The sequence below is a fragment of the Geomicrobium sp. JCM 19039 genome (assembly GCF_000698145.1).
Lineage (GTDB): Bacteria > Bacillota > Bacilli > Bacillales > Marinococcaceae > Geomicrobium_A.
This window is the reverse complement of sequence record NZ_BAXB01000024.1, coordinates 1-57,327: the sequence shown is the minus strand read 5'-3', so window position 1 is coordinate 57,327 and position 57,327 is coordinate 1. Positions and strand designations below refer to the sequence as shown.

At 44.4% G+C, this 57,327-nt stretch carries 51 protein-coding genes, 11 pseudogenes and 1 riboswitch; of the genes and pseudogenes, 21 read left to right on the top strand and 41 right to left on the bottom strand.

Features of this window, described 5'->3' with window-relative positions:
* Positions 1-475 precede the first annotated feature (475 nt).
* The 5 genes from JCM19039_RS17815 (at position 476) to JCM19039_RS17795 (ending at position 5,193) form a co-directional block, all read left to right on the top strand.
* Entirely contained in the window at positions 476-925 is a 450-nt protein-coding gene (locus JCM19039_RS17815) for a hypothetical protein (protein ID WP_042429719.1), read from the top strand.
* Positions 926-1,077: 152 nt separating this feature from the next.
* Positions 1,078-2,604, top strand: a complete 1,527-nt coding sequence (locus tag JCM19039_RS17810) for a spore germination protein (protein WP_042429716.1) — start codon at positions 1,078-1,080, stop codon at positions 2,602-2,604.
* A 12-nt stretch (positions 2,605-2,616) separates the two neighbouring features.
* Positions 2,617-3,825, top strand: coding sequence for a Ger(x)C family spore germination protein (locus JCM19039_RS17805; RefSeq protein WP_042429714.1), 1,209 nt, complete (start codon positions 2,617-2,619; stop codon positions 3,823-3,825).
* Positions 3,815-4,024, top strand: a complete 210-nt coding sequence (locus JCM19039_RS17800) for a hypothetical protein (RefSeq protein ID WP_042429711.1) — start codon at positions 3,815-3,817, stop codon at positions 4,022-4,024. Before JCM19039_RS17805 ends, JCM19039_RS17800 begins: the two co-directional genes overlap by 11 nt.
* Before the next feature lie 14 nt (positions 4,025-4,038).
* Positions 4,039-5,193: an endospore germination permease gene (locus JCM19039_RS17795; protein ID WP_042429710.1), complete on the top strand. Its 1,155-nt coding sequence runs from the start codon at positions 4,039-4,041 to the stop codon at positions 5,191-5,193.
* Here JCM19039_RS17795 and JCM19039_RS23370 read toward each other — a convergent pair.
* From JCM19039_RS23370 to JCM19039_RS17785, 3 genes are read right to left on the bottom strand one after another with little or no spacing between them, the layout of a single operon-like run.
* The gene (locus JCM19039_RS23370; protein ID WP_238545121.1) at positions 5,147-5,503 is read right to left on the bottom strand and encodes an NUDIX domain-containing protein; all 357 of its coding nucleotides are present in this window, start codon (positions 5,501-5,503) and stop codon (positions 5,147-5,149) included. The two genes, JCM19039_RS17795 and JCM19039_RS23370, sit on opposite strands and share 47 nt — an antisense overlap.
* Positions 5,504-5,562: 59 nt before the next feature.
* Positions 5,563-6,339, bottom strand: a complete 777-nt coding sequence (locus JCM19039_RS17790) for a TIGR01457 family HAD-type hydrolase (RefSeq protein WP_042429709.1) — start codon at positions 6,337-6,339, stop codon at positions 5,563-5,565.
* Positions 6,336-6,791 carry a DUF86 domain-containing protein gene (locus tag JCM19039_RS17785; protein WP_042429703.1) on the bottom strand — a complete coding sequence of 152 codons (456 nt, stop codon included), beginning with the start codon at positions 6,789-6,791 and terminating at the stop codon, positions 6,336-6,338. The genes JCM19039_RS17790 and JCM19039_RS17785 overlap by 4 nt, the downstream gene beginning before the upstream one ends.
* A gap of 106 nt (positions 6,792-6,897) precedes the next feature.
* On the opposite strand from JCM19039_RS17785, the gene JCM19039_RS17780 reads away from it, so the two are divergent.
* The gene (locus JCM19039_RS17780; protein ID WP_042429701.1) at positions 6,898-7,158 is read left to right on the top strand and encodes a hypothetical protein; all 261 of its coding nucleotides are present in this window, start codon (positions 6,898-6,900) and stop codon (positions 7,156-7,158) included.
* A 1,148-nt stretch (positions 7,159-8,306) separates the two neighbouring features.
* On the opposite strand, the gene JCM19039_RS22535 is transcribed toward JCM19039_RS17780, so the two are convergent.
* From JCM19039_RS22535 to JCM19039_RS17755, 4 genes are read right to left on the bottom strand one after another with little or no spacing between them, the layout of a single operon-like run.
* A complete protein-coding gene (locus JCM19039_RS22535) occupies positions 8,307-9,377 on the bottom strand; it encodes an ABC transporter permease (protein WP_052398912.1) in 1,071 nt (356 codons plus the stop codon).
* Positions 9,374-10,588, bottom strand: coding sequence for an ABC transporter permease (locus JCM19039_RS17765; protein WP_042429696.1), 1,215 nt, complete (start codon positions 10,586-10,588; stop codon positions 9,374-9,376). The genes JCM19039_RS22535 and JCM19039_RS17765 overlap by 4 nt, the downstream gene beginning before the upstream one ends.
* 12 nt (positions 10,589-10,600) lie before the next feature.
* On the bottom strand, positions 10,601-11,530 hold the full coding sequence (locus JCM19039_RS17760; RefSeq protein WP_042429691.1) for an ABC transporter ATP-binding protein: 930 nt from the start codon (positions 11,528-11,530) through the stop codon (positions 10,601-10,603).
* Positions 11,531-11,563: 33 nt separating this feature from the next.
* Positions 11,564-11,932: an SLAP domain-containing protein gene (locus JCM19039_RS17755; protein ID WP_042429689.1), complete on the bottom strand. Its 369-nt coding sequence runs from the start codon at positions 11,930-11,932 to the stop codon at positions 11,564-11,566.
* Between the two features lie 153 nt (positions 11,933-12,085).
* On the opposite strand from JCM19039_RS17755, the gene JCM19039_RS17750 reads away from it, so the two are divergent.
* The 5 genes and pseudogenes from JCM19039_RS17750 (at position 12,086) to JCM19039_RS28175 (ending at position 18,653) form a co-directional block, all read left to right on the top strand.
* Entirely contained in the window at positions 12,086-13,435 is a 1,350-nt protein-coding gene (locus JCM19039_RS17750; protein WP_042429686.1) for an ABC transporter substrate-binding protein, read from the top strand.
* A gap of 85 nt (positions 13,436-13,520) precedes the next feature.
* Positions 13,521-14,413 (top strand): annotated as a pseudogene (locus tag JCM19039_RS17745) (carbohydrate ABC transporter permease).
* A gap of 10 nt (positions 14,414-14,423) precedes the next feature.
* Positions 14,424-15,295 (top strand): annotated as a pseudogene (locus JCM19039_RS17740) (carbohydrate ABC transporter permease).
* A gap of 73 nt (positions 15,296-15,368) precedes the next feature.
* Positions 15,369-16,829: pseudogene (locus tag JCM19039_RS27515) on the top strand (glycoside hydrolase family 3 N-terminal domain-containing protein); the annotation flags it as partial.
* Entirely contained in the window at positions 16,821-18,653 is a 1,833-nt protein-coding gene (locus JCM19039_RS28175) for an exo-beta-N-acetylmuramidase NamZ domain-containing protein (RefSeq protein ID WP_373976003.1), read from the top strand. The pseudogene JCM19039_RS27515 and the gene JCM19039_RS28175, both read left to right, overlap by 9 nt.
* A gap of 737 nt (positions 18,654-19,390) precedes the next feature.
* On the opposite strand, the gene JCM19039_RS17730 is transcribed toward JCM19039_RS28175, so the two are convergent.
* From JCM19039_RS17730 to lipA, 5 genes and pseudogenes are all read right to left on the bottom strand, one after another.
* Positions 19,391-20,035 (bottom strand): SDR family oxidoreductase, encoded by a 645-nt coding sequence (locus JCM19039_RS17730; RefSeq protein ID WP_042401254.1) that lies wholly within the window; start codon positions 20,033-20,035, stop codon positions 19,391-19,393.
* Between the two features lie 77 nt (positions 20,036-20,112).
* Positions 20,113-20,751, bottom strand: coding sequence for a response regulator transcription factor (locus JCM19039_RS17725; RefSeq protein WP_042429683.1), 639 nt, complete (start codon positions 20,749-20,751; stop codon positions 20,113-20,115).
* Positions 20,742-21,725 (bottom strand): sensor histidine kinase, encoded by a 984-nt coding sequence (locus JCM19039_RS17720; RefSeq protein ID WP_052398911.1) that lies wholly within the window; start codon positions 21,723-21,725, stop codon positions 20,742-20,744. The genes JCM19039_RS17725 and JCM19039_RS17720 overlap by 10 nt, the downstream gene beginning before the upstream one ends.
* Before the next feature lie 154 nt (positions 21,726-21,879).
* Positions 21,880-22,167, bottom strand: coding sequence for a YutD family protein (locus JCM19039_RS17715; RefSeq protein WP_042429682.1), 288 nt, complete (start codon positions 22,165-22,167; stop codon positions 21,880-21,882).
* A 15-nt stretch (positions 22,168-22,182) separates the two neighbouring features.
* Positions 22,183-23,105 (bottom strand): annotated as a pseudogene (gene lipA / locus JCM19039_RS17710) (lipoyl synthase).
* A 344-nt stretch (positions 23,106-23,449) separates the two neighbouring features.
* On the opposite strand from lipA, the gene JCM19039_RS17705 reads away from it, so the two are divergent.
* Both JCM19039_RS17705 and JCM19039_RS17700 read left to right on the top strand, forming a co-directional pair.
* On the top strand, positions 23,450-24,232 hold the full coding sequence (locus tag JCM19039_RS17705; protein WP_307190291.1) for a M23 family metallopeptidase: 783 nt from the start codon (positions 23,450-23,452) through the stop codon (positions 24,230-24,232).
* Positions 24,233-24,277: 45 nt separating this feature from the next.
* Positions 24,278-24,922 carry a histidine phosphatase family protein gene (locus JCM19039_RS17700; protein ID WP_042429680.1) on the top strand — a complete coding sequence of 215 codons (645 nt, stop codon included), beginning with the start codon at positions 24,278-24,280 and terminating at the stop codon, positions 24,920-24,922.
* Between the two features lie 145 nt (positions 24,923-25,067).
* Here the strand turns inward: JCM19039_RS17700 and JCM19039_RS17695 are convergent.
* The 21 genes and pseudogenes from JCM19039_RS17695 to JCM19039_RS17605 all read right to left on the bottom strand — a co-directional run bounded on the left by JCM19039_RS17695 (position 25,068) and on the right by JCM19039_RS17605 (position 44,099).
* A pseudogene (locus tag JCM19039_RS17695) lies at positions 25,068-26,416 on the bottom strand (alanine/glycine:cation symporter family protein).
* Between the two features lie 74 nt (positions 26,417-26,490).
* Positions 26,491-27,843, bottom strand: a complete 1,353-nt coding sequence (locus JCM19039_RS17690) for a sodium-dependent transporter (protein WP_081834594.1) — start codon at positions 27,841-27,843, stop codon at positions 26,491-26,493.
* A 76-nt stretch (positions 27,844-27,919) separates the two neighbouring features.
* The gene (yunB, locus tag JCM19039_RS17685; protein ID WP_052398910.1) at positions 27,920-28,774 is read right to left on the bottom strand and encodes a sporulation protein YunB; all 855 of its coding nucleotides are present in this window, start codon (positions 28,772-28,774) and stop codon (positions 27,920-27,922) included.
* Between the two features lie 45 nt (positions 28,775-28,819).
* Positions 28,820-29,929, bottom strand: coding sequence for a DUF1835 domain-containing protein (locus tag JCM19039_RS17680; RefSeq protein WP_042429679.1), 1,110 nt, complete (start codon positions 29,927-29,929; stop codon positions 28,820-28,822).
* Between the two features lie 8 nt (positions 29,930-29,937).
* Positions 29,938-30,312 carry a DUF3887 domain-containing protein gene (locus JCM19039_RS17675; protein WP_042429677.1) on the bottom strand — a complete coding sequence of 125 codons (375 nt, stop codon included), beginning with the start codon at positions 30,310-30,312 and terminating at the stop codon, positions 29,938-29,940.
* Between the two features lie 52 nt (positions 30,313-30,364).
* The gene (locus JCM19039_RS24575; protein ID WP_193744281.1) at positions 30,365-30,505 is read right to left on the bottom strand and encodes a hypothetical protein; all 141 of its coding nucleotides are present in this window, start codon (positions 30,503-30,505) and stop codon (positions 30,365-30,367) included.
* On the bottom strand, positions 30,495-30,797 hold the full coding sequence (locus JCM19039_RS17670; RefSeq protein ID WP_152550261.1) for a hypothetical protein: 303 nt from the start codon (positions 30,795-30,797) through the stop codon (positions 30,495-30,497). The genes JCM19039_RS24575 and JCM19039_RS17670 overlap by 11 nt, the downstream gene beginning before the upstream one ends.
* 33 nt (positions 30,798-30,830) lie before the next feature.
* The gene (locus JCM19039_RS24570; protein WP_193744280.1) at positions 30,831-30,995 is read right to left on the bottom strand and encodes a hypothetical protein; all 165 of its coding nucleotides are present in this window, start codon (positions 30,993-30,995) and stop codon (positions 30,831-30,833) included.
* 108 nt (positions 30,996-31,103) lie between these two features.
* Positions 31,104-31,589 carry a dihydrofolate reductase gene (locus tag JCM19039_RS17665; RefSeq protein ID WP_042429671.1) on the bottom strand — a complete coding sequence of 162 codons (486 nt, stop codon included), beginning with the start codon at positions 31,587-31,589 and terminating at the stop codon, positions 31,104-31,106.
* An 11-nt stretch (positions 31,590-31,600) separates the two neighbouring features.
* A complete protein-coding gene (locus JCM19039_RS17660) occupies positions 31,601-32,563 on the bottom strand; it encodes a thymidylate synthase (protein ID WP_042429668.1) in 963 nt (320 codons plus the stop codon).
* A gap of 55 nt (positions 32,564-32,618) precedes the next feature.
* Entirely contained in the window at positions 32,619-32,921 is a 303-nt protein-coding gene (locus JCM19039_RS17655; RefSeq protein WP_042401315.1) for a YunC family protein, read from the bottom strand.
* Between the two features lie 68 nt (positions 32,922-32,989).
* A complete protein-coding gene (locus tag JCM19039_RS17650; RefSeq protein ID WP_152550260.1) occupies positions 32,990-34,402 on the bottom strand; it encodes a bifunctional UDP-sugar hydrolase/5'-nucleotidase in 1,413 nt (470 codons plus the stop codon).
* Positions 34,386-35,245: pseudogene (locus JCM19039_RS17645) on the bottom strand (DUF72 domain-containing protein). The gene JCM19039_RS17650 and the pseudogene JCM19039_RS17645 overlap by 17 nt, the downstream one beginning before the upstream one ends.
* A 250-nt stretch (positions 35,246-35,495) precedes the next feature.
* The gene (locus JCM19039_RS17640) at positions 35,496-36,341 is read right to left on the bottom strand and encodes a TraB/GumN family protein (protein ID WP_052398909.1); all 846 of its coding nucleotides are present in this window, start codon (positions 36,339-36,341) and stop codon (positions 35,496-35,498) included.
* A 358-nt stretch (positions 36,342-36,699) separates the two neighbouring features.
* Positions 36,700-38,097 (bottom strand): Fe-S cluster assembly protein SufB, encoded by a 1,398-nt coding sequence (gene sufB / locus JCM19039_RS17635; protein ID WP_042401224.1) that lies wholly within the window; start codon positions 38,095-38,097, stop codon positions 36,700-36,702.
* A gap of 45 nt (positions 38,098-38,142) precedes the next feature.
* Positions 38,143-38,580 (bottom strand): Fe-S cluster assembly sulfur transfer protein SufU, encoded by a 438-nt coding sequence (gene sufU / locus JCM19039_RS17630; RefSeq protein ID WP_152550259.1) that lies wholly within the window; start codon positions 38,578-38,580, stop codon positions 38,143-38,145.
* On the bottom strand, positions 38,564-39,799 hold the full coding sequence (locus tag JCM19039_RS17625; RefSeq protein WP_042429662.1) for a cysteine desulfurase: 1,236 nt from the start codon (positions 39,797-39,799) through the stop codon (positions 38,564-38,566). Before JCM19039_RS17625 ends, sufU begins: the two co-directional genes overlap by 17 nt.
* Positions 39,799-41,105, bottom strand: a pseudogene (gene sufD, locus JCM19039_RS17620) (Fe-S cluster assembly protein SufD). The gene JCM19039_RS17625 and the pseudogene sufD overlap by 1 nt, the downstream one beginning before the upstream one ends.
* 19 nt (positions 41,106-41,124) lie before the next feature.
* Positions 41,125-41,910 (bottom strand): Fe-S cluster assembly ATPase SufC, encoded by a 786-nt coding sequence (gene sufC, locus JCM19039_RS17615; protein WP_042401215.1) that lies wholly within the window; start codon positions 41,908-41,910, stop codon positions 41,125-41,127.
* Positions 41,911-42,132: 222 nt separating this feature from the next.
* Complete coding sequence (locus JCM19039_RS17610) at positions 42,133-42,510, bottom strand: carboxymuconolactone decarboxylase family protein (RefSeq protein WP_238545120.1); 378 nt, start codon at positions 42,508-42,510, stop codon at positions 42,133-42,135.
* A gap of 64 nt (positions 42,511-42,574) precedes the next feature.
* Positions 42,575-44,099: pseudogene (locus JCM19039_RS17605) on the bottom strand (BCCT family transporter).
* 228 nt (positions 44,100-44,327) lie between these two features.
* Here JCM19039_RS17605 and JCM19039_RS17600 point away from each other — a divergent pair.
* From JCM19039_RS17600 to JCM19039_RS17580, 7 genes and pseudogenes are all read left to right on the top strand, one after another.
* Positions 44,328-45,025 (top strand): annotated as a pseudogene (locus tag JCM19039_RS17600) (YetF domain-containing protein).
* A gap of 4 nt (positions 45,026-45,029) precedes the next feature.
* Positions 45,030-45,170: a hypothetical protein gene (locus JCM19039_RS24565; protein WP_193744279.1), complete on the top strand. Its 141-nt coding sequence runs from the start codon at positions 45,030-45,032 to the stop codon at positions 45,168-45,170.
* Positions 45,171-45,219: 49 nt separating this feature from the next.
* Complete coding sequence (locus JCM19039_RS17595) at positions 45,220-46,104, top strand: YafY family protein (RefSeq protein ID WP_042429659.1); 885 nt, start codon at positions 45,220-45,222, stop codon at positions 46,102-46,104.
* Positions 46,104-46,535: an SDR family oxidoreductase gene (locus JCM19039_RS22530; RefSeq protein WP_052398908.1), complete on the top strand. Its 432-nt coding sequence runs from the start codon at positions 46,104-46,106 to the stop codon at positions 46,533-46,535. The genes JCM19039_RS17595 and JCM19039_RS22530 overlap by 1 nt, the downstream gene beginning before the upstream one ends.
* Complete coding sequence (locus JCM19039_RS22525) at positions 46,532-46,924, top strand: hypothetical protein (protein ID WP_052398907.1); 393 nt, start codon at positions 46,532-46,534, stop codon at positions 46,922-46,924. Before JCM19039_RS22530 ends, JCM19039_RS22525 begins: the two co-directional genes overlap by 4 nt.
* A gap of 17 nt (positions 46,925-46,941) precedes the next feature.
* Positions 46,942-47,912: pseudogene (locus JCM19039_RS17585) on the top strand (ATP-binding cassette domain-containing protein).
* Positions 47,893-48,714, top strand: coding sequence for an ABC transporter permease (locus tag JCM19039_RS17580; protein ID WP_238545119.1), 822 nt, complete (start codon positions 47,893-47,895; stop codon positions 48,712-48,714). The pseudogene JCM19039_RS17585 and the gene JCM19039_RS17580 overlap by 20 nt, the downstream one beginning before the upstream one ends.
* 226 nt (positions 48,715-48,940) lie before the next feature.
* Here JCM19039_RS17580 and JCM19039_RS17575 read toward each other — a convergent pair whose 3' ends face one another.
* The 4 genes and pseudogenes from JCM19039_RS17575 to JCM19039_RS22520 all read right to left on the bottom strand — a co-directional run bounded on the left by JCM19039_RS17575 (position 48,941) and on the right by JCM19039_RS22520 (position 52,447).
* On the bottom strand, positions 48,941-49,840 hold the full coding sequence (locus JCM19039_RS17575) for a MetQ/NlpA family ABC transporter substrate-binding protein (protein ID WP_042429652.1): 900 nt from the start codon (positions 49,838-49,840) through the stop codon (positions 48,941-48,943).
* A gap of 11 nt (positions 49,841-49,851) precedes the next feature.
* Positions 49,852-50,520: a methionine ABC transporter permease gene (locus JCM19039_RS17570; protein ID WP_042429649.1), complete on the bottom strand. Its 669-nt coding sequence runs from the start codon at positions 50,518-50,520 to the stop codon at positions 49,852-49,854.
* Positions 50,513-51,534 (bottom strand): annotated as a pseudogene (locus JCM19039_RS17565) (methionine ABC transporter ATP-binding protein). The gene JCM19039_RS17570 and the pseudogene JCM19039_RS17565 overlap by 8 nt, the downstream one beginning before the upstream one ends.
* Positions 51,535-51,687: 153 nt before the next feature.
* A riboswitch (SAM riboswitch) is annotated at positions 51,688-51,795 on the bottom strand.
* A 55-nt stretch (positions 51,796-51,850) separates the two neighbouring features.
* Positions 51,851-52,447 (bottom strand): TetR/AcrR family transcriptional regulator, encoded by a 597-nt coding sequence (locus tag JCM19039_RS22520; RefSeq protein ID WP_052398906.1) that lies wholly within the window; start codon positions 52,445-52,447, stop codon positions 51,851-51,853.
* 162 nt (positions 52,448-52,609) lie between these two features.
* Between JCM19039_RS22520 and JCM19039_RS17555 the strand changes: the two genes are divergently transcribed.
* On the top strand, positions 52,610-54,055 hold the full coding sequence (locus JCM19039_RS17555) for an MDR family MFS transporter (RefSeq protein WP_042429647.1): 1,446 nt from the start codon (positions 52,610-52,612) through the stop codon (positions 54,053-54,055).
* Between the two features lie 34 nt (positions 54,056-54,089).
* Here JCM19039_RS17555 and lsrF read toward each other — a convergent pair whose 3' ends face one another.
* From lsrF to JCM19039_RS17535, 4 genes are all read right to left on the bottom strand, one after another.
* On the bottom strand, positions 54,090-54,863 hold the full coding sequence (gene lsrF / locus JCM19039_RS17550; RefSeq protein WP_042429644.1) for a 3-hydroxy-5-phosphonooxypentane-2,4-dione thiolase: 774 nt from the start codon (positions 54,861-54,863) through the stop codon (positions 54,090-54,092).
* Positions 54,860-55,228, bottom strand: a complete 369-nt coding sequence (locus JCM19039_RS17545) for a cupin domain-containing protein (protein WP_042429643.1) — start codon at positions 55,226-55,228, stop codon at positions 54,860-54,862. The genes lsrF and JCM19039_RS17545 overlap by 4 nt, the downstream gene beginning before the upstream one ends.
* 17 nt (positions 55,229-55,245) lie before the next feature.
* Positions 55,246-56,799 (bottom strand): autoinducer-2 kinase, encoded by a 1,554-nt coding sequence (lsrK, locus tag JCM19039_RS17540; protein ID WP_042429640.1) that lies wholly within the window; start codon positions 56,797-56,799, stop codon positions 55,246-55,248.
* Between the two features lie 4 nt (positions 56,800-56,803).
* Positions 56,804-57,327: sugar-binding domain-containing protein (locus JCM19039_RS17535; protein ID WP_304413211.1), on the bottom strand; the 524-nt coding region annotated here is incomplete at its 5' end.

The following is a 57,327-nucleotide window of genomic DNA, read 5'->3' as shown; positions in this document are numbered from 1 at the left end:
GCCGGTAGAAGATCTTGATCAAAAAGGCGTATACGTCACCGGTAATGCAAATGACATTGAATCGTTTTCTTCTGGGGCCCGTCATAGAGAGAAAATCTTTAGGTAAACAACAACAAGCGATGTTGGATGTACCTTGGAGCGAAACAACTGCAACAAGAGGCGAAAGAAGCCGGTCTACGTAGATAAGGCCGCCCTTCAAGATTACCTCGTGAATCTCACAACTAAAGGGGTGACAAATGCATGAACCCATTGACTGGACCGCTCTTACTCATGAGAAAAGAAATGAACATTACGTTTGTCATCAATATGATCATCACCGTTGTACTGTTCTTTAGTTTTGCGTGGATTGGAGCTTAGAGGCTGATGCGAGCTTCGTTCTATTCGGACCCATTTTTGCAGTTTTTTATTGTATCCTTGGGTGAATTTTAAAGGGTACTCCCTCATTTTGTCTCTCGGAGGCACCCGGCGACAATTTGTGGTCGCTTTTTATCTCGTAGCGATTTTCTTTATAATAGTAAGCGTCGCCTTATTGCACGGCTTGTATTTCTTAAACGATCATCTTCTCCAATGGACGACGTTTACTCAAGCAGGAGAACTGCTCGCTTCTTCTCACCCACTTCTATATATTTGGGCAGATTTTATTTGGTTGTTTGTACTGTTTTCAATCAGCTTGTTCATCCGCAGTTTTTGGTTTAATTTCGGGTCAATCATCACACTCAGTCTCGGTGCAGCGCTACTCATCTTATTGACTTCTTGGTTCTTTTTAGGGGATACAAGTCCCGTGTTTGATTTCATCTTAACGAACCACCTAGCATTTCTTCATATTATGCTTGGCATCTCTCTTCTTCTATCATTGGTGACGTATTTATTAATGAGAAACGGGCCTTTAGAAAATGGTGGAAGAATCGCTTGGCGTCTATCGTAAACTAAGGATGACCCCACTCGTGCCCCCCGACCAAACAGAGGTAAAACTTTGTTTGATCGGGGGTTTTTGTTTTCTTAACGGCTTATGCATAGATTTCATACGTTTCTGCCACCATAATAATCCAACCTTAGAAAGAACAGGCGGAACGTGATATGGCACTTTTTCTAAAGAAAAAATATAAAGGATACGGTGATCAAGCCAACTTTTCACCAAGTCTTGAAGCAAATCTTGACGAGATTAAACAATCTGTGGGGCAAAGTGATGACCTCGTAATCCGCCGTTTTCGTTTAGGGAAAACGACGAAACTGCCTGCTGCTGTTGTTTATATCGACGGAATGGTTGATCAGTCTACCGTTGAACATTTGCTTAGTGAATCGATATTGTTTGACGAAGAATTTTCCAATATGCAAGAAGCTTTACATTTGTATTTTGATTCATTTGGTGATACGAAAGTTCTTTATGATCGTGACGCATTACTTACTTCCTTACTAAGTGGTCACGTGATCAGTTTTGTGAATGGCCATGTTCTTGCGTACAGTATTGACATGATTTTCTGGCAAACCCGTCAAGTGGATGCCCCTTCTAGTGAAAATGTCATCCGCGGGCCTAAAGAAGCGTTTGTGGAAGCATTTCGGGTTAATACAACACTCATTCGTCGAAGAATCAAAGATCCGAACTTACGTTTTGAGACTTATTTAATTGGCACTCGTTCAGAAACGACTGTTGTCGTGACCTACATTGCCGATATTGTGAATCCAAAAATATTAAAGGAATTACACGAGCGGATTGATCAAATCCATACAGATAGTATTCAAACGAGTGGTGAGCTTGAAGAGTTGATTCAAGATAATGCTAAAACCCCTTTTCCGAACGTATTCTCTTCGGAACGACCAGATACGATTTCCTCTCACGTCCTGGAAGGAAAAATCGCCATTATTGTAGATGGAAACCCTTTCGTCCTTGCTGTACCCGCGACATTCATTGATTTTATACATAGTGTTGAAGATTATACGCAGCGGGCAGATGTCGGCTCTCTTCTGAGGATTCTACGGCTCGTTTGTGTCTTCATTTCTTTATACGTACCGGCGCTTTACGTGGCGATCACGACGTATCATCAAGAATTGATCCCCTTTAATTTGATGGTCAGTTTAGCTGCTCAAAATGAAGGCACACCGTTTCCTACTGTATTGGAAGTACTCATTCTCGAAGTGCTATTTGAAATTATTCGCGAAGCAAGCATTCGCATGCCTGTACAAATTGGTACAGCCTTGTCCATCGTTGGTGCACTCGTTGTCGGTCAAGCGGTCGTGGAAGCAGGAATAATTTCTTCTTCGGTCGTCATCGTTGTCGCTGTGACTGCTATTGCTAGTTTTGTCTTTCCCATCTACAACATTAGCGTCCCTTTTCGCATTAACCGCTTTATCGTATTAGTGTTCGCTTCGCTTTTTGGCCTGTATGGGATTTTCTTATTTTCCATGCTCCTTCTCATTCATCTGAGCGGTCTGAAATCTTACGGTCTTCCGTACCTCGAGGGCTTAACGCCGTTTGTGAGACGTGATCAGCGGGATACAATTATTAGAATGCCAAAATGGATGTTAAATACCCGGCCTAGAATCGTTGCTAAAAACAACCGTACCCGTCAACAAACACCCGCGCCCAAACCGGAAAAGAACAGCTAAGGAGGAAAAACGATGCTCACTAAAAACACATTCATTGTTTTGCTTCTGCTAGCTAGTGTTTTGCTCACAGGATGCTGGGATCAGTGGGAACTTCGCGATTTATCTGTCGTTACCGGACTTGCGATTGACAAAGGAGAAAATGATGAATTCATACTGACGATGCAAGTCATTAACCCAAGCGAGATCGCCGCTCAAGAAGAAGGCAGTGGATTTACGGCAGCTCAAAATTACGAAACGCGAGCATCATCTATTCAAGAAGGATTTCGAAAGCTGACCCAACAAGCCCCTCGCCGTGGGTATTTTTCACATATTGCGGCACTGATCATTAGTGAGGAGGTCGCCAGTGAAGGTTTAAGTAATTTCCTTGATCACTTCTACCGTGATCATGAAATTCGCTCAGACTTCTTTCTTCTCATTGCTCGAGGAGAGTCAGCATCCGATATTCTTAGCTTGTTACCTCCCATTGAAGAACTTACGTCCGTAAACTTGAAGCATTCTCTTTTATATAGTGAAAACAGTTATACCGCCGTAAAAGGGGTTACGCTGGATGATCTTTTTGAAGACCTTGCAGCAAGAGGCATTGATCCTGTTATGGAAGGGGTGTCAACGAGCGGGGATGTCGCCACGGGAAAATCAATCGAAAATCGTGAGTCAGTGAAACCGAGTGCTTATTTGTATGTAGGTCACTCTGGTTTTTTCAAGGCCGATCGATTCGTAGGTTGGCTAGATGAAGATGAAGTGAAAGGATACAACTATGTGATGAGTGAAAATCAAGATACACCGGAGACCCTCTCCTGCCCAGATGATGGCACCTTTGTCCTGGAGACGCAAAGCATCGAACCCAATATTAGTGTCCACTCAGGTAATTCCCCGAAAATTAACATTGATATCAAAATTCATAGCACACTTTCAGAGATGAATTGTGAAGGAATTGATGTTGAGAAGAAGGAGTCAAAACAACTGATGGAGGGCATTATGAATGACAAAGTCGAGGCGCTCGTCAATATAGCTATCCAAAAATCAAAAGAAGAACGTGTAGATATTTTTGGGTTAGGCCGAGAAGTCTATCGCCAAAAACCTCGTCTATGGGAAGAATTAAAGAGCGAGTGGTACACACATTTAGCTGAAATTCCTGTCCATGTGAACGTGAATACAGAGGTTGTAGGGTCAGGGGATGTGAATAATACGTTTAATGTTCGGGATTATATCGATGACGATTAAAATAATTGGCGTGATCATAGGGGCAATCATACTGTACTTGGCACAAAGACAACAGCTTGTGAATAAAGAGGACCCTCGACTGCATCCTACTTTTATTGTGATGCTTAGTGTAACAACTGTTTTCGTTTTGCTCTATGTTGCTGACGTGAATATCCCGAGCTTTACACGTTTACTGAGCAACTTGGCGATTACTTGGTAGAAAGGATGTTGAAGATGACGACACCAACGATTAGTTCGAATCAATTCCGCTCGATTGTCATTTATACGACGTGTGGCACGGCTTTGTTGAGCTTACCGACCACACTTGCCAACATCGTTTCTCAAGATGCATGGTGGATTCCCCTCGTCTCACTACTATTAGGGTTTCCATATGTTTTGCTCATCATTTTATTTGGACGTTGGTTCCCAAATGATACATTTGTCATAATGCTCACGAGGTTGTTCGGAACGTGGTTCGGTAAAATTGCAGGTGTGCTTTTTCTACTTCTACCATTTCTCTCTGCACCTCACCACCTCCATTTTTTCACTCAATTCATTATGACTCACTTTTTTCGTGACACCCCATCAATTATTCTTACAGCCTCTTTCATGGCAGTTGTCACCGTCGCTGTGTACCGTGACATTGAAGTTATCGGACGCGCAAGTGAGCTCACGATGTTTATCTTTATTTTTTCTGTGCTATTGTTTTCGGTGTTTGTTATTCAAGACGTGGATACTTCGTACTTAAAACCGATGTTTCAGAACGAACCACGAACATATGTAGAAACAATTTTATTTATGAATTCAAGAATTGTCGCTGTACATATGATCATTCTACTCGTTTTGTTTCCACGAAATATTCAAGATAAACGAAAAGCTGAACATGCTCTTATTAGCGGATATATTATCGCTTGTCTGCTTTTGTTTATAACTGTATTTTTGTCGATTACGATATTGGGGCCTGAGCTAACTAAAATCCAACTGTACACCGGTTTCAAGCTCGGTCAACGTGTAGAAATCGCAGGAATAATTGAACGTTTGGAATCGTTTCTGTATGTCATCTTTTTCATTACGCTCTTCTTTAAACTAGCCATCTATTTATATGCAACGTCGTTTAGCTTTGCCAATATCATCGGTATACGCAACCATGAACCTTTAGCCATTCCATTTGGAATTCTAATTACAGTTCTATCCATGACCGAGTTTAAAAGTATGATCGATGATAGTGACTTTTATTTTTTAGGTTCTTTATACTTGATCATCCCGATTGCTTACATAATCCCAGCACTCATGCTTATTACTGGAATTATTAAGCGTGCGCGCGCCAATGAGCCCATCATTCCTAAACAAGCCTCTGAAGCAAACACACAAAATCACCATGACCTGTGACAAGTGGTGCACGATCAAAACCAATCCATTGAAAGTGAAACACAAGCCCTGTTTCTGCCCCACCTCCACTCGGAGAGTGGCTCCAGCGATCTGGCAAATTCGGGCAGGAAAAATGATAGAAAAACCGTTCTTCAGTCTGCCCATCAGCACGTTGCCACTTATCTTGAGCGAGGAACACCGGAGGGGGTAGCGACTGAATACCTGTCTCTTCAATACATTCCCTCACTGCGGCATCTATGACCTCTTCACCGGACTCGACAGTTCCTTTTGGAACTTGTATACCCGCATGAAGTGAATTCTGGGTGAACACAAGTAAATGATCACCTTTTGTAACGTAGGCATACACCTTTCTGATTAATAACGCCCCCTCTACAGCTTTGTCGAAATCGTGCACTCTTCCAAACTAGGTACAGCAAATGTTGGTGGGTCATTTTTGTTCATTGCATCTGTCTTACGGGTAACGCCAGTATCGACATGAAGGGTATCAATCTTAGCCCGAATGCCTGTGAGAATATCGGTGTCATAGTTGTCACCAACGAGCAACGTTTCATCATACGACGTCCCAAGCCGCTGAATCGCCTGATCAACAATCCATGACTCAGGCTTCCCAACAACGATGGCTCGTTTTCCGCCTGCCACTTCAATGGCCGCGAGGATGGATCCATTTCCAGGACTCATTCCCCGCTCAGTAGGGATGACCCGGTCACCATTTGTAGCGAGCAGTACTGCTCCTTTTTGAATAGCAAATGCCGCCGTTTCAAGCTTCTCGAAAGTAAACGTCCGGTCAATTCCGACAATCACCGCTTCCACATCTGTGTCACTTTCTTCTACCCCAGCATGGTAAATCGCCGTCTTCAGACCCTTCTCACCAATGACATACGCGCGCTTAATCTGTTTAGAATCCACATAGTCACCCATCGCCATCGCACTCGTATATACCGTTTTTGGATGCGCTGGCACCCCCATTAGCTGTAATTTCTCGACAACCTCTTCGGTAGTTTTTGATGAATTGTTCGTGAGAAACATATACTTCTTACCGGCCGCTTCTAATCGTTGAACAAAGGCACGGGCTTCTGGAATAACCGTGTTGCCACGATAGATTGTACCATCAAGATCGAGAAGAAACCCTTTGTGATCAAAAATCATTCGCTTCCCTCATTGTCTGGCAAGAAGGCGCTAACAGGCCCTAGTTCACGATCAAGGTACTCCGTCACTCTTGAAGAATACTCTTTTAACGCTTGCTGCTCACCTTGAATGACCGCATGCAATTTGATGTGATCAATATCAAGATAGTCTTCGACCAGCACTTTTCGAAACGCCAGTACTTTTTGCAAAGAAGCTGCCTCTTCACTAGAGATCACACGTTCATCTTCTAATATATCGAGTATGTCGCTATAACTTCCCGGGTCACGCATAATAAATCCATCGATCATTTGATTACCAACATCGAGCATCGCTTCAATATATCCTTGCGTGATTCGTTCAAGAGCAAGCTCATCCACTGCCCCTTCCCACGATGGTTGGCTACGAAACGTTTCCATAAGTCGGTCCATATAGCGAAGTCTTCTGTAAATAAGTTTTCTGTCTACAAAATACATTTTTTTACCTCCTGTTCATCCTTATTATAAAACAGCCGTTTCCGAGAAGAAAGCTGAATAAATGGAGACAAACGTGACCATGCTAACACGAAGGAGATGGTCAATTGTGGATGATAAAGAGCGAAAGTATGAAGACTTTGAAAGTGTAGAATCCATTGATCACGATATCATTCCAGAAGACTTACCAGAAGGACCTTACGGGGCACCTGTTGATAAGCCACTCGGAAAGACCGAGCCGTGGGAGCCAGGTCAGCATGCAAAAAGTGCATTCATATATGAAAACCGCGAACTGCATGCCGGTAGAGAGCGGAAAGACCCGAATGCCCATGATCCCCATTCAAAAAAACGAGGAGACGAAGCCGATTAGGCTTCGTCTTTTATCGTATTCAGTCATTTAACCGCCCATAGGCTGCTTCGAGTGATTTTTAATTATATAATGAGATTGAGTGACATAAGTTAAACTTTTGATTTTCACGGAGTGAAACTGATCACGCCACATGATCGGCAACACACGTCATCCAAGTATATGAAGAGGTTTTATTTTGAGCTGCTCTCTACTGCGGTTGACATGCCTGCTCATTTTGAGGTATTTTAGGAGATCCGTGATCTAGATCGCATCTGAAACGATCTAGATAAGTTGAACGAAAGAATTTCTTCAAGAACCAATGGTAAGCTTGGTAAAGTGGAAACCATGCTCGAGTTGGGGAATTCGCAAGAAAAACGGTCTATTCTCATAAACTAGGGAACAGAATGAGCAAACTAGGGAACAGATTACCGAGTCACCTGTACATCCCCGCCCCGAAGTACCCACAAGACGTCGGCGCGAGCCGACATGTTGATGGCACTTCAGCCTGGAATCGGCGCTAAAATCGACCAAAAGCGAAAACTTGCGCGCAGGTGGGTAAACTAGCGCACAGAATGGTCGTTCGTCTTGCCCGCATGTGCCGCCACCCCCTGCGGCAACGGTTCCAGAGAACCCTCCTCTGCATTTCCAAGCCAAAGGCGCCGACAAGTTGCTCGCTTATGGGCATTGAATCTGCGCTCCAGTTGGAACAAACTGCGCAAGTTTAGCGGAATGAACCCCAAAATCGTTAAACTAGGCAAACTTGCGCGTAGAACGTGTAAACTTGCGCGCAAAATGGCAGTCCACACCGGGCGATCCCTCCCACCCAAAGCCCAACTGCGCAAATCAGGAAAACGTTGTGTTCATTCTATATAGATCACTTTTGAACACCACCGTTAACCTCTTAATGAAAGATCTATGAACGTTCATTTCTACATTGAACGTGAACCCTGTTTATACATGTAAAGACCTCATGAGCTAGCAACCATCATCGGCACCAGAGGTGCCGATGACAACCCGAACAGTCTTCGGTGCGGCTCGTGTTGACGTCCGGTTGACCCTTTGTAAAGGAAAAGAGCGGTGGAATTTCTTACACCATACGTATGGAGAGGTGGGCTTATGCTGTTGCAACCTCAGGGACAGTTCAACGTATCTCGATCGTTTTTCGCTGCCTACGTATCGCCTCGGCGTTCCATAAAATGAATTCCAAGTGCGGTAAATGTGCAACCAATAAACACGAGAATGGAGACGGGCAAGAGAAACTCATCAAAGCTCCAATCATAAAGTGTCACGCCGTACAATAGTTCCATTCCATAGCGAACGGGTGAAAGATACGACAGTGCATACATAAAGTCCCCGGTCACATGCAAAGGCCAAAACGCCCCTCCAAGCATCCCACTTCCCATCGCAAAAAGCATCACTAACCCGCTTAGTTGTGTAAGATTCGTAATTAAGCTGCTCAAAAAGATCCCGACCGCCATCACGGCAAACAGATACGGTATCACGGCAATATACGTTAACCAATACCCACCGTAAAATGGGAAATCGAATAGGTAATGAAAGATCGTTAAGGCGGTCATCACTTGAACATAGCCAATAAGAAAGACAACGAGCAAATAAGAACTGTAGATACTCCACTTCGAGCTCGGTGATAAGATAATGCGGTCCCAAATGCGACGACTACGCAATTGCAATATGTCACTAACTGAAAACGCGATCGTGTAAATGACGAAAAATAGTGCCCAACCAAACATATTTTTGACCGTATTATTAAATGGCTCGCTATTGTCTATTCCAATATAGGACGTTTCCACTTCAAACACGGAATCCAGCGCTTCCATCTTTTCAACCGTCTCACCTGTCAGGCTGGTCATTATATAAAACTGATCCAATACTGGCGCTACGCTCATTTCCGTCATGGATGGTGTCGTGAACGGCTCCACAATATAATCATCTTCATACAACCCAAAGATCGCATCCACTGTCTGCCTCGTTCGAACAATCTCTCGTTCTTCCTGGGACAAGATTTCAAAACTTACCTCATCAGTAAACGACTGCAATTGTTCGACTTTCGACTGGAAAAACGCTTCTTCCATCGACTCATTGTACACAAATGCAGAAGTACGTTCTGTCTCTTCTAGACCGGTAACCGTTGCAAACAATATGGTCACAAATAACATTGCGAGTAGCGTCCACGGGTTTCGAACCGTCAACAGTGTCAGTTGCCACAAAATTCCTCTCATCGTCTCTGCTCCTTTCTTCGCATCAAGGCTGACGCAATTAGCGTACACACGATTCCAAAGAGCAATAAATATACGAAGGAAGAAGCCATCGTCTGGATTGCAAAGCCTTGTTTTGCTTGTAGGAGAACGGTCAAGCCGCTTCCATTCGGCATGAACTGGCCGATTTGGGCGAAGATTGGAGCGATCATAGCTGTATCAAAAAAGTTCCCTCCTAGAAGGCCCATCGCTACAAAAATAAACGAACTAATTACAGAGATAGACTGCTCCGTTCCGTATGCCAGGGAGAGAGCTACAATCAGTGCACTTAATCCGCCAATGGCTAAACTAAACACACTCAACGCAAGTATAAAAACCGGAAGGGATGCTACTTTAAATCCAAAAAACAAACCGGCAATTGTAAAAATCACTGTCAATTGTCCTAAGGTTAGCATTGTTCCAGTCCATACACGACTCCCAATAAATGAACCGAGTGTCACGTTAGAAACGACCATCCGATCCAATGTCAGATTCTGCTTATCTCGAATCGCAAAGTTTGCCATCGTTGATGCTACATAGAGACTAAAAAACACGGTGAACGATACGACTGAATACTCAAACATCGATATGCTTTCGTATTCCACTTCGGCGGTTTCTCCAGCTGGCATATAGTCCTCTACTGCACCGTCTTCACCAATTGCCACGTGAAATTGATAATAGAAAATAAACTGTTCGACCCACTCCGCAACCTCTGTTGCCCCTTCGTTCACTTCTACATTGACCCTAATCTCTGGTTGACGAGCATCGGTTGTTTCATCAAAGAAAACCCGCTCCCACACCATTTCACGATAATCTTGTGGAAAAGAAATAATGAGTGCATAATCAGAAACATCGACCTCATTTAGACGGGTGTACGTTTGAACATGAATCATATCAGCAAGTTCATCTGTATGAAAAAAACCATCCACCAAACTATCTGGAAGAGAAAGGGAGTTCGCGGAAGTAAGAATCGCTCGGTCCACCTCTGGATGGCGTGCAGCAAACGATTCGAGTGCATCATCTAACTGACGTTCATCTACGACAGCAACGTTCATTGATTGGAGTTGCCATCCGTCCTCATTGCCACCAATCATGTGAATAACGGTGATGACGATGAGCGGAACGAGAAGTAACAGGAGCCAGATGCTTCTCGTTGCTTTGAAGGAAAGGAATTCTTTTTGTACTAGTGCCCACATGATCGTACCCTCCTAATCCCTGAGCTTGCGCCCGGTCAGATGCAAAAACACATCTTCCAGTGTGGATTCTTTTGCGAGCACTCCATTCACACGTATATGATTCTCAGTAATCACGTGCATTAGATCCTGAAACAAGGGGTTCCGATTGCTTGTCACGATGATTCCATCATCTGTTTTGACAAGATTTTTGATCTGCTTTTCTTGCTGGAGCAATTCGTACAGCTTTTCTTTACCTTCTTGCACATGAACTTCATACGTACTGCCACTTCCAAGAATCTGCTTGATTTCTTCTTTATTTCCAGATGCAATGACTTCCCCTCGGTCCATAACATACAAACGATCACAAATAAACTCCACTTCTTCCATATAATGGCTCGTATACAATATCGCCATCCCTTGCTCTTGTTGCAACGTTTTCATTAAATCCAACAGATGTCGTCTTGATTGAGGGTCTACACCGACCGTTGGCTCATCAAGGAATACGTATTCTGGCCGATGGACGAGTGCACACGCAAGGTTTAAACGGCGCTTCATTCCCCCTGAAAATGTCTCCACCTTTTCCTTTTTCTTTTCTTCCAGTCCAACATCTTGAATAAGCCGAGCAATTGTTTGTTTACTTTCTTGTTTGGAAACCTTATGTATTTTTGCAAAAAAATTCAGATTTTCTTCAGCGGTCAATTCAGGAAACAAAGCAATATCTTGTGGAACAACCCCAATTCGAGCGCGATATTTTTTTAAATTTTTTCTCACATCCACCCCATTGATACACACTTGCCCTGTTGTTGTTTGAATGAGCGAAGCGAGCATTGAAATTGCCGTTGTTTTCCCTGCACCGTTCGGTCCTAAAAGTCCAACGGCTTCACCTTTTTCTATATGAAAGTTCAACCCTTTGACCGCTTTCGTCTGCTTGTAGCTCTTCGTAGCTTCAATCATTTCAATCATGCTCATCACCTCTATCACTTACAGTACACGATTTCACAACAAATCAAGAGTATCTACAGTCATTTCTTGCAAGTGACCAGAGTCACTTTTTGTCATTCCAGTAGGGTCAGGAAAAATAAATGTCCAAGCCATACTTGTTTTTGGAAGGACGTGCACATGGAAATGACCTTTCGCAATCGGTTTATTATCTTGAACAAAAGCGAGCATTTGTCGTATCCAAGGAGTCTGGGTTTCATTTTGAATGAGTGCAGAAACGAGCAGCTCACCTTTATGGTTTATGGCGACACGAAAAACAGTATATGGTTTTCGCGGTGTACAAGTAAACAGTTTTTCAACATGTTTGCGATCTTCGATCGAAATGGTCTTCTCCCATGCAGGATGCCAGTAGAGTGTTTGTTCCATCCAATAAACACCTCCTCTGACAACTAGTATATCAAAATATTATCCGCAGATAACTATTCTAAATATTCATCATAATCGGCATAATCTATTGACTTTTTAGATGCGGAGTACTATCTTTAAGGTGAATAATAATTTTAAAATGGGGGGCTTGAGATGAAATATATACACAGCTCATCAAAATGGTGGATGCTCGCATCCGCAGCATTGCTGCTCGCTGCTTGTGGTGATGATACGGAGGAAGAGGCTACTGGCGGTGACGACCCAGATGACTCTGCTGAAAACGGCGGAGAAGAGGGTGGGGAAATTTCAGGAGATCTTGAAATTCAATATTTCGTCGGTGGCTACGGAGATTCGTGGTGGAAAGAAATTATTAGTGATTTTGAGGCTGAATACCCTGATGTAACAGTCATTGAACACGCTGGACCAAACATTAATGACGAAATGAGAACGCGGTGGATTTCAGATGATCCGCCAGATGTTGTTTATATTGATGGTGCTGGTTCTAGTGAAACGCAGATGATCGAGGATAACCAATTAATGGACCTTACGGATTGGCTAGATGATGTTGAACTTGAAGATGGATCTGCGCTGCTAGATAACTTCATCGTAGAACCGAACCGTCATGACGGTCAAATTTACACGTTGCCGCTCGTCTTTGATACGTGGGGAACATGGTACAACGCTGGACATTTTGAAGCCGAAGGCTATGAAGTACCTACAGATTTTGATCACTTTATGGAAGTGATGGGTGATGTTCAAGCAAATGAAGACATTTCTCCTTTCGTGACTACTGGTCAACATCCATACTATTTCTTGCGCGGGATGCTCTATCCAGCTTTTGCTTCTGTAGGTGGGGATGAACTACTTGCCGATATTGTTACAGGTGCAGAAGGTGCGTGGGAAACACCTGAAGTTGTCGAAATCATGGAAAATGTTGAACAGATGCAAACAGAAGGATTTTTCGACTCTGGGCTTGGCGCGTTTAACCATACCCAGTCGCAAATGAATTTCATTCTTGGTGACAATGCCTTCATCCCGGTTGGTTTCTGGTTGCCAAACGAAATGGCAAACGACACACCAGATGATTTTGAATTTGGGTTCATTCCTTCACCAATGCAAGCCGCAGGTGAACCATATCGTGTCGTGCCAGATTTACGTCCACTTGCTATCGCTGAAAATGCAGAGAATCCAGATGCAGCAAAAGCGTTTGTTGATTTCGCCTTTAATCGTGAATACGGTGAACTGTTCTCCGAGCATACCGGAGCGATGGTTAACATTACTGACATTGACTTAGATGGTAATGAAAATGTACCAGATTATCTCATATCCGCGAATGAAATGATTAACGACGAGTCACAAGTTCAAATTAACCAGCTTCCACACCCAATGAGTGCTGATTTGGAGCAACCGATCAGTGACGCACTCGTCTCATTGATGACCGGAAACATTGGTGCTGCCGAGTTTATTGAAAGCGCAGAAGCAGCAGCCGCTAGTTACCGTTAATACAAACATCAAAAGGATGTAGTGATGACGATGCACTACATCCTTTTGTACATATCCGTACGATTTTTGAAAAGAGGTGATCACCATGGTGCAACCAAAAAGTCAGCGTTACTTATTTTTAGCCTTTTGTATCGTTCCAACGCTCGTTCTTTTTATGATTTTTACGATCTACCGATGTTAAACGGGTTGTATCTCTCCTTCTTTGAATGGTCTGGTTCAGCAGGAGGTCGCACATTTATCGGTCTTGATAATTACGTGCAACTATTCAATGACAGCATTATTCCTCGCACCATCTGGCATGATTACTTTCTAGTGATTACAAAAGTATTCGGCATTATGATCCTGGCAACATTTTTTGCCGTTGCTCTTACTCAGTTAAGGCTGCGAGAGGCACCTTTTTACCGAGTCATTTTCTTCTTTCCAAATATTATGAGTGTTGTAGTCGTCGGGATTCTTTGGTCATTTATTTACAATCCGTCACTCGGGATCGTAAATTCTGGTTTGGAAGCCGTCGGCCTTGAAAATTGGACTCAACCTTGGCTTGGTAGCGAGACGTGGGCTCTTCCGAGCTTGGTTCTACCTTCTGTATGGGCAGGAATTGGTTTATTCATGCTCATGATGATGGCGGGAATTTTGAACGTACCGAAAAATACGTATGAAGCAGCACGGATCGATGGTGCAAATGAATGGCAACAATTTTGGAAAGTGACGATGCCTCTTATTTGGCCACAAATTAAAAATTCCATTCTTTACATCGTCATTACCACTCTGAACGGATCATTCATCCTCGTTCAAGTGATGACGCAAGGTGGACCGAACAATTCAACGCACGTGATGGGTTCGTACTTATACCAGCAAGCCTTCAATCAGTATAACTTTGGATACGGGGCGACCATCGGTGTTATGATTCTCATTTTGTCTCTCATTACTATTATGATTCTACAATTCTTCTTACGTCGTGAGAAAGTCGAATACTAGGGGGGATCTCATGCAGACAGCGACAGAACAAAACAAGAAAACCAATCAGAGCTTCAAACATACACTCGCTCGTGCAGGCATTCGAATCCCACTCATTCTTTGGTCCATTGTCGTTCTTTATCCACTCGCCTGGATGATTGTTGGGGCATTCAAATCCAATGCAGAGATTTACGCTTCTCCTTGGGGGTTACCGGAGACGTGGAACATCCAAAACTTCGCAGATGCTTGGGTAAATTACGAAATAGGGAGTGCATTTTTAAACAGCTTTCTCGTCACCGGTGGTGGAACTTTACTTACAATCGCTCTTGCCCTGCCTACATCGTATGCGCTAGAACGCCTGCGCTTTTATGGACGGATGCCACTGTATTACATGTATATTGCCGCTATGCTCATTCCTGTTGTACTCGGCTGGATTCCGTTATTTTTCATTCTTGGGAACTTAAATCTACTCGATAGTTTACTTGGGCTCACCATTGTGTACGCTGTGAGTCAAGTTCCATTCAGTGTATTTATACTGACAGGTTTTATGAGTTCATTCCCTAAAGAGTTGGAAGAATCAGCGGCGATTGATGGGTTATCGCCGTACGGCACGTTATGGAAGGTCGTTACCCTCTTACGATGTCGGGAATCATTACGGTGTCGATTATGAATGCGATCATTTTTTGGAATGAGTATTTTATGGCACTCATCTTTTTACAATCAAGTGAAAACTACACGCTCGGTCTTGCGATGGACTTGATGAATAGTGAAGCGCAATACACGAATGCGTGGGGAACGCTGTTTGCTGGTCTCACCATTTCGATTATTCCAGTCATCATCTTATACAGTGTGTTCCAACGCAGAATCACTAAAGGGATGACAGAAGGCGCGGTTAAAGGGTAAAAGATGATGTCTAAACGAGAAAGGAGGCTTCTGGGTGTTGATGACGAGGCAATACGGCAATAACACAACGTAAATGAAACGAAAAAGGGAGGATGAAATAATGAGAAAAGGAATGCGACAATTGGCGTCACTCGGTCTCATTGGAGCGCTTGTGCTTTCCAGTTGGGCTACACCTACGACGTCCATTGCCAATGATGGAAAAAAAGACTTTGTTCTCTATGAAAATCTTGATGAAGCTACCATTGAAGTGACGGATCATGTTCAGTTAACAGGGATGAACGTCTATTCAGATGGCCACTTTACACTTGCCGACCCTGAAGATGTTGAATGGACATCCACAAACAGAAATGTGGCAACTGTTGATGACACTGGCCGGGTTGAGTGGACGGGACAACCGGGTCGCACATACATTCGAGCAACGAATGGCAATTATTCAGATCGCATTGCCGTACACAATCGCCCTAACCAAGACGTCCCAGATGTGATTAAATGGTCCGGTGGTGAACGTCATGATCTCGTCTCCCACGCCATTAATAACATGACGATGGAAGAAAAAGTTGGGCAAATGCTCATGCCAGACTTTAGAAACTATGACGGAGCCAATGTCACAGAGATGCTTCCTGAAATTGAACAATTGGTACAAGAATACCACCTCGGTGGTGTGATTTTGTTTCGGGAAAACGTCGTGACCACGGAGCAAACCGCACGTCTCGTCGCTGATTATCAAGCGGCTTCTGACAAGTACGGACTGCTCATGACGATTGACCAAGAAGGCGGCATCGTTACTCGCCTCCAGTCAGGAACTGACATGCCAGGGAATATGGCGTTAGGTGCTGGACAAGATGTTGATACGACACGAGCCGTTGGACAAGCCATCGGGAATGAACTTGCTTCTTTAGGCGTGAACATGAACCTCGCTCCAACGTTAGATGTAAACAACAATCCAGACAACCCTGTGATTGGTGTTCGTTCATTTGGGGAAGACCCGAAGCTCGTGTCTGAACACGGCGTAGCATACATTGAGGGTGTGCAAAATGCCGGTGTCGGCGTTTCAGCAAAACACTTCCCTGGACATGGGGATACCGATGTGGACTCGCACCTTGGCCTTCCTTCGGTCCCTCATGATCGTGAACGCTTGTTTGACGTCGAACTGGCACCATTCCAAGCAGCGATTGACCACGGTGTTGATTCGATTATGACCGCACATATGACATTACCTGAAATTGATGATACGACGGTCATTTCCGAAAAAACGGGCGAAGAAATTACATTGCCAGCAACCCTCTCTTATGAAGTATTAACCGGTCTTATCCGAGAAGAAATGGGTTATGATGGCATTGTTTATACCGATGCACTGAACATGAATGCGATTGCTGATCATTTTGGTCCGGTTGATGCATCGATCCGAGCTATTCAAGCAGGCTCAGACATTGTGCTTATGCCTGTCGGCCTTAGCGATGTTGCGGAAGGGATCTATGAAGCAGTCAACGAAGGTGACATTAGCATCGAGCGCATTGAACAATCAGTGGAGCGCATTCTTACGTTAAAGCTTGAGCGTGGCATCATTAAAGAAGAAGCGCCAGCGCCTATTGAAGATGTTATTGAAAACGCTGAGCGTGTCGTTGGCTCTGTTGAACACCAAAAAGTTCAAAAACAAGCCGCGGAAAAAAGCATTACGGTTGTGAAAAATGATGACAACATTTTACCACTTCAACCTGAAAGCGACGAGCAAATCGCTGTTGTATCAAATAATTATCTCGAAGAACTCGAAGCTTCAATCTCCCCTCTTCACAACAACGTCGATTACATCGAGCTTGGTAGTGACGGGCTAACGGAAGAGAATTGGGAGACGATCAATTCAGCTGATTATGTAATTGCAGCGACCACTTCGGCAACAAATGCAGATCGTGATGCCAGTCACCCGCAAATTCAGATGGTGAATGAAATTCAAGAAAATGCTGATGCTTCGGTAATTGCACTTGGGGTCAGAAACCCATACGACATTATGGCTTATCCAAATGTAGATGCTTATGTTGCGCAGTACAGCTTTAGAGATGCTAGCTTTACAGCTTCGGCTAGGGCGATCTTTGGGCGATTGGGTCCGACAGGGAAACTGCCTGTTACGATACCGACAATTGATGGAGACGATGTCCTGTACGAAGCAGGTCACGGCCTTACGTATGATGAGGTTGAACAGCCTGAGGCTTTCCAACTTGGTGTTGACGCTTTACTTGACAACCTCGACGTTTTGGAAGATAAGCGTATCGGAATTGTGACGAACCCAACTGGTGTAACACAAGATTTAGACAACATCGTTGATGTTCTCGTTGCTGAAGAGGACTTAAACGTCACGTCATTGTACGGACCAGAACATGGGATTCGCGGCGATGCACAAGCGGGTGACTATGTTGAGTTTTATATCGATGAAGAAACTGGATTACCTGTGTATAGCTTGTACGGAGAAACACAAAAGCCAACACCGGAAATGCTCGAAGACGTTGATGTACTTCTCTTTGATATTCAAGATGTAGGCACTCGTTTCTATACGTATATTTATACGATGGCTTACCTTCTTGAAGCTGCACAAGAAAATGATAAAGAAGTGATTGTGCTCGATCGTCCGAATCCTATTAACGGCGTTGATGTTGAAGGACCGGTTCTTGAAGCACCACAATACACTTCTTTTATTGGGAATTATCCAATTCCAACACGCCACGGTATGACCGTCGGTGAACTTGCTCATTACTTCAATGATGAACATGACATCGGTGCCGACCTTACGGTGATGGAGATGGAGAATTACGATCGCAGCTTGTATTTTGATGAGACTGAGCTGCATTGGGTCATGCCATCCCCTAACATGCCAACTGTTGAAACAGCGGTCGTTTATCCAGCCACTGGTATCATTGAAGGAACAAATCTGTCTGAAGGCCGAGGCACGACAAAACCGTTCCAGTTGCTCGGCGCACCTTATGTGAACAGCACTGAACTTGCGGCAGAGCTTAACAGCTTAGGCTTAGACGGGGTACTTTTCAGAGCAGCATCATTCACACCGATGTTCTCTAAACATGCAGGCACTCTATCACACGGTGTTGAAGTCCACATTACAGATCGTGATGCATACGAATCCGTCACAACGGGTCTTCACATTGTGAAAACCATTCATGACCTGTACCCTGACAGCTATCAATTCCAACCAGAAGGTGGAGACGGCATCTCTTTCTTTGACCGCTTACTCGGCAATGGCTGGATCCGAGACGCCATCCAAGATGGCACCACCGTTGAAGAAATGGAAAACGCTTGGCAAGAAGACTTAGAAACGTTTAAAGATACTCGCGAATCGTACTTGATTTATTAGAATTCTATATAGAATGAACGTAACATTTTCCTAATTGCGCAGTTTATTGTTGCTTTCCACTGCAGGAGAATGCTTGTACTCCGGAGTACAAGTGCAACATCGGTGGTCAAAAGGCGACCACCGTGTTTTCTATGTACTCCAGAGCACATGGGCAACACCGGTGGCCAAAAGACGCCCAACGTGTTTTCTTGACACTCCAGAGCATAAGAGCAACACGGTTCACGTTTCTGGCCTGCTAGTCACGGTGTGGAAAGAAACCCAAATGCCCCATATATTCATTTACGTGACACTTGGGAAAGAAAAATCATCATTTTAAACGTGAATGCGCACATAAACGGAGTCAACGGTTACAAATCTAAATATATGTGACCGTTGAGGGCCGAAAGTGCACGGTTTAAAGGCCAAATTGTCACATAAGTGCTAGGAGATTACACGCTTGCGTCAGGTGGTGACCATCGGTTACGTCTTTTAACCATTCAGCAAGCGTCTTCCGTGTTTCCCACAACCCTTGCAGTAACGAACAACGATCGACATCGAAGTGAGATGAACTTCAACAGACGATCGGTAGGCGTTTGCCTGTAAAAACCGATTTCGGTCAACGGATTCAGTGAATTTCTTTGGTTTAACCTATATAGTAAATAAACAAAACGCTAAGGTGGGCATGACCCTCCTTAGCCGTTTTGTTGCATGTTGACCTACAAGCTCCCACGCATGAGCGCGGAATTACCTAGTATCTTTTACAAACGCTTCAACGCATCTGCAATGTCGTCAGTTCCAGAAATCATGTCGAAATCTTTGCCGATCGTTCCTTCATCTTTTAATGAGGCGAGAATCGTTTCGGCAACGTCTTCACGAGGAATTTCTCCACGCTCAACCTCTTTCGCCACTTTGATTTGACCATTGCCACGATCATTTGTCAGTCCACCTGGACGAATGACCGTGTAGTCTAGACCGCTACGCATTAACCATTCATCTGCATAGTGTTTGGCTGCACTGTAATACGGGGCTTTTGACATCCATTTGTTGCGATCATATACACCAATTGCACTAACGATAACGAATCGCTTCACACCTGCACGCTCTGCTGCCTCCATTGATTTGATCGCACCGTCCATGTCAATCATCATCGTCTTGTCAGCGCCAGTGTGCCCTCCAGAACCGGCGGCAAATACTACGGCATCTTTACCTTTAGCCGCTGCGGCTATGTCCTCCACCTGACCTTCAAGGTCTTGTAGCACCGTTTCAGCACCCATATCTTGAAATGCTTTTACTTGCTCTTCTTTTCGCACCATCGCTGTTGGCGTAAAGACGTCGTCGTTTACCATCTTCTCCACAGTTTGCTTTCCGATCTGTCCGTTTGCACCTACAATGAGTACTTTCATGTATGTGAACACTCCTTAATGTAATAATCATGTTCACTATGTAATGTACCCGCCCTTCTCTGTGGACAAACATGCGCTTAAAAGATGCTATTCTTCAACGCGAAAATCGCTAGCTGTGTTCGGTCTCTCAAATCCAATTTCGTGAGCAAATAACTAACGTTATTTTTGATTGTGCCAATACTTAGAAACATTTCTTCGGAAATTTCGCGATTGCTTTTCCCTTCTCCAATGAGCCTGAGTATCTCTACCTCTTTCGCACTTAACTGAGCTAGTTCTTTGGCGGGTACACGTGATGGTTCCCTTTCCAATAGTTTTGGCATCACAGAAGCCGCCACCTCACCATCAATGACGACCTGACCCGTTTGTGCTCCTTGAATGGCATCAATGAGCCGGTCTTCATTTGCATCTTTTAGGAGGTAACCAACGGCTCCATATTTGAGTGCTTCGATGGCGTACTCATCATCTGCAAACGTCGTCAACATGATAATTTTACTGCTCGGGTCTTGCTCTCGAATTCGTTTTGTCGCTTCCAAGCCCGTCATTTGAGGCATACGTATATCCATTAGCACAACATCAATTGATTGACTTTGGAATTGCTTGATCGCTTCAACACCAGTTGCCGCTTCGATGACGGTATAGTCGGAATGAGTTTCAATCATCATCCGAATCCCTTTCCTTACGAGCGTTTGGTCCTCTGCAATGAGAATCACGCCCATGCCCTCTCCTCCGCTTCTACATTTGGAATTGTAAAGCTTCCTTCAATCACAAAATGGTCGTCTTGATAGCCGCTTAAGAAGGTTCCACCAAGCGCCTCGAAACGTTCCCTCAATTGGCGCAAACCAAAACCTTCTGAAAACACCGAGTGATCTTTCGCACCGCTTTTCACACGCACTACATACCGACGAGCTCCTAACACTTCAAAGGTGATATCCACCTGTTTTGAATAAGCATGACGCATCGCATTCGTGAGCCCCTCTTGTACAAATCGATAAATAGTGACTGATTGCTCTTCGGTAAGCGGAACCGATAACACACCGCCTTTTGTCGTAAAAGAAATCTTCATGAGCGACTCTGCTTCTAGTTTTCGAATCAGCTGAATGATCATCCCTAATCCTTTTGGTTGATCACTCTTCAATTCGTGTACAGATGCGCGCATTTGCGATAGACTCTCTGAAGCTAACGCCGACGCTACTTGCACTTCTTCCGGTGCCTCATTGCGCAACTCCAGCATTTTTAATTGCATTAAAAGGGCTGTCAAATTATGGCCGACGGAGTCATGCATTTCACGGGCAATTCGCGCACGCTCGTCTTGCTTCACTGTGTCTTCAGCCTCAATCACTTGTCGTTTTTCCCGTCGGTATAAAACGAGCACATCTTGAAGCCCTTCCTCCTTTTCTCTTAGCTTTTTCGTATGTAACACGAGAAGCAAAAGCACGGTTGCATACAACCCATAAAACAGGAAATTTATGGAAGACAATAAAACCGGAATGGTTATGAATGACAAAAGAACCGCCATCGTTTTTACGGTTGCACCCGTGTGTAACGCATAGAACACTAGACCGGTGAAAGGCAATAGCCAGTACAGATCCGTTTCACCAGGAAGCCATTGCATGACAATGGCAGCGAGAAGGTGCACGAAAACAAATACACTTTTTGGCACAGGTAAATCCCATAAAATAAAGCTCGTCACCACCGCTGCACTTGCAAACCAAAACAGGGCGACGTCACGATTTGAGGCTGATTAAGGTAGATTGTTGCATAGATGAGAAGTGTAGCTACAAGCCGAATCCACATCATTTCACCACCTATGAAAAGAACTCATGCCTAAGATCGGCATGAGCAGTCTATTCACTTTTTTCTGGTTTCACTTTTTGTAAAATAAAGTACGGGCAATCAAAATTACAAAACTCATACAAATAATCATAAACGGTGCTTACTTTCGTATCGAATGTCGCTTTTTTGTGGCGGTCATGGAAGAAACCTCGTAGCCGTAGCTGTTCGTGCCCCCAATCTCCGACAATAAAATCATATTTGTTTAGAACTTCACTGTAACGATTCAAGAAAGCTTCTTCGTCCCAGCCTTCTCTCGATTGTTCAATCAGTTCGAAATGTTGTTGATGCGCTTGAATCAACGATTCTCACCTCGCTTATCCGCCAAGCTGCGTTTGGTTCTGGTACTTGGCCGCTTCTTTCCACACTTGAGCTTTATCCACTTGTTCATCGGCATGATATGATGAGCGAACGAGTGGACCTGCCTCACAGTGCTTGAACCCTTTTGTCATCGCCAGTTCCTTGAACTCGGCAAATTCGTCCGGAGTATAATATTTAATGACGGGCAAATGCTTTTTCGTCGGTTGTAAGTATTGACCAATCGTCATAATATCCACGTCATTGGCTCGTAAATCATCCATTACTTCTTCAATTTCCTCAGCGGTTTCCCCAAGACCGATCATTAGACTTGATTTTGTAGGGATGTCTGGATGCAGTTCTTTTGAATAGCGGAGAAATGTTAATGAACGGTCGTACTTCGCCCGGGCACGGACTTTCTTTGTCAACCTACGAACGGTCTCGATATTGTGATTTAAAATATTCGGCCGCGCTTCCATTAACGTTTTCAAATTCTCCTCCAGACCCATCATATCAGATGGAAGCACCTCAATGGTACAGAGAGGGTTTCTTCTTCTTACCGCCCGCACCGTTTCAGCGAATACGTTCGAGCCTCCGTCTTTCAGATCGTCACGAGCGACGGCTGTAATGACCACGTGCTTTAGACCCATCTGTTCTACAGAATCAGCGACACGCTCGGGCTCATCCCAATCCAGTTCGGTCGGGAGCCTGTTTTCACCGCACAAAAACGACAGCCTCTCGTACACGTATCCCCAAGTATCATAAATGTTGCGGTTTTTCTGACAGCCCAGCATTCATGAATATTCGGACAGCGCGCTTCCTCGCATACCGTATGTAATTTCTTCTCTCGCATCATTTTCTTTAATCCTGTATATGACTCGTTCGTGTTTAGTTTGATCTTTAACCAGTCTGGTTTACGAATGTGCTCTTCTTTTTTAGTCATCGTATCACACCCTTCTCCTGTAGTTTACCACGGCAATGCAACATGACCAAGATGTTGTTTTTCAGTATAAAAATGAGAAACTGTCCCATAGTAAAGAAAAGGATGAAATTAAAGTGAGAGGACGAATCGTCGGATGAAGAAAAAGACTGTATGTTTACTATTGGCTGTTTGCGTCTTTTTATTAAATACTATGCCTTCTGAAGCTGCCATTAGTGATCTTACTCAAGATGAGCGCGATATGGAACGGATGCAATTATACCGGGACATGGACACGATTACAGGTGTACCTTGGTATTGGCTTGCGGCTATTGACAGCTATGAAAGAGGGCTTAATGTTGCCCGTAATGATCGCAGCCCGAGCGAGTTTTGTTTCCATTTATTTCTCACCACGGGATTGGGTTGGCGCATTAAATCCGGATCTCGAAGATAAAAATGCGCTAAATATCGGAATCTTTGACGGGAGTGGACTGGATGGCAATGCAGATGGTGAAGCGGATCGGTTAAATGATCATGATGTACTCTATACGATGGCAAAGAAAATATCTACGTATGGATTTGATGATGAGAACATTCGCATTGCCCTTTGGGACCATTATCAACGTGACCAAGCTGTGCGCATCATTACCGGTCACGCGAACATTTATGCAAAGTATCAGACCGTCTCGTTACACGACAACGCCTTCCCTGTGCCCCTTCACTATAATTATAGTTATAAAAGCACGTGGGGAGCGAAACGTGGCTGGGGGGGTCGCCGCATTCATGAAGGGACTGATATCTTTGCTGGATATAGCACTCCCGTCCGCGCAACCACCTATGGCATTGTCGAGTTAAAAGGTTGGAACGAATACGGTGGCTGGCGCATCGGAATTCGCGATCTCGATAACGTGTATCATTATTACGCGCACCTTCACGGGTTTGCAGAAGATATTGAAGAAGGAACGATCGTTACCCCTGGTACCGTCATTGGTAGCGTCGGCAGCTCAGGATACGGAAAGCCGGGTACACAAGGAAAATTCCCTCCACACTTGCACTACGGCGTCTATCGGGATAACGGCATATCTGAATGGTCATTTGACCCGTACCCTAAATTGAGAATGTGGGAGCAAAAAGAACGACAAAAAAGCTAGCCTTCCGATATACTCGTAGTGAGACGAGTATAGGAGGCGATGCGCATGAAGGTATTACTCATCCGACACGGCAAAACCATTTTTAATACACAAGGCAAAGTCCAAGGTTGGTCAGACACACCTTTAACCGAGGCTGGACGAGCGGGTGCAATGACGCTAGGCAAGAATTTGGCAGGAGAAACGATCGACGGGTGGTATGCAAGTGATAGTGGCCGCGCTCGAGAAACGGCGTCCATCCTTCAAGCATATAGTAACCATGCTCACCTGCCGCTTCACGAACACGAAGGGTTACGAGAAGTGTATTTCGGTACGTTCGAAGGTGGATTTAATTCAGCAATGCTTGAATCACTAAAAGAGGGATTATCGCCGAAATTCAAAGACGTGCATATGATGTGGGACGTCCCCGTCCCAGACGTTGTTGATACGTTGTGTACAATTGATAACGGAGAAGCGGAGTCTTGGGATGTGTATGAAAAACGAGTGACCAAAGCAATGAAAAACGTGGTAAAACACGCAAAAGAAGAGAATTGCGAACAAATCGCCATCGTCTCACACGGTTTTACGATTCGTACGCTTATCCACGTATACGGCTACTCCGGTGAGGTCACCGACATTGAAAACTGCAGCATGACAGAGATTGACGCAAGTGGAGAGTCGTTCATTGTTAATAATGTGAATACACACAGATAAAAATTTAGTAATCTGGGATTGCAAATGAGTAGGCGACGTTTTTAGTCCTACGGTTGTTTCAGTCGACATAGCTGCAAAATGCCTCTAACGCATAAAAAACGGCCTAGCCTTTCTTTTACTGAAAAAGGCTAGCCGTTAGCGGTAGTTAACGCATTTCAAGCTTTCGTTTATCTTTAAACTTCTGTGTTTCTTTTACGACAACACCGGACAATAGAAGGATCGCGATTAAGTTCGGTATGGCCATGAGTCCGTTAAAGATATCTCCAAAGTTCCAGACGACGTTTAATGGCAACGTCGCACCAAAGAATACGGCTATCGTAAATACGAGACGGTACACATACGTTACGCGATCGCCAACAAGGTACTCTAAACATTTCTCACCGAAGTATGCCCATCCAATGATCGTAGAGAAAATAAAGAATAATAGGGTGATCGTAACGACGAGACTTCCTCCAGCTGGTAAGATCGCTTCAAATGAAGCCGCTGTTAATGCTGCACCATCTGAACCGGTCGTGTAAAGGTCGGCGATGACTAAAGCTAGACCGGTAATCGTACAAACAATGATCGTATCGATAAAAACTTGCGTCATTGAAATGAGTGCTTGCCTTGCAGGTACATCGGTTTTTGCTGCGGCAGCGGCAATTCCGCCCGTACCTAGACCGGCTTCGTTAGAGAATAAGCCGCGAGCGACACCCATTTGAATGACAGTCCCAATTGCCCCACCTGCCACGCATGGCCCGTAAAAGCATCATAAAAGATGAGTCCGAAAGCAGCAGGCACCTCAGTGATGTTAAAGCCGATCACAAAGAATCCTGCAACCACATAAAAAACAATCATGACCGGAACGATGACACCACTTACACGCCCGATACTTTTAATCCCGCCAATAATGACGAGACCAACGAGAACGGTTAGCGCAACACCTGTTACCCAAGTGGGTACATTAAATGTTGAATTCACAATATCAGCAGCCGTATTGGCTTGCGTCATGTTTCCGATTCCGAAAATGGCTGCGAACACCGCGAAGAATGCAAACAGCATCCCCATCCATTTCCACTTCTTTCCTAACCCATGCTCAATGTAGTACATCGGTCCACCAGCCATTTCACCGCGGTGGTTTTGACCTCTGTATTTCACACCAAGAATCGCTTCAGCATACTTCGTTGCCATCCCTACGAGCGCTGTGATCCACATCCAAAACACGGCACCTGGGCCCCCGACAACGACGGCAGTTGCCACGCCGGCCACGTTCCCTGTACCTACGGTGGCTGCAAGTGAGGTCATTAATGCTTGAAAGTGTGAAATGTCTCCTTTAGCATCTTTATCTAAGTTCTTTTTAAAAACGAGCTTCAGCGCATAGGGTAACTGCGCGAACGTGTAGAACATGAGGCGAAACGTAAGATAAACGCCTGTCCCTACAAGTAGAACAATGAGGGGTATTCCCCAAACAAAGTCAGCGATATCTCCACTTATTGTTTCTAACCAATCAATCATTGTCCCTCTCTCCTTACTCCATCAGAGTTTGTAAATTATGTAGAAACGGCACCACTAGGTGCCGTTTCTCTTGCTTATACGCCAATACCAAGAATGTTCAGTAGCAAGATAACAATGATCATAATTGGTGCAACAAAACGTAATAAGATAAGATACAGTTTCGCAAAGAACGGACTACGGAAGTCTGCTTCATCCAATGCATTGCGCTTCGTCCACCCCCAACCGACGAGTAGTACGACGATTAATCCACCAATTGGGAGGAAGTAACTATCCGTCACTGTATCTACGAAGTCTAGGAATGGGAGTCCAAAAATTTCAAACCCAGATAACGGTCCGCCTTGACTCAATGCAGACGGAATGCCGAATAGTGTAATGAGCCCTCCCATGATGAGCACTGCTTTTTGCCGACTAATTTTGAAACGTTCCATCGCCGCTGAGATGCTCACTTCTGCTAGTGAGATCGCTGACGTTAAGGCGGCAATAAATACTAAGAAGAAGAAAGCAATCGCAAAGAGGGTTCCAGCTCCTGCCATTTGATTAAATATTTCCGGCAACACCATAAAGACGAGTCCTGGACCAGAATCGGGCTCTGCTCCGATCGCATATACGATACCAAAGATGGCAACGGCTACGATAATTGCAAAGAGGGTGTCAAGAATAACGACGTTTCTCGCCGTCTTAGGTAAATCGGAACCGGTTTGCTTCGATAAATACCCACCGTACGTAATCATAATTCCCATCCCGAGAGAGAGTGTAAAGAATGATTGCCCAATAGCTGCAAGGTATAACCTTGGATCTGATAGCGCACTCCAATCCGGAACGAACAAGAAACGCATGCCTTCCATCGCTCCATCTAGCGTTACACTGTAGCCTGCTAGGATAATAAGAATCACTGCGAGTAACGGCATAAAGATCTTACTACTAAATTCAATGCCGCGCTTCACCCCGAAATAAAGTATCCCCATAATGATTACCATAACAACAATCAACCAGAAGATCGGCAACCATGTCGATCCAATGACTCCGGTAAAATAATCAGGTGCCCCGCCACTTTCTACTTGTTGAATCGAACCCGTTAAGTAGCCAAACATAAAGTGTAGTACCCAACCGGTAATTACGGCATAGAATGAAACGATAAGAAAAGATGTGGCGACGGCTAACCAACCACCAATCACCCACGGTTTTGATGGTGCCGTTTTACGATAAGACCCTACCGCATCCAACTGTCCTCTCTTCCCGATAGAAAATTCTGCAATAATAACTGGTAAACCGATAAGTGCAATACAAAGTAAGTAAACGAGAAGAAATGAACCGCCGCCGTACTCCCCAGTAATATATGGGAATCGCCAAATATTCCCCAAACCTACTGCTGAGCCGACCGCTGCGAGCATAAACCCAACTTTCGTACCCCAATGTTCACGTGCCAATATATAAACCCCCTTTTTGTAATATTATAGAAAATTATAAATTAAATTGCTGAAATGTGTCAAAATCTTTTTATAACTAATTGCTCACGTCGTTATTATTGCCTTCCTCTGTCGGCGTTTCAGGACCTTGCATTTCCACACTTTCCTCCTCCCCACTCGGCATAATGGCAGGCACTGGCATGCCTCCACCTTGCCCGTAATAATCAGGAACATCTCCAGGAACAAATACCATACCGACAGGCACCGAATACTGTACGTGATCTTCTTCCGTCCCAAACGGTATGACAACACGCACATCCATATCAATCGCTACGCTAATGCGTAACCACGTATTGTTAATCCCGACATTCTCAATCTGTTCTTCCATATCTGCATGAATTTCTCCAATAACAGAAAAACTCACAGGTACACGAGGGCCTAAGTTTGCGAGTAATGCATTTCCCGTCGCCATCCCTAACGGAATCGTATAAATCGCACCATCTTCTACATTTCCTACACCCGTATCTTCAAATTCTTCTTCCAACTCTCTAGGCATATCCCCTTGCGTAATACCGCGCTGCACTTCTTGCAAGTAATCTTGAACGACCATTGTTGCATCGGAAAGCACGCGGTTGTACACTTGTGCATTAAATGCGAGTGAAGAGATGTCTCCGTTTTCACTTCGTTCAATCAGAACAAGATCATCCATATCTTCTCCATCGGTCATCTCTTGAGATATTGCTTCTGTTACGGCGTGTTGCGCGATTCTTTTCGTCTCTACAACTGCGATGGACATGAGCGATGGACGAATATGCTGGTCAACGAAATACAACCCATGGATGGTCATCACGAGAAAAATAGCAAGAGAGATCAGAAATACGTAACGAAACGGGAGTGGTCCGCCTCTTTTTGACTTTTGTGGTTTCACTATTTTTGAGCGTTTCAGTGCCATACAAAAACCCCTCCTGCAACCATATATATGCAGAAGGGGACGGGTTCAAGCATGAAATTTTTCAGTTACGCGTTTCACTTTTATTCGATTCATCCTTCTCGGATTTCCGCTCATAATTAAGCGCTTTTGATGAATGATTAACTCGTAAATGCGATATTCAAAAAATAAGAATCCAAGGTGCTGGATGTGTGGCTCGCCGTTAGCTAAAACGGTTTGAATGACTTCGGTTGCACTCGCAAACCCTTCGTCATTCACTTTCTTTACTTGGTCAACCGCCCGCTCAATCTCCTCATCATATGCCGAAACTGGAACGGTTAATAATTGACCATTGTTCACGATTCGAAGCTCTCCTACCTGCCTTGAAAACGTCTTCCAAGCGAGTAAGTGGCCTTCGTTTTTTGCTACTGGCTCGGCGTTTTCCGCCAACTGGGACATGAGCGTTGTCTTAATATTTTTCACATCAGAACGATCATCAACCTTAAAAGGAACGGTGTACGTCTCATTGCGGGTGTCTTGCAACCAAGCGAGGATCAATTTCCGGGCCGTTTCCCCTCCAGCCTCCCGATTATGCCATACGTAGATCGGAACATGAGAAGGAATATCTTGAAGCTGCAGACGAAAACGATCATACAGATTTAGCCGTTCGTATTCACTCTCCCTAGGATGAATACCAAATCTCTCTACGAGCCATTCGTGACGGTTTTCAATGCCCTTCCATGTTTCTAACTGTGCAACCGGACCGTACTGCAGCTGGTCTGGAAACACTAGAACGGTTCGTTCACCTGCTAAGCCGATTTGTAATACACCAGCATCCCCCTCACTTGCTGAAATATGGACAGGGGCATCGGGCTTTGCCAACGTACCGTGTTGCTGTAACATGCGGTTTAACTCACACACGATTTTGTGTACGTCACGAGGTGCAAGACTTGCCCCACCAGATGCCACTGTTGCCTGCCGGTGATCAAATTGTTCCAACGATTGTCCTGGCACTCGCTCATACGCGTCCCAAGGAATCTCACGTGACGTTCCCTTGTCATCCATGAACTGAACAATCGTATAGTATGAACTTGTATCTTTCACTTCGAATACGTGCACATTGGAATCTGTGCCGTTTTTCATCATATATAAATAGGGGTAATTCGCATGAAACTTCACGTGTACGTTCACTCCTCATGTGTAAAGTGAAATCCTATCACGTCATCTTGTTCATTAAACGACACACTAATGAGTCGCTCCATATCTGTGACTGTTCCGTGAAAGTAAATGGTCTCATAGCCGTCTTCGAATTTCGTATTCACATAATCATATTGCAGCACATTTCCATAACGTTCGTTCGCTGTTTTCCACGCGTCTTCAATCAGTTCAGGAGAAATGTGCGCTTTTAAATCCACACTAATCTGCTCTGCTGCTTCTTTAAACTCCCCTGACTGCATACGGACAATAAACCGTTCAGCCTCTGAAAGATTGACACTGCCTTGCTCTTGGCAACCGGTCAGCAGTAAGCTTGTCACAATGCCAATCAATACCCAATGTTTCATCGTTCTCCTCCGTTCATGAACCTTACTCAGTTATTTACGGTTCACAAACAGCTCACGTTTCATCAGGAACAATAACTTGATTAATTACCGCTTCTTTATCGAGCTCAATTTCCCAATGACTAGATGTTAAGAAAGCAACATGCGTACTTTCAAAATCAAACAGTCCATTCCATTGCCCGTCACTACGAATCATTATTGAATTTTCTGACTATCCATAACGATGACCGGACCTGCATCCCAATCAATGCCATCCATGCCAACATTGATCGCAGTTGCATCTTCAAGTAACCCCAATCCATTGGCGCTTCCTTATCTTCTAATGCATTCCAATCTGCTTCATTAAGACCTGGCCAACCGATCAATCCTGTAATCGTTCGCTGCACCTCGTCATCTGTATGACCTGAGGCGAGGTTTATCCAAAGCAAAACTTCCCCGGCTAGTAGGGATGCTTCGTCGACAAGGTAATCCGCTTGGTCCTCTTGCATGTATGCAGACACTTGCATTCACATCGTTTCTACCTACTCATACTCGAGTTCAGGCAAGGGTTCAGAGTAGGGATTATCCTCATGGTCATGAAGCTCAATTTCGTATTCTTCCAGTGGCGCTAATTGTTGCTCGGCATCAGTACATGCGGAAACAAGCACGGCTAAACGAATCAGATAGAGTCCTTTCCATTTAGACACGGTTGCCCCCTTCATTTCCTAATGACTTGCTATCCTTTTCCCTCACCCTTTCCCCATAAAACCGCAAAAACTGCATCCAGAACAACAGGACGCAGTTTTGACGAGGCATTATTTTCGTTCATATTGTTTAAACGTATGAGCGTACCGATTTCGCTCATCAACCCGGCCTGCTTCTTCCCAAACAAGCTGCCAGTCTTCGTCTGTATACGCTGGGAAGTACCGGTCCACATCAAACCGTTCTTTTACTTCGGTAATGTATAACTTGTCCGCTCTTTGCATCGCCTGTTCATACACCGAGCTTCCTCCAAAGATAAAGACTTCGGAAACGCCTGTACAACGTTCAATGGCTTCATCTAACGAATGGACGACTTCCACACCGTCAGGGAAGTAATCTGTTCGACTCGTAATCACGATGTTTCGCCGCTCTGGTAACGGCTTGCCAATGGATGCAAATGTAGAACGCCCCATGATAAGCGGATGGCCGGTTGTCACCTTTTTCAAGTAGCGAAAATCCGCTGGCAGATGCCAAGGCATCTCGTTATCCTTACCGATGCCTCGGTTCAAGTCGTGAGCGGCAATCATTGAAATCTTCATCCCCACCATCCTTATACCGCAATCGGCGCTCGAATCGCCGGGTGCGCTTCGTAATCTTTGAGCTTAATATCTTCTATGTCAAAATCAAACACCGAGCTTTCTAACGCTCGCGCTGACATTGTAAGTTCAGGCAAGGGGTACATGTCCCTTTCAAGCTGTTCCTTCGCTTGCTCGATGTGATTGTTGTATAGATGAGCGTCACCAATCGTATGCACGAACTCACCAACATCCAATCCGCACTCTTTTGCGATTAAATGCGTAAGCAAAGCGTAGCTCGCGATGTTAAACGGCACACCGAGAAAAATGTCTGCAGAGCGTTGGTACAATTGACACGACAACTTTCCATTCGCCACGTAAAACTGGAACATCGTATGACACGGCGGCAACGCCATCGTCGGTACATCTTCAGGATTCCACGCGGATACAATGAGTCGCCTTGAATCCGGATTCGTTCTAATCATACGGATCACATCAGCAATCTGATCGATTGTCTCACCAGCACTTGTTTTCCACGCTCGCCATTGTTTCCCATAAATGTCGCCGAGTTCTCCATATTTTGTCGCAAACTGATCATCAGTGAGTACTTTTTGTTTGAAAGCCTCCATCTCTTGCTTGTACACATGTTGAAACTGCTCGTCTTTCGTTGCCCGAAGAGCGAAGTTGGCCATATCCGGTCCCGTGTAATCCTTGCTCTGTACGTAGCGCTCAAATGCCCATTCATTCCAAATGTTATTGTTATGCTTCAATAAGTATTGAATGTTCGTCATCCCTTTTAGGAACCAAAGCAGCTCACTTTTAATGAGTTTGAAAGGCAGCTTCTTTGTTGTGAGCATCGGAAATCCGTCACTCAAGTCGAAGCGCATTTGTCTACCAAACACTGAAAGCGTTCCGGTGCCTGTCCGATCAGACTTCTCGTCTCCATGCGCCAATACGTCGCGGAGCAAATCCAAGTATTGTTGTTCACTCTGACTCATGTCAATTCTCTCCTCTTTACGCGCACCTACTCTTGGCAAGCAGGTGCGCCATAAATTACTTCATTTTTAGCAACGCTTCTCTACCGGTCATTCCTTCATGAATGCCGAGTTTTTCCGCAGCAATGGTAATGGATTCTAATGGTGCATCTAAAAGTTGCTCAATGGAGCGAACGCCCACTGCACGTCCTGCAACGATCTCACGATCCGCAAGCTTTTCATTTAGAAGTCCAACATCAAGAGCTCCACACATGATATAGCCTACATCATTAGTAACTGCCATAAAGTTAGTTTTTGGAAGCTTCATAGACACTGCCTGAAACCATACACCGTCAATTTCAACGGGTCTCATTTCCATCATAACGATCCCACCTGTCACATTTAATCTCCATATTGTATGATCTTAGCCAAAGGTCGTTCGGGCCATGTTCATTGTTCATTTGTCTTTGATGTGAATGCCCACGCAATCACATCACGTAATAGTTCTGGCATAAAGTACTGTTTATTCGTGCTTGCTGCTACTTCTGGATAAAGTGTGCCAAACGTGAGCATGTCCGGAACCGCTACGTTATATTCAAGCTCTGGCACAATCCGCTCACCTTGTTTCGTAATGTGCGTCACGTTATACCCATTCACGTCATCAAACTCATACCCGACTTCCATCCCAGCAAACACCATAACACCTAACTGAATTCCTCGAAAACCGTACCCTTTAAGGGGCAAGTGAACCATCCGCTCGGTAAATGACCGGTGAACGGCTTCAATCAACTGCTGTCCGCTTAGCGTTACGACCGCTGGATTGATCGGATGAGGGCAAATGTGGTGAAGATCTCTACGTGTCATTGACCCTTCCCTGAGTGAGGCGAGTAACAAACCACTGTGCATCATCGCCATATCCACACCGCACCACTCACGCAAATGCTCAACGACGAAGGAGGAAAACGCAGACGGGTGCGTCCACGAAATCTCAAGCCGTTCATCTGACGTTCCAATCTCTTCGGCTAAGATCTCTAAAGTTTCCGCTTGTAAGCGTGTATACGTCTGTAATGCTTTGTGAGAGTCTGCAGCCGTTGCTGTAATCGGAATTAATGAGCCGGACGTACGGACGAGTTGCTTGTTCGAAAAGGAAAGCTCCACCTTGCCAACATCGGTTCCGAGCTTACCGGTTTGTGTAATTAACGTACCATTCATCGTTGGCGCAGGGTCGAGTCGATGATGCGTGTGTGCGCCGAGAATGACATCCACATCAAAGTCTTCCGCAATCTGTTCGTCCATAAAAAAACCGAGGTGAGAAAGTACGATAATCGTATCGGCTTGCTTTTGTAGCTTCGGTAATTCACGTTCTAGATTGGCAAGAGGATGTTCAATTGACCATCCGAGCTTTTCATAAAACGGATAAAATGCAGCCGTCAAACCGATAAACCCTAACCGCACTCCGTTATTTAACGTGTGAACTTGCGTTGGCTCTGCCCAGCTTGGTCGTTTGCCATCTTGGTCATAGAGATTGCTCAAAATCACTTTGAACTTGGCTTGCTGGTACAATCGGTCCAAGCCTTCCTTTGAGAAGGTAATGCCTTCGTTGTTGCCAATCGTCGCATATTGAATTGGAGAATCGTTCAAAAGCTCAACGTTTCCCCTTCCCGACGTCGCTTCTGTCACAGGATGCACTCGGTCGGCATGGTCACCGAGATCAAAAAACAGTGCCTGCTCCCGGTTAGAACTGTGGTACTGCTTTTGATGCTCTAAGTAGTGGACGATTTTTGGCCACTGGCTCAGGTGGCTATGCAAATCATTCGTATGATATAGATAGATGGTTTCCATCTGCTCACCGCTCTTCTTCAAAAAGGGACAGCTGTTTCGGGGCAAGCCCTTCGTAAGTTATTCCAGCCATGTCGAGAAACGTTCTGGCATTCCCCGCCGCATGACCTCCAGAATTGTTATTCCAAATCACGTACACATCGGTTGACGCCTCGTGCAGCTCTTCTACACGCGTCAACCATTCTTGAATTTCTTTTTCGTTGTAATCATATAAGTATCGGACCTTGCGCCAGTCTGCACCAGCAGTTTCTTTTCGCCAGCCCGCTTTATTTCTTCCATGGAGTCTTACGAGGGTCTTTTCTTTATGCGTTGCTACCGGAACGATCGGAATCGAACCTTCCCCTGCTTGTGGCTCATCACAGACCGAATGAATGTAGTCATGTTCATGTAGAAAAGCCAATGTCTGTTCCCTAAATTGGTCCGAATACCAACTTTGGTGACGAAATTCAATTGCTACTGGTACATCCGAAAGCATCTCTCGTACATTCCTGAGCTTCATTACATGTTCCTTCGTGCAATCAAACCATGGAGGAAACTGGCATAAAATCATCGCCAACTTGCCCGATTCAATGAGAGGATTTAGTGAAGTGCGAAAAGCCTCAAACATTGTTAACTCATCTGGAAATGGCGGCTTTTCCATTAATTGGCCCGTCATGCAGCATAAGCCTTCACGACGAAACGAAAATTATCGGGGGTATCACGGATCCACTTCTCCCAAACGGCTTCTGACTGAACCGCATAATACGTACTATCTACCTCTACCGTCGGAAAAAAGCTGCTGTACGTTCCTAACTTATCAGTGCCTCGGACTCCGTTCGTATACAAATCATAATGATCTCCCCAGCCTGTTAAACCTGTATAGATCATCCGTTATCCCTCGCATTCGTGCAACTCTTTCTTTACGTTTATTTTATCACGTTTCGAGCTTCTACATCACCTATTGAAGACGAGAAGCACCGGTGAATTTGTGAATGAAATATCTTCCTTATTTGTGTCGGAGTATGCAGATACGAAAGCATCTCCATCTCATATCGTAACAACGATGTTCTATAATGCGAAGTTGTGTTTTTAGCCGTAACACTAGACAATAAAATGAGTTCCCTTGTCTGTTAATGACCTACAATATCCTTGCTACGTTATAGCCTTTATTTTCTAATAGCGTGGGAATACTCGGTTCGAGAATCACATGAAAAGAACCAACAAACACAAAGTATCTCTTGTCTAGACCTGATCGTAGAACTTGATCAAGCTTCTCTGACATTTCTAGATTGCGTCGATCATTGATCCCCTCAAAATATTCTTTATTAATTCCATCGTTCTCGAAGTTGTTTCGAGTATTTATGAAAGAACGAGCATCTCTCTTTAACCAATTGTGAGCACTTTGCTCCGTTTCTTTTGGTAAATTACTGAAATTCCTTACTGTCCTTTTTAATGCTTGTATTTGTGTTTCTAAAGTAAAGCTGCTAAAAATTTCACTCTGCACACCTTCACTTTCAAGAGGTACAATTTCTTTGCCCATCTTCTCTGCTCGATTCAACAGATACAGATCAACGCTTTTTTCTGCATCAACATTACTTTCTTTAGTAGCAAGGTCTAATAGAATTAAGTCCATTAACCAAGGCTGGAACATATGAAAATCTTTACTGTCCATTTCATATTTAAGCAACAGTACAGATAATTCATGATATACACGTTCAGACAATACTTGATCAAGCGTATTTCCGTCTTTAAACATGGCAAGCTTCATAAGCGCTTCTTGGTCCATAGACTTTTCATTCGCGTATATTTCTGGCATAACAATGTCCGCATTATTAAAAGCTTCTTCGACAATTGGGTCCAGAGGATAGAAATCGTTCGTCCCTAAATGAATGGTCCCGAACAAAAACAGGCTTGTTTCACCATTGTTCACTTCCCATAAAAAACCACCAGTACCTTCCACTGACCTTTGATGATCATTTCGCATAGTATTTCCCCCTAATGAATGAAATAGAAACGAACTGTCCATGCGTTTAAGTATCGCAGAGCATTACCATTATATCAGTTCTATATTATCGCTTTGCATCCTTCGAGATTAAATCATAGCCATAAGTCGAGTAAATAAACCGCTATTTAGTATATATTGTTATATATAATCGCCAGACTGAGTAGAACGTCTACGAACGCGTCTCTTCACCCTTTCCTTGTTTGTTCAACAATTGCAATAGAAAAGTTTCAGAAAATCACTTGCTTTTGCTCAAAAGAAAACCAGTCTCATTATAAATTGTATAGAGCCAAAAAAAACCAACGAAGCACAAAACGCTTCGTTGGTTCTCTAATCGTTATTAACCGATTGAACCTTCCATTTCGAAACGGATAAGACGGTTCATTTCAACCGCATACTCCATTGGAAGTTCTTTCGTAAATGGCTCGATGAAGCCCATGACGATCATTTCTGTAGCTTCTTCTTCGTTCAAGCCACGGCTCATCAAGTAGAAAAGTTGCTCTTCGGATACTTTTGAGACCGTTGCTTCGTGCTCAAGCATGATGTCATCGTTGTAGATCTCGTTGTAAGGAATCGTGTCAGACGTTGACTCGTTATCCATGATCAACGTGTCACACTCAATCTTCGACTTTGATCCTTGAGATTTACGTCCGAAGTGAGAGATTCCTCGGTAAGAAACTTTACCACCTTGCTTCGAAATCGACTTCGAAACAATCGTAGAAGAACAGTTTGGTGCTAGGTGATACGCTTTTGCACCCGCATCTTGGTGTTGGCCTTTACCTGCGATCGCAATGGAAAGGACATTTCCACGTGCACCTTCACCTGTCATGATAATGGAAGGATATTTCATCGTCAGTTTTGAACCGATGTTACCGTCAACCCATTCCATTGTTGCACCAGCGCCAGCTGTCGCACGCTTTGTAACGAGGTTGTAGATGTTTGGCGCCCAGTTTTGAATCGTCGTGTAACGGCAGTATGCGTCTTTCTTCACGATGATCTCAACGACTGCACTGTGAAGTGAGTTCGTAGAATAAACAGGAGCTGTACAACCTTCGACATAGTGAACGGAGCTACCTTCATCAGCGATGATGAGCGTACGCTCAAATTGTCCCATGTTCTCAGAGTTAATACGGAAATACGCTTGAAGTGGTGACTCCGCTTTAACGCCTTTTGGCATGTAAATGAATGATCCACCAGACCAAACCGCAGAGTTCAACGCTGAAAACTTGTTGTCACTTGGAGGAATAACCGTCGCGAAATGCTCACGGAAAATATCTTCGTTTTCTTTCAAAGCAGTATCCGTATCCTTGAAAATAATTCCTTGTTCTTCAAGGTCTTCTTGCATATTATGATAAACCACTTCTGATTCGTACTGTGCTGACACACCAGCAAGGTACTTTTGCTCAGCTTCAGGAATACCAAGCTTATCAAACGTGTTCTTGATTTCTTCTGGCACTTCATCCCAAGACTTCTCTGAACGCTCAGATGGCTTTACGTAATACGTAATATCATCAAAATCGAGCTCAGAAAGGTCGCCGCCCCATTGTGGCATTGGCATCTTGTAAAATTGCTCCAATGATTTCAGACGGAAATCAAGCATCCACTCCGGTTCCTCTTTAATTTGCGAGATTTCCCGGACAACGTTTTCAGTTAGACCACGTTCAGAACGAAAGATTGACACGTCTTTGTCATGGAACCCATATTGGTATTCACCAATCTCAGGCATTTTCTTAGCCATTTAAATGACCTCCTTATAATGTCATCACTCTAGGAGTGATGGCTTCTATGCATCCAAGCCTTTCTCCATTGCTTTCCATGCAAGCGTTGCACATTTGATTCGTGCCGGGAACTTCGTGACGCCTTGGAGAGCTTCGATGTCTCCAAGATCAAATTTCTCGTCGTCATACTCTTTCCCTTGAACCATTTCCGAAAAGATGTTCGATAATTCAAGGGCTTCATCAATCCGTTTCCCTTTTACCGCATCCGTCATCATTGATGCTGAAGAGAGGCTGATGGAGCAACCTTCTCCGGTGAACTTCGCATCTTTCACTTGGTCGCCTTCAACTTGTAGATGAAGTTGAATTCGGTCACCACATGACGGATTGTTCATGTTCACAGTAAGTGTATCATCTTCAGGGAGCTCCCCGCGATTACGCGGGTTTTTGTAATGGTCCATAATTACTTGTCGATATAGCGTATCTAGATTACTCTGCATAGACATCTCCAAAGTACTCCTTTGCGGTTACAAGCGCATCGACAAATGCATCTACATCGCTTTCGGTATTATACAAATAAAAACTGGCTCGTGCGGTTGCTGTGCATTCCAGCCAATTCATTAACGGTCTCGCGCAATGATGTCCAGCACGAACGGCCACACCTTGCGAGTCCAGTACAGTAGCGACATCATGCGGGTGTACGCCTTTTATATTAAATGTGAGGATGCCTGCACGTTCGTCTGCTGGAGGCCCATATACGTCAACATCTTCATGTTCTCGCAACCGCTCCATCGCATACCGAACGAGCATTTTTTCGTGAGCTTCAACGTTGTGTAGACCTAGCTCCTCTAAATAATCAATGGCTGCCGCCAAACCAATTGCTCCAGCAATAATCGGCGTTCCACCTTCGAATTTATAAGGAAGCTCTTTCCACGTTGATTCGTAGAGACCGACTTCGTCAATCATCTCTCCACCAAACTCAAACGGCTCCATCTCTTCGAGCAATTCTTTTTTGCCGTAAAGAGCACCGATGCCCGTAGGTCCGCACATCTTATGTGCAGAAAATGCAAAGAAATCACAGTTCAACTCTTGAACGTCTACTTTTTTGTGAGGCGCACTTTGTGCACCGTCTACAACCATAATCGCTCCATTTGCGTGTGCAATTTCACCGACTTCTTTTACCGGATTGATCGTCCCGAGTACGTTAGAAACATGCATCATGGAAACAATGCGTGTTCGCTCCGTAATCGTCGCTTCGACATCCGAAAGCGAGATCGTACCATCTGGCTGGAGTGGTATATATTTTAACACAGCTCCAGTCGCTTTTGCAGTTTGTTGCCACGGAATGATGTTACTGTGATGTTCCATTGGAGTGAGTACAATCTCATCCCCTTCGGAAAGATTCGCACGTCCATAGCTTGATGCAATCATATTCAAAGCGGTTGTCGTTCCCCTTGTAAAAATGATCTCTTCACGATGTTTCGCATTGATGAATGATTGGACGGTATCCCTTGCGCCTTCATATCCATCAGTTGCTCTTGAACCAAGCGTATGAACGCCTCGATGGACGTTGGAATTGTAGCCTTTATAGTACGACTCCAACGCCTCAATGACGTGTACAGGTTTTTGTGATGTGGCAGAATTGTCCAAGTATACGAGCGGATGTCCATTTACTTCTTGGTGAAGGATCGGAAACTGCTCGCGCACCTTCTGAACATCGTACATTAGTATACTTTCCCTTCGATAACCTCTGTGAGTCTCGACTTCACAGATTCGATCGGCAATTCACCAACCACTGGCTCAAGGAAACCATGAATAATGAGACGCTCTGCTTCCACTTTAGACAATCCGCGGCTTTGCATATAAAACATTTGCATCGGATCAATTTTACCAACAGAGGCAGCGTGGCCTGCTGTTACATCGTCTTCATCAATCAAGAGAATTGGGTTCGCATCTCCTCTTGCTTTTGAAGAAAGCATCAATACACGCCCAGTCTGTTCACTGTGTGCTTTCGTTCCGCCTTTTTCAATTTTGTTTACCCCGTTGAAAATGGCAGAAGAAGAGTCTTTCATAACACCGTGAGTCAAAATGTACCTTCTGAATGCTTTCCGTGACCGATCATGTTGCTTGTAAAGTTTTGGAGTTGTTCTCCTCGACCTACAACAACTGTTTTCGTATCACCGTATGAACCGTCACCGAGCAAGTGAGTCGTATTATCAGAAATCGTGTTCCCTTCGTTCATTTGACCGAGGGCCCACTCAATTCGACCGTCTTTTTGAACGTGTGCACGACGCGTAATGTAGCTCGTAACACCACTCTCCAAGTTATCAACAGCCCCGAACTTCACTTCAGCACCTTGGCCAACGTACACTTCGGCAATAATATTGGCTGCGGCTTCTTCTTTAGAGAAAGACACATAGTTCTCTACATAAGTGACGCGACTTTGGTCTTCAGCTACGATGATGACGTGGTTAAATAACCCTGTCTTCGTATCTTCTTGCCAGAAAATGCTTTGAAGAGGCACTTCCACTTCAACATTCTTAGGCACGTAGATGAATACCCCACCGTTAACAAGCGCTGTATGGAGCGCCGTCAATTGGCTCTCTTCTGTCGGTACCGCTTCACCCATAAAGTACTTCTCAAGCAAATCACTATGCTCGACTGCTGCTGTTGCTAAATCAGTAAAAATGACACCTTGGTCCGCAAGTTCCTTCGCTGCTTGATGATAAACTGTTTCACCATCGCGTTGAATAAGCGCGCTCGTTACACTGCTTTCTTCTCCTGCAAGACGCGTAATATCACTTGGTAAATCACTGTACTCAGCAATGGCTCTTCCGCCCGCTTCAATTGTCTCAAACGTCGAGAAGTTCCATCTCGTTAACTTTGTTTTATCTGGATTTGGCATTGGTAATGATGCCGCTTGTGTGAGAGCTTCAAGTCGCTTCTCTGCCAACCAAGCTGGCTCATTTCGCTTCTCAGAAAAAGCTTTTACCGTTTCACGGTCAAATGCCCATTTCGTTTCAACAGCCATCTAGCTCCACCTCCGTCTCTTATGCTTCTTGCCCGACACGCTCATCTTCGATGCCGAGTTCTTCTTTAATCCAGTCATAACCTTCTGCTTCAAGACGTTGTGCAAGGGAAGCATCCCCTGACTTAACGATACGTCCTTGCATCATTACGTGAACGTGATCTGGGGTAATGTAGTTCAATAGACGCTGATAGTGCGTGATGATCAGGCAACCGAAGCTTTCTCCACGAAGGTCGTTAATCCCTTTAGATACCACTTTAAGTGCGTCAATATCTAGACCCGAGTCAATCTCATCTAAGATCGCAATTTTTGGTTGAAGCATAAGCAATTGGAGAATTTCATTACGCTTCTTCTCTCCACCTGAGAAACCTTCGTTCAAGTAACGAGTAGAAAACGCTTCATTCATATCTAATGTTTCCATGTTTTTATCCATTGTCTTAATGAACTTCATTAAGGAGATCTCGTCGCCTTCTTCACGATGAGCATTCATCGCTGTACGAAGGAAATCAGATGTTGTAACGCCTGTTACTTCACTTGGGTACTGCATTGCAAGAAACATTCCTGCACGCGCACGCTCGTCCACTTCCATCTCAAGTACATCTTCACCATCGAGGATGACTGACCCTTTCGTAATCTCATAGCTTGGGTGTCCCATAATCGCAGAGGCTAATGTTGATTTACCGGTACCGTTCGGTCCCATAATGGCGTGGATTTCACCACCAGAAATTTCTAGGTTAAAGCCTTTTACAATTTCTTTGCCTTCGATTTCAACGTGCAAATCTTTAATCGTCAACGTTGATGCTGTCATTTTCCTACCTCCATTTATTATAGCTACAGATCATGTGTAGCGTATTCTCAATCTATTATCATTCTTATTTTATAACAAATTCAATCTTCCATCAAGGGGACGCACATTCAGCGTAGCGATTGAATGTTAACAAGAATTCTCCACTCATTATGACGTGTTGAGGACGAAGATTCAATCCTTCTCCCTTGATCATAAGAATAACCACGTGCATACATGCCGTGGTTATTCGGAAGCTTCTTCTTTGTCTTGAGATTCAAATGTGTCCAGTGCATCTCTTATGAGCGTCGCTGCTTGGCTCATTGCAGGCGCAGGGCAAAATGCTGCTGCCACACTAACGGCCTCTAATATTTCGCTGTCGGTACAATTTTCATCAATGCATGCTTTCGTATAAGATAAAATGCAATATTCATCCCGCAAGGCGACACTAACGGCGAGTGCCATTAATTGCTTGTCTTTTACAGCCAGTTTTCCTTTTGAAAAACACGTGTCTGTAAACGTTTGGTATTTCCTCATTAGCCGCGGCAGCTTTTGTGCAATGAATTGCGTTCCTTCTTCATAGTCAAGCATCGCATCTTCGACATATCCTTCTTCTTTCGGCACAGCATACCCTCCTTACTCATCTATTATGCAAGAAAAGGGGGCAAGCTATGCATAAATCTTCCAGTTATGGCTTGCGTATCAAACCTTGGTCTCGCGCAAGTCGTTTTGCGATCTTTGGTGCTTGCCAAATCGTCGGAAGCAACAAGATCGATACGGGAACTGCGGTAACAACGATAAACGATTGAAGCGCATCAATACTTCCTTCTCCAATAAAGATTAAAATGGCTGCAACTGTAGCCATAATCGCTGCCCAGAAAACACGCATCGGCTTTGGCGGATTACCTTCACCAGTCATGCTCATTGAAATCGAATACGTCATCGAGTCGGCTGTTGTAATGACAAATAAAATGGCCAAGACTAAAAAGATAAACGGCATGACGACACTAAATGGCATTTGTCCAGCAACAGCGATAATTGCTGCAGGCAAACCACCTTCGCCCAATGGCTGTGAGATAATGCCAGGTTGCTGTTGTTCATAATAGATGCCAGAGCCACCAACAACCGTAAACCAGAAGTTCGTGATAAGAGGAGAAATGACCGCCACCGCAAGAATAATCTCACGAATCGTTCTCCCTCTAGAAATACGTGCAATTAACATAATCATCATCGGGGCAAACCCAATGAACCATGCAAAGAAGAAAAGCATCCACGCACCGAGCCAATCATTGTCTCCTCGATACGTATGAAGTGTTATAAAATGATTCAGATGATACCCGAATGAAGAAACAAACGTATCGATAATAAAAGCACCGGGTCCAAATATAAGGATAATCCCTGCAAGGATAAACACTAAAATAATGTTCCATTTACTTAACCATTGAATCCCTTTATGAACACCAGTAATCGCGGAAATCGTAACGATGAGTAACAAAAAACCAATAATGACAAGCTGGATACCAAAAATGTCAGGTAATCCAAATAAAGCGTTTAGCCCGTAACTTACTTGTAAACCTAAAATGCCAATTGGACCAATCGTTCCAGCAGCCACAGCAATAATACAAAACGCGTCGATCACCGTTCCAAGTTTGTGCGTGGCAATTTTTCACCGAAAAAAGGATACAACATTGACCTTGGCTTCATCGGCATTCCTTTATGATAAACGGCATACATGAGGACGATTGCCCCCGTCGTACCGAGTGCAGCCAAGCTGCCATCCCCCAACTTACATAGGCTTGCGCCATCGCCGGGATGACGGCTTGTGGTGATCCTGGTTCAATTCCGTCGTGTACAGGGGGCACTTCCATGAAGTAATACATCGGTTCGGCCGCTGCCCAGAATACCCCACCTGCCCCTAGCAGTGAAATACATATGACAGATACCCATCGAAATGTGCTTAGCTCTTTTTCACTTTGTTCTCCTAAGCGTACATTCCCATATTTTGAAAATGCGAGGACGATTGAAACACCGAGCATGAGTAAAAGTAATACTTGCCAAAATGCCCCGAAATAGTCAACGGACCAACCAAACAGCAAGTTAACAATGTCCCCGACAGCCTCTACGTTAATGAAAGAAGCCAACACGAATAGGACAAGAGCACCCCCACTCAGTACAAATACGGGCCAATCAATTTTCCCAACAAGCTTATCCATATATTTAATTATTCCTTCCTGCCCATCTCTTGGGGCGATAAACCATCGTGACGAAGTTGTGAACTACATTTAAACTTAAGCAACGAATTATAGCACACAATGATTCACGCGCAAATGTAAAATTTAGGGTCTTCTTTGCGCGAAAGGGCTTCCATTTGCACCTGTTCAACATTCCGCTGATATTTTGTTTCTTTTCGGTGCAACTTAACACGAGAAGGAGGGATATCGGTGAGTGATTTATTGTCGACATCCGTAGAACTAAGCGTTGGTTTTCTTGCTCTTCTTATTATGACTAAACTTCTTGGGAAAACATCTCTAGCACAAGTAACACCCTTTGATTTTATCTCTGCTTTAATTCTCGGTGAACTGGTTGGGAATGCAATTTATGATGACGAAGTCGTTTAGGGACAATTCTTTACTCTGTTGCTTTTTGGGGGCTTTTAGTATTTCTTATTGAATTCTTGACACAGAAGTTCAGGAAAACGAGAGGAATGCTTGAAGGAAATCCGTCCGTCGTCATCAGGAATGGACGAATTGATCGAGAACAGATGAAAAAGAATAAAGTTGACCTAAATGAACTACAAAACCTTCTTCGGCAGCAATCCGTGTTTTCTATGCGAGAAGTGGCTTACGCCATCATTGAGACCGATGGAAGCGTAACCGTATTAAAGAAATCACAATACGACCAGCCGACGAACAAAGATTTGAGTGTTCCTTCTAAAGCTGTTTACTTACCAATCACCCTCATTAGTGACGGTCAAATAGATGATGATAACCTTGAACAAGCAGGCTTAAGTAGAGAGTGGCTGTACCAACAGCTTCGCGAAAGAAACATCGCCTCAGCAGAAGATGTGTTTTTCCTTGAATGGAAACAAGACGAAGGTGTGTACATTGACTTGATGGATAATGTGGGGACGAGCAACTAATCGAATGGTTGAGTATCAAAGGCGCTACCTTACTAAAATGGCTTTGCCTGAGCGTGCAGATCTTGTATATGAAAGTAGACAGTTCCAACAAACTGAGCAACTTCGTAACGAAGTTGCTCAATTTTTTTATAACCCTGACACGTAAGATGTCATGTATGATGACCTAAAGTGTACTGTATGGGGAGGCACCTATTTTGAAGTTAGAACGATTACTCGGAATTACGACGATGTTAATGACGAAAGGGCGCGTGACGGCAACAACGCTTGCCGACCGTTTTGAAGTTTCTGTTAGAACAATCTATCGGGATCTCGACCTCATCAACCAGTCTGGCATTCCGATCGTTTCTTTTCCTGGGACGGACGGCGGTTACGAAATTATGGATGGCTTTTATTTATCCAAACAGCATTTTTCATTAGAAGATATGAGAACCGTTTACCACCTCCTGCAAAGTTTTGATGCATCACCTTTTCAAGCGATTTCCGAAAAGCTGGCATCTGTACAGCCATTGCTACTTACATCAGATAATCATTCCGTCATATTTTCACTTAGTTCATCTGAAGAAGAACGCACGTACATCCAAAAATGGACAGAAGCCATTCACCAAATGAAACAAGTCTCGTTTACGTATACGAGTGGAACTGGTGAGGTTACGACGCGTACAGTTGAACCGAGAAACCTACATTTTGATTACGGAACGTGGTACGCTGAAGCATTTTGTTTAACTCGCCAAGCTGATCGGTTGTTTCGACTTTCACGCATGAAATCACTCGTAGTTCTTGTGACGAACTTCACGCCGAAACCTAGAGAAAGCACCCCTCATTCTATTTCTCCAACACCATTGCATTTACGCTTTTCGCAAGACGTTAAACAACGAGTGCTTGAGCAATTCCCTGAACAAACTGAATCATGTAAAGACCACCTCTACGTCCACACAGCATATTACCATCCGACGTATGCATTATCGATTGTTCTTAGCTATGGATCAAATGTAGAAGTGATCTCCCCGTTATCATTGCGAAAAGAAGTGCTTGAAGAAATCAAAAAAATAACCGAAATTTACAATGAAGGAGACAAATGATGAACATCCTAGTTACAGGGGCCACTGGCACAGTAGGCAAACACGTAGTTCAGCAGCTGATAGATAAGAAGTTGTCTGTTCGTGCAGTATCGAGAAACCCGAGAAGCGCACAACTGCCCCACCGTGCAGAGGTCGTTTACGGTGATCTGATGCAACCGGAAACGATGCGCCAAGCTCTTCACAACATCGATGCCATGTACTTGATCTTATCAAGCGATGTAGCTGGTGCCGATTTGGAAACCGATGCACAGATCATTACGCTTGCAGAGGAAGCGGGCGTTAAGCAAGTGTCGCTGCTCACAGTTTACGGAGATGGATTAGTGGAGCAAGCGTTACGAAACAGCACAATGACTTCAACGTTTGTTCAACCGGTCGGATTTATGGCAAACTGCTCGATGACTGGCAGGACACCATTCGTAATGGTGGAGTGATTGAAGCGTTTGGAGGCCATATCAAGACGGCAATCATTCACGAAGGTGATATCGGAGCAGTGGTCGCAGAGACATTGGTGAATGAGAATCACTGTGGACAATTTTACACACTCACAGGACCTGAATTGCGATCGCATAAAGAATGCGTGGATATGATTAGTCATGTGCTAGGAACATCCATTTCGTTTAAAGAGCTGTCTTTAGATGAAGCTCAGAAACGCTGGAAAGACGCAGGGTATGACGATGAAAGTATCCAGTTTTTCGTCGAGATGGGCACTCAGCCGCCTGAAATTAGCACCACACTCTTACCAACCGTTGAAAAGATTTTAAAACGCCCGCCAAAAAGGTTCAGTCAATGGGTGAAAGAGAATAAGAATCAATTTAGATGAACAGAAAGGGTGACAAGATGAGCAGTATTGCAATTGAAGCAAAAGGTCTCGTGAAGACATTTGGTGAGCAAAGGGCTGTTGATGGCATCGATCTTACGATTCCAAAAGGAATGGTGTACGGGTTCCTCGGTCCAAATGTGCAGGGAAGACGACGACCATTCGCATGCTCGCTACGCTATTAAAACCAGACGGAGGAAGTGCAAAAGTTTTTGGTCACGACATTTCAAGCGAAACGAGTGCGGTTCGTTCGAGAATTAGCCTAACCGGACAATATGCTTCTTTAGACGAAGACTTGACAGGCAAGGAGAACCTTGTCATGATCTCGCGACTGATGGGCTACTCAAAGAAGGAAGCGAAAAAGCGAGCTGACGAACTTCTCGTCGCATTCCGGCTTGACGATGCCGCCAAAAAACAAGTAAAGAACTACTCAGGGGGGATGCGGAGGAGAATGGACATCGCCGCTAGTATCGTTGTGACCCCCGACCTATTATTCCTTGATGAACCAACGACCGGACTTGACCCAGAAAGCCGGATCGAAGTGTGGGGCATTGTTCGTTCACTCGTCCGCGCAGGAACGACCGTATTACTTACGACGCAATACCTAGAAGAAGCCGATCAATTAGCGGATCGAATTGCAGTCATTAATCAAGGAAAATTGATTGCAGAAGGCACGAGTGCAGAACTGAAAGCATCAATCGGACGAAACACTTTGCATGTTCAATTCGTTGATGAGAATGATTTATCTCGGGCAAAGCAAATCATCGAAAGTAAATTAAACAATGTCGTTCAAATTACTGATGCTCATTCCCTCTCTATACAAGTCAACCAGCCTTCCAAGATTCCTGAAACATTTAGTGAACTCGCGAATGAACATATCCAAATGAGTAGCTTTTCTTTAGGTCAACCGAGTTTAGACGAAGTATTTCTTACGCTTACAGGTTCCAAAACACCAGATGAGGAGAAGATCAATGACGAAACAAATGAATGAAGAACGTCTGCATCATGCGATTGCTTCTGGTAAGCGTCCCCGTCGACCGAGTCCTTTATCTTCAACGCTCACCTTTGCATCACGTACACTTTTACGAATTAAGCATGTTCCAGAGCAAATGTTCGACGTAACGCTATTTCCGATTATCTTCTTGCTCATGTTCACCTACTTGTTTGGCGGGGCAATCGCCGGTTCAACAACCGAGTATTTGCAATTTCTGTTGCCGGGTATTCTCGTCATGACTGTTGCTCAGATTACGATGTATACAGGTTTAGATCTAAATAATGATATTCGAAAAGGGATTTTTGACCGCTTCCGCACCTTGCCAATCTGGCTGCCATCCGCTTTGATTGGTGCGCTGCTCGTTGACGTTGTGAGATACTCCTTAGCTTCTCTCATTATGATCGGTCTCGGTCTCATCTTAGGATTTCGACCGGAAGGGGGCGTATCGGGTGTAATGGTTGCTCTCGTCCTCATCTTATTCTTCTCATTCAGCTTATCATGGCTATGGACAACGCTCGGTCTAATCATGCGCTCAGATAAATCGTTAATGATGGTCAGTATGATGATTCTGTTTCCACTAACATTTGTAAGTAACGTTTTCGTAGATCCAGACACGCTGCCAGGATGGCTCCAAGGTTTTGTAGAGGTAAACCCCATCTCCGTTTTAGCAAATGCCGTACGGAGTTGGATGCATGGAACTGGGTCCTTTGAACAGATTGGCCTCGTTCTCCTGACATCGGCAATTTTCATCGTAATCTTCGCACCTTTAACGATGTATTTGTACCGCAACAAAAAGTAAGAGAAACCCCAACAATATCAAAGAGGGATATTTGGGCGTTAACCCACATAATTGCTACTAGTGAGACAAAAAGCAACCACTGATCGTGCCAAAACAAGCACGGCTCAGATTGTATTGGCAGGTACCTTGCTATGCCTATCCGCAACCTAAAGACTGCCAGAATCGTTTTGAATCTTCTTCGACACAACTAAACCCCTCCAAGCTGCCAAGCTTGGAGGGGTTCTCATTATTCAGCCGGAAGGACGGCACCTTCATACTGATCTTCAATAAATTGTTTCACATCATCAGATTGTAGAATGTCAACGAGCGTTTGAATGTTCTCGTCATCTTGATTTTCAGCTTTCACTGCGATTACATTCACATATGGGTTGTCTTCACCACTCTCGACAACGATGGAGTCATCGACAGGGTTTAGGTCGTTATCAATGGCGTAGTTAGAGTTAATGAACACGACGTCGCCCTCGCCGACATCGAACGCTTGTGGAAGTAAAGCAGCTTCGTACGACGGATCAAAGTCAAAGTTATTCGGGTTTTCATCAATATCATCAATCGTTGCATAGATTGGATCGATGCCATCAGCAATTGTAATTAAGCCTTCGGCTTCAAACAAGCTTAATACGCGGCCGTGGTCAGCGACAGAGTCGCTCATAATGACATGTGCGTCTTCAGGAAGGTCTGCCAATGATGCGTACTCTTGGCTGTATCCCCCCATCGGTTCGATATGAACACCACCGACGTTCTCAAAGTCGTATCCGTGTTCTTCAATTTGACTCTCTAAATACGGAATATGTTGGAAGTAGTTGGCATCCAACTCGTCAAGGTCAAGGGCTTGGTTTGGCATTACATAGTCATTGAATGTCTGAATTTCTAATTCAATGCCTTCTTCTTCTAGTAGGTCTGTGGCGTACTCTAAAATTTCTGCATGAGGAACGTTTGATGCACCAACAACAAGTGACTGTGCTTCGCCATCTTGGGCTGCTTCATCATCGTCTTCATCCCCAGTTTCTTCCGTCTCTTCTGGTGCATCTCCTGCTGATTCGTCAGTTCCTTCTTCATCAGAAGTGCCACATGCCGTTAAGGCTAACGTTAACGATCCTGCTGCAATGGCGGTGTAAAACTTTTTCATCAAACTCTCCCCTATCTTTTATCTAATTTTCTAGTTAGAACGTCTCCAATACCTTGAAAGATGAAGACGATAACGAGTGTAATAATCGTTGCAATTAATGTTATTTCAGGGTTATTTCTTTGGAAACCATCTCGAAACGCAAGATCCCCTAAGCCACCAGCACCGATAACTCCAGCCATCGCTGTATAACCAACAAGTGCGATGGATGTGACGGTAATCCCTGAAACGAGCGCCGGCATTGATTCTGGGAGTAACACTTTGAATATAATCTGAAGCTGGTTACTGCCCATTGATCTTGCGGCTTCAATAACCCCTTTATCCACTTCACGCAGACCAATCTCAACGAGCCTTGCGTAGAAGGGAGCGGCTCCAATAATCAAGGCCGGTAGTGCAGCTTGTGGCCCGAGCATTGTGTTGAGTACCGCAACCGTAAACGGTATGAGTAAGATAATTAAAATGATAAAAGGAATGGAACGAAACACATTGACAAACGCCGCGACAATCCAATTAATAATGGGGTTCGCCCATATCTGTTTCTTTGATGTTAAAAATAACAATAAACCAAGGGCAATGCCGAGAATAAAAGTAAAGAAAATAGCGATGACGCTCATGTAAACTGTTTCCCACGTGGCATCGAGCATATTATCCCAATTGACATTACTGAGGAATTCATCACCCATCATTCATCACCTCCGCCTGAACATGGTGCTTTTCAATATAGGCAAGTGCTTCTGTTACTGCGTCAGAGGTTCCTTCAAGGGAGATGAACAAAGAACCATAACTCCCATCTTTCGTACGAGCAATATTCCCTTGCAAAATATTCACATCAACGTTTACGTTGCGAATGAGATCAGATACAATTGGCTTCTCCGTTTCATCACCAACAAAAGTCAGCTTCACGACTGTACCTTTTTCATCGTGCAATTGCTCCTCAATAACTTCTAATGAACCATCGGTTTCTGTAATTTGCTTCACGAACGCTTGAGTAATTTCTTTCTTTGGATGTTTAAACACATCAAGCACTGCCCCTTGCTCGACCACTTCTCCATCTTCCATGACTGCAACTCGCCCACAAATTTTGTGAATGACATGCATTTCATGAGTGATGAGACAATCGTCAATCCTAGCTTCTGATTGATTTCGTAAAGAAGCTCGAGAATCGAAGACGTCGTTTTTGGATCAAGCGCAGATGTCGCTTCATCGCATAGCAATACTTTTGGGTCATTCGCAAGTGCTCTGGCAATGCCAACGCGTTGTTTTTGTCCGCCACTCAGTTGAGAAGGATAGGCACCGCCTCTACCGTCCAAGCCGACAAGCGAAATGAGTTCGTCTACTCGTTCATTTCTTTTCTTTTTTGGTACACCGGCAATTTCTAGCGGGTACGCAATGTTTTCCCGTACCGTCCGCGACCAGAGGAGATTAAAGTGTTGAAAAATCATGCTAATCTCTTGCCTCGCCTTTCGAAGCGCACGTCCTTTTAAATTAAGCATGTCGTAATCGGCAATTTTCACCGTTCCAGATGAAGGCGCCTCTAAAAGGTTAAGAAGACGTATAAGTGTACTTTTACCAGCACCACTATAGCCAATTATGCCAAAGATCTCTCCAGATTCTATCGTTAAGTTCACGTCTTTTACTGCATGAATGTGTGCATCTTTCGTCACAAAAGACTTTGACACATTGTTCATTTGAATCAATTGATGCACCCCCTATTCGTTCTTTTCCAAGTATCCTTATCTATTCACTGTATTTTAAGTTCGAAAAAAAATAAACAAGCATCCGTTTCGTTTTGATAAAACAAAAATAACCTTTTTGCTAGAAGATGAGCAGAAAGGTTAATCGTACATTCCATCTCATCTCCCAAGGCATTTACAACCTTGCAGGAATTGGCACCATTGCAATTGCTTGCCGGTTGCCGGGTTTCACAGGGCCAGTCCCTCCACCACTCCAGATAAGGATATTTAGTTGATGTTTGAATCTTAGCACCCTACACCGATGTTGTCAACTATTCTTTCAATGGCATAATTTAGGCAAAATCAACTCATCAATAATCTGATAAATATAATTCGCATCAACCGTTTTCTTCGTCACAATCGTTCGGTAATGAATCATTGAAGGTCCGATATCTGCGACTAAATCCAGTTGTTCCAGCGTGAGCGTTGGGGTTGGGTACATGTAAGGGTCGAGTATCGCGAAGAAAGCAAGCCGAAACTTGTGATAATATCCTTGCTGTAACCCAAGTTCTAATTCTTTATTTTGTGAAGCTGCACTTCCAATTGCTGCATATGCACGTTGAATCGATTCATCTTCAATTCGAAAACTAGACGCCATTAAATGAAACAATTGATCCCGTAAGCTAGCAAATTGCTCCACTTCTTGTAAAATCTCTTCAAACGGCTTCACGTCGGAAATTGCCTGAATAACGAGATGTGTTTTTGACGTCCACCTTCGATAGATCGTCGCTTTTCCTACGCCTGCGTGCTGAGCAATACGGTCCATCGACACACGTTCATATCCGTGTTCTCCGATGAGCTCTAGTGCCGACTGCATGATGATGCGATCCCGACTCTTGTCCAAAGGGCGCCCCTTCTTCTTTTCAACCGCACTCATGACAAGCCCCCTTCTTCCCATAGTCATTTCATCGTATCACCAGGATATACAGAGTGCAAATTTACGAAACGAAACTGTTTCGAAACGATTGCGTTTCGTAAATAATCATGGTACGATTCATCTTGCTGATTCAAGCCATAAATATTTTTAGGAGGGACGGCTATGGCACATGCACCAACAACTGCAGAAATAAAAGAAGACTTACCTAATGTAAAACCGATACCAATATTAGCCGTTCTTCTTTCAGGCGCCTTTGTTGCGATCTTAAATGAAACGATTCTGAACGTGGCTCTACAAGCCATTATGGGGGACTTGGGCGTGAACTCAAGTACAGCTCAATGGCTCGTGACTAGCTATATGCTCGTCATCGGAATCTTGATTCCGATTTCTGCATATTTCATTCAACGATTCACAACTAGACAACTATTTATTACGGCGATGACACTGTTTACGCTCGGTACGATTGTCGCAGGTTTTAGCCCAACCTTTGCCTTCCTTCTTATAGGACGAATAGTGCAAGCGGTCGGGACTGCGATTATGATTCCGTTACTCATGAATGTCATTCTTGCTGTTATTCCCCAAGAAAGACGTGGGGCAGCAATGGGTATGATGGGACTTGTCATCATGTTTGCTCCAGCAATCGGGCCTACTGTCTCCGGGTTTATTATTGAAGGATTATCGTGGCGCTGGATCTTCTTTCTCGTGATCCCAATCGCCCTGTTTTCTCTAGTGTTCGGTTACTTCGTCTTAAAGAACGTCACGAAAACGTCAAGACCAAAACTTGATCTCTTTTCATTCTTGTTGTCTACGATCGGCTTTGGAGGAATTGTATACGGATTTAGCACCGCTGGAAAAGGCGATTCCTCACTTGCAGACCCAATTGTCATCGCCTCGCTTGCTGCAGGGTTTATCGGGCTTGCCGCGTTCGCGTTCCGTCAGATTAAAATGAAAGATCCGCTTCTGGACTTACGTGTATTCCGCTACCCGATGTTTGCCTTTGGTTTAATTATTGTCATGCTCGTCATGATGACGATGTTTGCACTCATGCTCGTTCTGCCGATTTATATGCAATCTGCGTTACTGTTCACCGCCATTGCTACCGGACTCATTATGTTGCCAGGTGGGATTATAAACGGGGCGATGTCTCCAATCATGGGGCGAATCTTTGATAAGGTTGGTCCGCGCCCAATCATTATTCCAGGAGCCATTTTACTCGTCATCACCGTATTCACGTATCGATTCTCCACCCCAGGTGTAGACGAGTGGATCCTTGCGATCCAGCACATTTTTGTGATGGTTTCCGTCGCGATGATTATGATGCCTGCGCAAACGAACGGACTCAACCACTTACCACGTCATTTGTACCCGCATGGTACAGCGATCTTTAATACACTCATGCAAGTTTCTGGTGCGATTGGTGCTGCCATCTTTATTTCCATTATGGAAACAGGCAGAAGTAATGCACTCTCAGGCATTGAAGATCCGACTGCTGCACAGCAAATTGAAGCACTCACAATCGGTGCTCAACAAAGCTTCTCATTCGGGTTTATCTTTGCCTGCATTGCACTGGTGATCGCTCTGTTTATTCGCAGTAAAAAATCTAAGTAAAAAGCAAGCTGCCGGTTCGGCAGCTTGCTTTTGTTCAAGACGTACTCTCATACAGCTCCGTTGCTTCCTTCACTGTCAAGCCACCATGTACGATTCCATTAATTCCTTTTATCATACCGAGCGGATTGTTAGACTGCCAAATGTTTCTGCCCATATCTACACCGACTGCTCCTTCTTGCAAAGCGCGATAGGCAATCTCAAAAGCTTCTTCAATCGTGTCAAACTTTGGACCTCCCGCAATCACAATCGGCACTGGGCACGTGCTCGTTACTTTCTCGAATTCATCACAATAGTAAGTTTTTACAATATCTGCTCCGATTTCTGCAAGAATGCGTGATGCCAAAGACAAAAACCGCGCGTCACGTTTTTCCAACTCTTTCCCAACTGCTGTAATTCCTAACACTGGAAGATCATATTCGTGAGCTTCGGTCACTGCCCGTGCTAAGTTGTTTACGGTTTTGGTTTCAAACTGTGAGCCTATGAAAGTACTCACACCTACTGCCACAGCATTTTGACGTACTGCATCTTTTACAGAGGTGACAAGTTCTTCATTGGCTAGATCATTGAGAACACTCGGCCCTCCTGAAATTCTCAGGGAAATCGGCGTGGTCAGCTCCTTAGGCATACATTTTAGCGCACCTCTTGTTAAAAACAGTGAATCCGTATATGGGAGAAGCTTCTCGACGGTTTGATAAGGATTTGACAAACCGGTGATTGGACCGAGGAAATAACCATGGTCAATGGCCAACATGACAGAACGACCATTTGGTATTAGCGTATTCATTCGATTTTCAAAGCCCCAGCTCATGTATTGTCCTCCTCTGTAGTTGGGTTGCTGATCATCACCGAATCTTTGACCGCAATATGAGGCGATTTAATAAACATCGCTTTAAAGTCATTGCTTGATGTATTAATTAAATAATGTGAATCTCCCTTCGCACACTGAATCAAGTCCCCCTCCTTGACTGGAACTCTCTTATTATTAATGTAAAAATCAATTTCTCCTTCTAAAATATAGAAAATTTCTTCGCACGTCGTATGATAATGGTTCTGGAATTCCTGTGATGGCTTGAGTACCACAACGCCCACATCAACGTTTGGACCTTTTGTTAAATATTTCGGTCCGTGATCGCTGAAACGATATTCAAAGTCGCCTTCGTTTACTTTCTTCACGTGCCCCCTCCTTTTCATTACAACCCTGGTGCCTTCCACATATGCTTGGTCGTGCCTTCATCGGCCAATTGAAGTTGTACTGCATACGCTGAGCGCCACGTTTCATACAGCTTCATGTATTGTTCGTGATGGTTCCTGTTCGGTGTATACGTCTGCTCCCACTCAACCCATTCATGCACGGCGTCTTGCAATGTGCGATGGGCACCGACAGCAGTCGCAGACAGCAGTGCAGTACCTAATGCGGCTGCCTCTTTTTCAGCAGGCACTTTCACCGGAACACCTAATACATCAGCCAAAATTTGACACCATAACTTGCCTTTTGCTGCTCCCCCCGCGAAAATCACTTGAGTTGGGTAGTAATTCACTTCCTGCTCAATACGTTTTAAATTGCCATAGGTGGCTAGCGCTGTGTTCTCCAGCAGTGATCGGTACAACACAACATGACCGGATTTCTTTGGATCCGTGCTTAGGTTTAAAAATGAAGGAGCGGCGTGACGCCATTCAATAAAATTCATCACATCAGAAAAAATAGGGATCACACCATATGAACCGACCGGAACATGACGCGCTTTCTCTTCCATCAGTTCATAAACATTTTTCTTTAAACGTCCTGCCTCAAGCTCTTCATTGTGGCAAAACGTATTTTTAAACCAACGCATGACGAGTCCCGGGGTAAAGACAATGGTTTCGATTTGCCAGAGATCACATGTCGCATGACAGTTCACACGCACGTTTGCTTCCATTCTTGGAGGAAGCGTTGATACGTTTACTTCCTGCTGCCAAAACGACCCTCCTGAAATGACCGTATCTCCATGATGCACCGCGCCAACACCAATTGAAGCGACTTGAGCATCACCACCTCCGCTAATCACTTTCGTGCAAGAATCGAGTCCAATTTCTTCGCATAAGGAAGATTCTACATATCCAATGCATGTGCCGGGTTCATTGACTTCAGGAAAAATATTACGCTCCATACCGGATCGGTTTGCAATCTCTTTTGACCAGCTTCGTTTTTCAAGACTGAATATCCCCGTCGTACAGCCGTTCGATGGATCTGTTTGCTTCACGCCACATAATTTGTAAAGAATCCAATCATTGATCATTAATAAACAGTCCATACGGTTATAGATGAGCGGTTCATGCACTTCCAACCATAGCAGCCTCGGCAGCGCACCGAGCGCGAACGTCTGACCTGATGTCTTATAAACCTCTTCTTCAAATGTGCGGTGCTTCTCTTTTAACTCTCGCACCTCTTTTGCCGCTCTGGCGTCTACATTTGCGCAAGCCCATAGTTCTTTCCCTTGTTGATCTAACAGCACAAAACCCTCTCTCATACTCGTTGCACTAACTGTTCGGATATGCGCACGTTCTACCTCACGACTAACCTCTTTAATGCATCGTTTGACGAGCAGCCAATTCTCTTCGTAATCGAAATTCATCGACCCTTCTACCTCTGGATCTTCAAGATGGTACCATTCCTTTTGTACGACCTTTACATGCCGCCCTTTTCCATCAAATAGAACAGCCCGAAAGCTGCCTGTGCCGGCATCCAAAGCCAGATAATAGTCCAAGTAATCACCTTCCCATCGATAGTAATGATTGTGCAGTTTCTTCGTCAGTCACCAACACTGCCAAGTACTGCCCTCGGAGCGCCCCATGGATCGCTTCAAGCTTTTCAGCGCCACCTGCCACACCAATGGTGTACATCGTCTTTAGATTCTCAATGGATATGCCGATCAACCGTCGATGCAAGGAGAGATCAAGGCGTTCCCCGCTCTGATTATAAAATTGACCAAGAATATCCCCCACCCCGTTTTCCTTTCGAATATAGGCCAATTCATTCATCGTCAGATTCTCTCTTTGAACAAACGTGGCTTCTGAAGACACTCCTCCTATACCGACAACCGCATATTTCGTAAGTTGAGCAAGTTCCATCATCTCTTGAATGGAAGGTTCTGTAAGGAACCGGTCTGCTTGATCAACTGTGGACACAACAAATGGTGAAGGAATTGCATAAATTTTCCCTCGAAAGCCCCCTCCTTTGTTTGATTTCGATACTGATAATAGTGATTTACTCCGCCGGTAAGTGTCACAACCGA

Excerpts from the sequence above, each read along its gene's own strand:
- JCM19039_RS17705 (WP_307190291.1), top strand. The coding sequence starts at position 23,450 with ATGATCGCAGCCCGAGCGAGTTTTGTTTCCATTTATTTCTCACCACGG.
- JCM19039_RS17800 (WP_042429711.1), top strand. The coding sequence starts at position 3,815 with ATGACGATTAAAATAATTGGCGTGATCATAGGGGCAATCATACTGTAC.
- JCM19039_RS17790 (WP_042429709.1), bottom strand. The coding sequence starts at position 6,339 with ATGATTTTTGATCACAAAGGGTTTCTTCTCGATCTTGATGGTACAATC.
- JCM19039_RS17665 (WP_042429671.1), bottom strand. The coding sequence starts at position 31,589 with ATGAAGATTTCAATGATTGCCGCTCACGACTTGAACCGAGGCATCGGT.
- JCM19039_RS17730 (WP_042401254.1), bottom strand. The coding sequence starts at position 20,035 with ATGAAAGTACTCATTGTAGGTGCAAACGGACAGATCGGAAAGCAAACT.
- JCM19039_RS17555 (WP_042429647.1), top strand. The coding sequence starts at position 52,610 with ATGGCACATGCACCAACAACTGCAGAAATAAAAGAAGACTTACCTAAT.
- JCM19039_RS17750 (WP_042429686.1), top strand. The coding sequence starts at position 12,086 with ATGAAATATATACACAGCTCATCAAAATGGTGGATGCTCGCATCCGCA.
- JCM19039_RS17760 (WP_042429691.1), bottom strand. The coding sequence starts at position 11,530 with ATGATTGAAATGATTGAAGCTACGAAGAGCTACAAGCAGACGAAAGCG.
- yunB (WP_052398910.1), bottom strand. The coding sequence starts at position 28,774 with ATGGCACTGAAACGCTCAAAAATAGTGAAACCACAAAAGTCAAAAAGA.
- JCM19039_RS17660 (WP_042429668.1), bottom strand. The coding sequence starts at position 32,563 with ATGAGTCAGAGTGAACAACAATACTTGGATTTGCTCCGCGACGTATTG.
- JCM19039_RS17675 (WP_042429677.1), bottom strand. The coding sequence starts at position 30,312 with ATGAAACATTGGGTATTGATTGGCATTGTGACAAGCTTACTGCTGACC.
- sufU (WP_152550259.1), bottom strand. The coding sequence starts at position 38,580 with ATGTCTATGCAGAGTAATCTAGATACGCTATATCGACAAGTAATTATG.
- JCM19039_RS17580 (WP_238545119.1), top strand. The coding sequence starts at position 47,893 with ATGACGAAACAAATGAATGAAGAACGTCTGCATCATGCGATTGCTTCT.
- JCM19039_RS17700 (WP_042429680.1), top strand. The coding sequence starts at position 24,278 with ATGAAGGTATTACTCATCCGACACGGCAAAACCATTTTTAATACACAA.
- JCM19039_RS17725 (WP_042429683.1), bottom strand. The coding sequence starts at position 20,751 with ATGGGCGTGATTCTCATTGCAGAGGACCAAACGCTCGTAAGGAAAGGG.
- JCM19039_RS22535 (WP_052398912.1), bottom strand. The coding sequence starts at position 9,377 with ATGAGAGGAATTTTGTGGCAACTGACACTGTTGACGGTTCGAAACCCG.
- JCM19039_RS17810 (WP_042429716.1), top strand. The coding sequence starts at position 1,078 with ATGGCACTTTTTCTAAAGAAAAAATATAAAGGATACGGTGATCAAGCC.
- JCM19039_RS17785 (WP_042429703.1), bottom strand. The coding sequence starts at position 6,791 with ATGTATTTTGTAGACAGAAAACTTATTTACAGAAGACTTCGCTATATG.
- JCM19039_RS17570 (WP_042429649.1), bottom strand. The coding sequence starts at position 50,520 with ATGGGTGATGAATTCCTCAGTAATGTCAATTGGGATAATATGCTCGAT.
- JCM19039_RS17625 (WP_042429662.1), bottom strand. The coding sequence starts at position 39,799 with ATGTACGATGTTCAGAAGGTGCGCGAGCAGTTTCCGATCCTTCACCAA.
- JCM19039_RS17755 (WP_042429689.1), bottom strand. The coding sequence starts at position 11,932 with ATGGAACAAACACTCTACTGGCATCCTGCATGGGAGAAGACCATTTCG.
- JCM19039_RS17575 (WP_042429652.1), bottom strand. The coding sequence starts at position 49,840 with ATGAAAAAGTTTTACACCGCCATTGCAGCAGGATCGTTAACGTTAGCC.
- JCM19039_RS24565 (WP_193744279.1), top strand. The coding sequence starts at position 45,030 with ATGGTTGAGTATCAAAGGCGCTACCTTACTAAAATGGCTTTGCCTGAG.
- JCM19039_RS22520 (WP_052398906.1), bottom strand. The coding sequence starts at position 52,447 with ATGAGTGCGGTTGAAAAGAAGAAGGGGCGCCCTTTGGACAAGAGTCGG.
- sufB (WP_042401224.1), bottom strand. The coding sequence starts at position 38,097 with ATGGCTAAGAAAATGCCTGAGATTGGTGAATACCAATATGGGTTCCAT.
- lsrF (WP_042429644.1), bottom strand. The coding sequence starts at position 54,863 with ATGAGCTGGGGCTTTGAAAATCGAATGAATACGCTAATACCAAATGGT.
- JCM19039_RS17640 (WP_052398909.1), bottom strand. The coding sequence starts at position 36,341 with ATGCGAAATGATCATCAAAGGTCAGTGGAAGGTACTGGTGGTTTTTTA.
- JCM19039_RS17805 (WP_042429714.1), top strand. The coding sequence starts at position 2,617 with ATGCTCACTAAAAACACATTCATTGTTTTGCTTCTGCTAGCTAGTGTT.
- JCM19039_RS24575 (WP_193744281.1), bottom strand. The coding sequence starts at position 30,505 with ATGATTCGTAGTGACGGGCAATGGAATGGACTGTTTGATTTTGAAAGT.
- JCM19039_RS22530 (WP_052398908.1), top strand. The coding sequence starts at position 46,104 with ATGAACATCCTAGTTACAGGGGCCACTGGCACAGTAGGCAAACACGTA.
- JCM19039_RS17655 (WP_042401315.1), bottom strand. The coding sequence starts at position 32,921 with ATGATGGAAATGAGACCCGTTGAAATTGACGGTGTATGGTTTCAGGCA.
- JCM19039_RS17795 (WP_042429710.1), top strand. The coding sequence starts at position 4,039 with ATGACGACACCAACGATTAGTTCGAATCAATTCCGCTCGATTGTCATT.
- JCM19039_RS17670 (WP_152550261.1), bottom strand. The coding sequence starts at position 30,797 with ATGCAAGAGGACCAAGCGGATTACCTTGTCGACGAAGCATCCCTACTA.
- JCM19039_RS17765 (WP_042429696.1), bottom strand. The coding sequence starts at position 10,588 with ATGTGGGCACTAGTACAAAAAGAATTCCTTTCCTTCAAAGCAACGAGA.
- sufC (WP_042401215.1), bottom strand. The coding sequence starts at position 41,910 with ATGACAGCATCAACGTTGACGATTAAAGATTTGCACGTTGAAATCGAA.